This window comes from Variovorax sp. V35 (assembly GCF_041154465.1).
GTDB classification, from domain to species: domain Bacteria; phylum Pseudomonadota; class Gammaproteobacteria; order Burkholderiales; family Burkholderiaceae_C; genus Variovorax; species Variovorax boronicumulans.
On record NZ_AP028666.1, the window covers coordinates 3,110,428 to 3,165,030 of the forward strand.

Here is a 54,603-nt window from a genome sequence, read left to right on the forward strand (position 1 = left end):
GCTTTCGCGGCACCGAAGACCTGGGCGGTGGCCTGCGCGCGGGCTTCTGGCTCGAAGGCAGCCTGAACCCCGACCTGGGCACCGGTCGGCCGAGCAACACCAACAACCAGACGAGCGGCGCGGGCCCGGCGGGACCGATCACCTTCGACCGCATGTCCTTCGTGAGCCTCTCGCACGATTCGCTGGGCGAAGTGCGGCTGGGCCACGACTTCATTCCCACGCACTACAACAGCATCTACTTCGACCCCTTCAACGCCAACGGCGTGGCGCGCGCGGGCAACCTCACCTTCGCGGGCGCGGGCACCGGGCCGCTGCCCACGGCCATCACCGGCAGCAACACGGTGAGCTACTGGCTGCCGGCCAAGCTGGGCGGCTTCTACGGCATGGCGATGGTCGGCACGGGCGAGAACAACTCCACGGCGCCGAACCGCGACGACGGCAACTTCGGCGGCGCACGCTTCGGTTTCGCCTCGGGCGCGTTCGACATCGCGGCGGCCGTGACGCGCTCGCACTTCAACGCCACCTCCACCATCGGCAACTACACGCACGCCAACATCGGCGGCTCGTGGGACGCGGGCTTCGCGAAGTTCTTCGCGCTCTACAACAAGGTGACGGTGAAGCTCGCGGCCGGCACGGTGCGCAAGAACACGGTCGAGATCGGCGCGCACATCCCGGCCTTCGAGGTCGGGCGCATCCGCGTGAGCTACGCCTACCTGGACGACCGCAGCGACGAGAGCCTGCGCAATGTCAACGGCATGCCGCGCAACCGCGACGACGCGCGCCAGTTCGGCATCGGCTACGTGCACAACCTCTCCCGGCGCACCGCGCTGTACGGCACCTACGCGCGGCTGATGAACAGCGGGCAGGCGCGCTACGTGGTGAGCGGCGGCAGCGCGCCGGCGGGCGGGATGCGCTCGTCGGGCTGGGAGTTCGGTGTGCGGCACCTCTTCTGAACAAGGAGGCTTTCATGCGACGCAGAACCTTGACTCTCGCGGCCCTCGCCGCCACGGCACTGCCCGGCGCGGCGGCTTGGAGCGCCGACGCGTACCCGAACAAGCCGATGAAGCTGATCGTCGGCTTCGCCGCGGGCGGCGGTGCCGATTCGCTCACGCGGATCATTGCGGAGGGGCTGTCGAAGCAGCTCGGCCAGCAGGTGATCGTGGAGAACCGACCCGGCGCCGACGGCGTGCTCGCGGCGCAGGCCACCTCGTCGGCCAAGCCCGACGGCTACACGCTGCTGATGGGCACCAACACCGCGATGGTCGCCGCGCCCACGCTGCGGCCGACCTCGCCCTACGACCCGTTCAAGGCCTTCACCCCGATCAGCTCGGCGGGGCAGTTCTCGATGTTCCTCGTGGTGCCTTCGAGCCTGCCGGTCAAGAGCGTGAACGAGCTGCTGGCGCTCGTGGCGTCGAAGCCCGGCGCGCTCAACTCGGCCTCGAGCAACAGCGCCTCGGAGCTCGCGATGCTGCAACTGCTGGGCGAGCGCAAGGTGGTCAACGCGCGCTACAAGGGCGACATGCAGGCCATGACCGACCTGCTGGGCGGGCAGATCCACATGATGTTCACCACCGGCACGCTGGCGCCGGGCTTCGTGAAGGAAGGGCGCATCCGCGCGCTGGTCACGCTGCTGCCGCAGCGCAGCGGCTTGCTGCCCGATGTGCCGACGGGCGGCGAGCTGGGGCTGGGCAAGCTCACGATCACGCCGTGGGCCGGGTTCTTCGGGCCGCCGGGGCTACCGAAGGAGATCACCGACAGGCTCTCGCTGGAGTTGCAGAACACGCTCAAACGGCCCGACGTGCATGCGCAGCTGGTGCAGCAGGGCTTCGAGGGCTACGGCATGAGCCCCGCGAAGTTCACCGAGTTCTTCCGCACGCAGTACGACGCCTTCGGCGCGACGGTGCGGGAGCACAACGTCAAGTTCGAATAGAAGAGGCCTCGCGGCGCCAGAAGGCGGCATCGGGGAAGGTGCCGGCGCCGGCCGCGGCGTTGTCCGTCATGTGCTCCGCGCGGCTCGTGCCCGGGATCGTGCAGGTCACGGCCGGATGGCTCAGCACGAACTTCAGCAGCACCTGTGCCCAGCTCGTGCAGCCGATCTCGCCGGCCCAGGCGGGCAGCGGCCTGTCGCGCAGGCGCCGCAGCAAGCCACCGCCGCCGAAGGGCATGTTGACGATCACCGCCACGCCGCGCTCGGCCGCGAGCGGCAGCAGGCGCTGTTCGGCATCGCGCGCATCGAGCGAGTAGTTGATCTGCACAAAGTCGAGCTGCTCGGCGCGCAGCACGGCCTCGACCTCGTCGTAGGCCGAGGCGGTGTAGTGGGTGATGCCGATGTAGCGCACGCGGCCTTTCTCCTTCCAGCCGCGCAGCGTGGCGAGGTGGGTGCGCCAGTCGACGAGGTTGTGCACCTGCATCAGGTCGATCTCTTTCGTGCGCAGCCGCGCGAACGATTGCTCCATCTGCGCGATGCCGGCTTCGCGGCCCGAGGTCCAGACCTTGGTCGCGAGGAAGGGCTTGGCGCCCGGCTTCGCTGTGGCCAGCAGTTCGCCGGTGGTTTCCTCGGAGCGGCCGTACATCGGCGAGCTGTCGATCACCGTGCCGCCGGCCGCGAAGAGCGCGTCGAGCACGCCGGGCAGGCGCCCGTATTCGTCGGTGCCGGGGCGCCGGTCGAAGCCGATCCAGGTGCCGCAGCCGACGACCGGCAGGGCTTCCTTCGTGGAGGGAATGGGGCGGGTGGTCATCTGCATCGCGGGCCTGCGGGGTGGCTGCTGGGCGAAGGAGGGGAGCGCGGCGCCTGCGCACAGGGCTGCGCCTAGTCGGAGCAACCGGGCGCGCGTGAGGGCTGGAAGGAGGGGGGCGTTCGTGGTGGGCGTCACGAACGAAATTCTGCGCCCGCCATGCCGGCGGGCGGAAGGGCTCAGCGCAGGTAGCGCCCGTCGGCCTTGAGCATCGACAGTTCCGAGAAGGTCAGCCCGCGGTGCTCGCCGGGCCGGTACGACACGGCGATGCCGCCGAGGTCCAGCGTCTTGAATGACTCCAGGCCCTTCTGCAGCGACTCGGGCGTGGGGTTGGCGCCCGCGCGCTTCAGGCCTTCGACCATGACCTTGGCGGTGACGTAGCCCTCCAAGCTGGCGTAGCTGAACTCGGTCATGCCGATCTTCTTCATCGCCGCCTGGTACTCGGCAATCACCGGCATCGCGCTGTTCCACGGGTAGGGAACGACCTGCGAGATGACCACGCCGGCCGCGTCCTTCTTGATGTCCTGGAAGAGCTTTTGCCCATTCAGGAAGGAGAACGAATAGAAGGCCGTCTCGCCGCCGGTCGCGCGGTAAGCCGCGATGAATTTCGCCGCCACGTCGTTGGTGGCCGACAGCACCACGGCCTTGGGCTTGAGCTTGGCCAGCTCGGCGGCGCGTTCGGCCGCGTCGGAGCCGTCGTTCTTGATGGCCACGCTGCCGACCATCTTGTCGCCGCGTTCGGCAATGAACTTCTGCGTGCTCTCCATCGCCGAGCGCGCACCGGGGTTGTCGTTGTGCGCGAAGGCGATGCGCGACAGGCCGATGGTGAACAGGTGGTTCACGATGCGGCTGTATTCCTCATCGAAGCTGATGCGCACCGGAAAGCCGAACTCGCTGAACTTCACGACCGGGCCCGCGCCCGTGTAGGGGCCGACGACGGGAATCTTCAGCTCGTTGGCCGCCTTCAGCGCGCCGACCGCGGACGAGGTGCCGATGGGCATCAGCACGCCCACGGCGCCGTCGCGCGCGAAGGTCTTGACGTTCTCGGCGCCCTTGGCGGGGTCGTAGGCGTCGTCGAGCTGGCGCAGCTCGACCGGGCGGCCGTTGATGCCACCGCTCGCGTTCAGCGCGGTGAACATGGCACGGATGCCGACCAGCGGCTCGGTCGACAGCGACGCGAGCGGGCCGGTCTGCACGTAGGTCTGGCCGATCAGGAGCGGCTTGGCGGGCTGGGCCGAGGCGGGCGCCCCTGCGAGGACGAGCGCGGCGAGGGCCAGAAGCCGCAGGTGAATCTTTTTGTGTCTCATGGTCACTAATTGTTAATAAACCGATCTTAAGGCGCGGGCCTTCGCAGGTAAATCGATCGCTGGTTGCGACCTGGGGAATACTGTATAAAAATACAGTTAACAACTGCAATCATGGGCCTCCCTTTCCTCGACTCCTTTTCCACCGCCGCGGGCCGCGGCGTCTGGCACGCCGACGAACTCGGCCTGGCCGACGCGCAGGTCGTGGCCACCGGGCATGCCGCGCTCGACGCCGAGCTGCCCGGCGGCGGCTGGCCCGTGGGCGCGATGACGGAGCTGCTGCAGGCCACGCCCGAGGCCCATGTCTGGCGCCTGCTGCTGCCCGCGCTGGCGCAGGCGGTGGAGGCGCGCGGCGGGCCGGTGGTGCTGGTCGGCGCGCCTTACGAACCCTGCGGCACCGCGCTGGCGGCGCAGGGGCTGCCGGTGGAGGCGCTGATGTGCGTGCGCAGCGACGCCCCGGCCGCGCGGCTGTGGGCCTGCGAGCAGGCGCTGCGCTGCGCCGAGATCGCTGCCGTCGTCGCCTGGCTGCCGCAGGCCCGCGTGGGCGAGTTGCGGCGGCTGCAGCTGGCGGCCGCGCAGCACGAGGTGCTGCTGTTCGTGTGCCGGCCCGAGTCGGTGGCGCTGTCGGCCTCGCCCGCGCGCCTGCGCCTGCGTGCCGAGCGCTGCCCGGACGACCCGGCGCAGATCGCGCTGCACCTGCTCAAGCGCCGGGGGCCGCCGCTGGCCGCGCCGGTGCGGGTGCCGGCGCGCAACGCCCGCATGAGCGCGCTGCTGGCCGCCGCCCGCGTGCGGCGTCAGCTGCGCCTGCAGTCGCTCGTGGCACCGGCCGCCGCACCGTCGGCCACGGTGGTGCGCATCGACGCATGGAAAGGAGGCCCGGATGCACTGGATCGCCTTGCAGTGGTCGTCTGAAACCGAGGACGCCGACGCCCCCGACATGCCTCCGCCCGAGGCCCTGGGCTGGTGGGCGCTGCAGTTCACGCCGCACGTCGCCTGGCAGGACGAGGCGCTGATGCTCGAGGTCTCGGCCTGCGAACGCCTGTGGGGCGGTCGCGCGCCGCTGATGCGCCAGCTGCTGGCCCTCAACCCCGCACCCGACGCGCGCATGCGCGGCGCGCAGGGCGCCACCAGCCTGATCGCGCTGGCGCGGCTGCGCCTGTTCGCGCGCAACGAGCACCGGCCCGCCGAGGTGCCGGCCGGCCTGCCGCTGGACACGCTGACGGCCGCGCAGGGCCACCTCGACCTGCTCGCGCGCCTGGGCTGCCGCACCTGGGGCGATGTGGCCGCCTTGCCGCGTGGCGGCCTCACGCGGCGCTTCGGCACCGGGCTGCGCGAGGCGCTCGACATCGCCTGGGGCCTGCGCCCCGAAAGCCACGCCTGGCTCACGCTGCCCGACGTGTTCGAGCAGAAGCTCGAACTGCCCGCGCTGGCCGAGACCGGGCCCGAACTCATGTGGTCGGCCAACCGCCTGCTGTCGGCGCTGCAGATCTGGCTGCGCGCGCGCCAGCGCGGCGCGCGTGCGCTCGAGCTGCAATGGACGCTCGACCTGCGGCGCCTCAACGGCGTGACCCTGCCGCCGCACCAGCAGCTCACCGTGCGCACGGCCGAGCCCACGCAGGACATGGCGCACCTGCGCCGCCTGCTGTCCGAAAAACTCGCGCTCACCACGCTGGCCGCGCCCGCGAGCTGGCTGAAGCTGCGCACGCTCGAAACCGATCCGCTGGCCGGCGCCAGCACCAGCTTCCTGCCGGAAGACAACCGCAAGGGCGACAAGCTGCACGAGATGGTCGAACGGCTCAGCGTGCGGCTCGGCGCCGACCAGGTGGTGGTGCCGCTCGCGCAGGCCGATCACCGGCCCGAGCGCCAGCAGCGGTGGCGGCCCGCGCTGCAGAAAGAGAAAACCCCGGCACCCGACAAGGCCCGCAAGGACGCCGCCTCGCAGCCCGATGCGATCTACCCGCCCTGGCTGCTGCCCGAGCCCTTGCGGCTCGAGATGGACGGCGAGCGCCCGTGCTACTGCGGGCCGCTGCGCAAGCTGGTCGGGCCGCAGCGCGTGGAAGCCGGCTGGTGGGGCGGCGAGGAAGACGGCGGCCAGCCCGCGATGCGCGACTACTACGTGGCCGAAAGCCCCGAGGCCGGCCTGGTGTGGATCTTTCGCGAGCGGCCCGCCACGCGCTTTTCGTCGGGCGAGGTGCGCTGGTACCTGCAAGGCTTCTATGCCTGACCTGAGCGGCAAGGAAGAGCGCAAGCGCCAGCCCGCCAAGGTGCATGTGCTGCCGCAGCGGCTGCGCCCGGCGCCGGGCCTGCCCGGCTATGCCGAGCTGCACTGCCTCACGAACTTCAGCTTCCAGCGCGGCGCGTCGACGCCCGAGGAGGTGGTCGAGCGCGCCTACCACCTCGGCTATGCGGCGCTGGCCATCACCGACGAATGCTCGGTGGCCGGCATCGTGCGCGCGCATGTCGCGTTGCGCGACCTGCCGGCGAAGCTGGACGCGCACGAAAGCGAGCACCCGGACGAACCGCCGATCCCGCGCAACCCCGTCTTCCGCCTGTTGTTCGGCAGCGAGTTCCGCTTCGAGCGCTTCAAGCTCGTGGTGATCGCGAACGACACCGAGGGCTGGGGCAACCTCTGCGAGTTCATCACCGCCGCGCGCAACACCGAGCTGCCCAAGGGCGAGTACCGCGTCGACTGGGACACGAGCGATGTCGCCTCGCTGCAGCGCTGCCAGGTCCTCTTCGTGCCGCACCGCCCGCCGGGCGGCATGCCGGAGGCGGTCACCGTGCAGGAAGACCTGGCCGCGGCCAGGGCGCTGTACGGCGGCAACCTCTGGCTGGCCGTGGAGCTGTTCAACGAACGCGACGACGACCTCTGGTTCGTCACGCTGATGCAGGCGGGCGAGCAGGCCGGTGTGCCGCTGGTCGCGGCCGGCGACGTGCACATGCACGCGCGAGGACGCAAGCCGCTGCACGACGTGCTCACGGCGGTGCGCGAAGGCCGCACGGTGGCCGAGTGCGGCTTTGCGCTGCAGTCGAACGCCGAGCGGCACCTGCGCCAGCGGGTGCGGCTGGCCGAGCTGTACCTGCCCGCGATGCTGGCGAACACGCTGGCGGTGGCGCAGCGGTGCCGTTTCGATCCCGAGGTGATCCGCGAGACCTACAAGTACCCGCTGGAGACCGTGGGCAGCAGCGAGACGGCGGCGCAGACGCTGGTGCGCAAGACGTGGGAAGGTGCGCGGGTGCGCTACCCCGACGGCATTCCCGAGAAGGTGCGTGCACAGGTCCAGAAAGAGCTCGACCTGATCACCGAGCTGGAGTACGAGATGTTCTTCCTCACGGTGGAAGACATCGTGCGCTTCGCACGCTCTCAAGACATCCTCTGCCAGGGCCGCGGCTCCTCGGCCAACTCGGCGGTCTGCTACTGCCTCGGCATCACCGCGATCAACCCCGACAAAGGCCACCTGCTGTTCGAGCGCTTCCTGAGCCGCCATCGCAAGGAGCCGCCCGACATCGACGTCGACTTCGAGCACCAGCGGCGCGAAGAAGTCATCCAGTACATCTACGAAAAGTACGGCCGCGAGCGCGCCGCCATCGCCGCCGTCGTCATCTGCTACCGCTCGCGCAGCGCCTTGCGCGACGTCGGCAAGGCCATCGGCATCGACGAGCGATTGGTCGACGAATTCGCCAAGGACCACTACTGGTTCGACGACACCGCACTCGGCGAACAGCTCGACAAGGCCGCCGCGCGCGTCGGCGTGAAGGAAGACCGGCTCAAGCTGGTCCAGTGGATCGAGATGACGCAGCGGCTCAAGGGCTTTCCGCGCCACCTGAGCCAGCACGTGGGCGGCTTCGTGCTCACGCACACCAAGCTCACGCGGCTGGTGCCGGTCGAGAAGGCGTCGATGAAAGACCGCTCCGTCATCCAGTGGGAAAAGGACGACCTCGAAGCCATGGGGATGCTCAAGGTCGACGTGCTCGCGCTCGGCATGCTGAGCGCCATCCGCCGCGGGCTCGACCACATGAACCGCTGGCGGGGCTCGATGATGGAGATGCATCACATCCCCAACGACGACCAGAACGTGTTCGACATGATCTGCGACGCCGACACCATCGGCGTGTTCCAGATCGAGAGCCGGGCGCAGATGTCGATGCTGCCGCGCCTGAAGCCGCGCACTTATGAAGATCTGGTGATCGAGGTGGCGATCGTGCGGCCGGGGCCCATCCAGGGTGGCATGGTGCATCCGTACCTCAAGCAGCGCGAGCGGGTGCGCAAGGGCTTGCCGATCCTCTACGAAAAAGAGGAACTGAAGCCGGCGCTGGAACGCACGCTGGGCATTCCGATCTTCCAGGAGCAGGTGATGCAGATCGCCATGATCGCGGCGAAGTTCAGCGCAGACGAAGCCGATCAGTTGCGTCGTGCCATGGCCGCGTGGAAGCGCAAGGGCGGCCTCGACAAGTTTCACGCGAAGCTCGTGGATGGGATGGTGGACAACAAGTACCCGAAGGAGTTCGCCGAAGCCATCTTCAAGCAGATCCTCGGCTTCGGCGACTATGGCTTTCCCGAAAGCCATGCCGCGAGCTTCGCGCTGCTGGTCACCGTGAGCAGCTGGCTCAAGAACTACGAACCCGCCTGCTTCCTCGCCGCCTTGCTCGACTCGCAGCCGATGGGCTTCTACAGCCCCTCGCAGCTGGTGCAGGATGCGCGCCGCCATGGGGTCGAGGTGCGGCCGGTCGACGTCACGTGCAGCGAGATCGACACCACGCTCGAGGCCCGCGCGCCCGACGCGCCGCGCATGCTGCCTGGCACCGACACGCGCTACGCCGAGCGCCTGGGCAACGAGAACCAGCCGGCGGTGCGGCTGGGCCTGAACCGGGTCCTGAGCCTCAGCGACGCCGGCGCCAGGCGTTTGCTCGCAGCGCGCGCGCAAGCGCCTTTCACCAGCACCGAAGACCTGGCCCTGCGCGCCGAGCTCGAAGGCAAGGACATGGCCGCGCTCGCAGCGGCCGATGCGCTGATGTCGCTCTCGGGCCATCGGCGCCAGCAGGTGTGGGACGCCACCGCGCAGCACCGCTCGTCGGCCCTGCTCAAGGGCGTGCCGATCCACGAACAGGCGCTGCTCCTGCCGGCCGCGCCCGAGGGCGAAGAGATCGTCGGCGACTACGCGGCGCTGGGCCTCACGCTGCGCCGCCATCCGCTCGCGCTGCTGCGCCCGCGTCTGGCGCGCATGCGGCTCCTGAGCGCGGTGGAGTTGCGCGCCGCGCGCAGTGGCCAGACCGTGCGCGCCTGCGGCATCGTCAAGGGTCGGCAGCGGCCCGGCACCGCCAACGGCACCATCTTCGTCACGCTGGAGGACGAGACCGGCAACGTCAACGTGATCGTCTGGAGCCACGTCATCGAGGCCTGGCGCGAGCCGCTGCTCAAGTCGCACCTGCTCGCGGTGCAGGGCACCTGGCAGCGCGACGACGACAGCGGCGGCAAGGTGCAGCACCTGATCGCCACCGGCTTCAAGGACCTCACGCCGCTGCTGGGCCGGCTGGCACAGAGCAACACCAGCCGTGACTTCCACTGAGGCATTGCGAATGCAACCGATCGTTCCATGCCTCGCGCCGCCCCTCACTTTTCGCTAACCTGTTCCTCCCATGTCCGCACTCGCCGCAACCGCTGCATTTGCCCTTGCCGATGAGGTCGTCGCCACGCCGATCGGCCCGCCGCCGCCCGCGCCCGATGTGCCCATGCCGCCACCGCCGCCGCCCGTGCTGCCGCCCGAAGGCGATCCGCCGCCCGTCATGCCCCCGGTGACGGACCCCGGTTTTCCGCCGCCGGTGACCGACCCGCCGCCCCTGCAGACGGCCGTGCCCTTCGGCAAGCCGCACGCACGGCGGCTGCGCGAGATCTACCGCTCGGCCGGCTGGCCCTGCTGCGACACCATCGAGGTCGAGCTGCTCGCGGGCGGTTTTCTCGAACGCGTGCGCAGTGCACTGGGCCACGAGACGCTGCGCGTGACCGACGCGGGCATTGCGCGCATCGCCACCACGCTCACTGTCAACCGCGCGGCGCTGTCGCCGCACGAGGCGCTGGTGGAGCGCGTGGCGCGCGAGATGACGCGCGGCGGCCGCATCGCCTGGCGCGGCCTGGGCCTGCGCGCCCGGCTGCCGCCGCTGGAGGAGGGCGGCAAGCCGCGCTGGTGTATGGCGCGGCCCGACGTCTTCTCGATCCGCAACACCAGCGTCGAGGCCTATGCGCATCCCATCGTGCACGAGGTGAAGGTCAGCCGCGCCGACCTGCTGGGCGACCTGCGCAAGCCCGACAAGCGCGCGGCCTACCTCGACCTGGGCGGCGAGTGCTGGTACGTGCTGGGCAACGACGCCAAGGGCCGCTGCATCGCGTCACCCGACGAGATCCCGGCCGAATGCGGCGTGATGGTGCTCGAGGGCGAGCGTCTCGTGGTGGCGCGCGCCGCGGTGCACCGTGCCTTCGAGCGCATTCCTTTTTCGGTGTGGCTGGCGCTGGCCAAGGCGCAGCCCGTGGCGGGCTTCGAGGACGACGCGCAGGACCTGCTGATCTGACCCGCGCCCTTCAGGTGCTTCAGGTGATGGCGTCGTAGTCGCGGTGCGCGACGGCGACCACGTTGCCCGGCTCGAACTGGCTTGCCATCTGGCGCAGGCCTTCCTCGCGGTCTTCACGGCTGGCCTGCGGGTCGAACATCTGGTCGCAGAACTCGAGCAGGTCGCGCACGATGCGTTCGTGGCGGTAGTAGGCGAGGGCGAGCGTGTCGATCGCCTCGCTCGTGCCGTAGCCCTGGAAGAACAGCGCTTCTTCGCGCGGCTGGTTCCACACGCCGCCGACCCCGCCGCCGATGAACATCAGGTCGCGCTCCTTCGGCGCGAGGATCAGCGTGTCCCAGTCGACGATGCACAGGCGGTCGCCGTCGCCCAGCAGCACGTTGCCGGCGTGCAGGTCGGCATGGCACAGCACCTGCGGCAGCGACTTCTCGAGCAGGATCGAGGCAAGCTGTTCGCTGCGGTAGACGATCGAATCGATCTCTTCGTCGTGTGCGTTCCAGAAGGCCAGGAAACGCTTCACCAGATCGTCGCCCGCCACGCCGTTGATGAAGCGGCGCTGGTAGCGGCGCACGCCTTCGCGCCAGTGGTGCGAATAGCTTTCGCGCGGCAGGCCCGCGCGCAGAGATTCGGGCAGCTCGGTGCGGTGGATGGCGCTCAGCGTGGTGCCGAGCAAGGTCCATTGCCGGTCGGTCGGCGTACGCGTGAAGCCGTCGGTGCCGTCGAAGAAAGGGTAGAGCGCCCAGTCGAAGCCGTGGTCCTGCACGCTGAGCCGCTGCGTGCGCGTGAGCAGCGGGGCCATTACGGCGTCGATGTCATAGGTGTGGTGCAGCATGGCCGGCACGTCGACCACGGCGGGCGTGAAACCGCCTCGGCGCAGCTTGAGGAAGTACGCGTGGCCGTCCGATGCCTCGATGCGGAACGCGGCCGAATCGACGTCGGCGCCCAGCGGCAGGAACTCGGCGCGTGTCGCCTGGAGGCCGTAGGTTTCGGCGAGACGCGCTTGAACGGCGTCGGGGGCGATATCGGGTGGTGTCAGCATGCGGCGGGTGTGGCGTGGGTTCGATGGGCGCCGAAAATTGTCTCACCCGATAAGGCCACGAAAGCCGGCCCGCCGTTGTCAGACGGCGTCTTCTTTGTCTTCTTCGTCGGCCTCGTAGGTCGCCAGCACCTTGTGCTCGACGGGATGCGAAGTGAACGAGCGCACGAGCAGGAATTTCCTCACGTGCCACGGGATCGGCGGCAGGCGCATCGGGTAGGCGGCGCCCTCGGTGCGGCGGGCGATGGTGATGTGCGGTGTGAACGTCGGCGTTTCCGTGACGATGCCCGCCTTCTGGACGGCACGGCCGATGTCCGCATGCAGGGTGCGCAAGGCGCCGTGCTCGGCGGGCTGCAGCACCGCGATGTCGTTGCGCCATGTGCGCGAGCTGTCCAGCACGAGGCTCATGGGCCGCACCCGAACCTGGGCGAGCGCTTCACGCAGGCGTTTCTCGACATCCCTGGGCTGGTCGCCGAAGCAGTGGAGCGTCAGGTGCAGTCGCGGGCTGCGAGGAAAGTAGTGGCCCTTGGGCCAGATCCATTCCTTGCGGTGCGCTTCGATCGCCGCTTGCACGTCGGGCTCGGGAAACAGCGCGATGAGAAGGTGACGTTGCCTCTCGAAAGCGGGGGAGTCCCAGTCGGGTTCGGGCTCGTTCGCAAACGCATCGCCACGGTTGAAGTCGTCCATTGCAGTTCTCCGGGGGAAGAAGGATGAAAAGGCGGTTCAGGGCTCCGGCGGCCACCAATGCGCAGCCGTCGTCCGGATGACGCGCGCCGCCTGAACGCGGATGTCATCCTGTTCGTTGCTGTCGTCGTGGCCGTGCTCCCGGGTCACGCGGAAGGGCCAGTTCGAAATCCGGCCTGTCTTGCCGGTGGGGCGCGAACGCGACTGCAACGGATGCTGTCGCGAGGAGAAAAAAAGCACCTGCGCGGAGGGCGCAGGCGGGTTGGCGGTGGTCATGGCGTCGCCTCGAATGTTGTTCTTGGAGACGAGCCATTCTAGAGAAAATACTGTATTTATGTACAGTATATTTGCAGTCTATCGAAGATCGTTGCCGAGCAAGGCGTCGAGGTCGATGGCCGCCGCCATCGCCCGGTAGCCGGCGTCGCCGGGATGCAGGTGATCGCCCGAATCCATGGCGGCCTTCAGCCGCGTCGGCCGGGCCGGGTCGCGCAGCAGCGCGTCGACATCGACCACCGCATCGAAGGCGCCGCCTTCGCGGATCCAGCGGTTGATGGCCTGGCGCACCTTGTCTTTCTCGGGCGAGTGGTGGCCGGCCAGCGGCGTGCCTTCGAGCGCGTGCTCGTTAGGCGGAATGGTGGCGCCCACGATGCGCACGTTGTGGGCGTGGGCCATCTCGATCAGCTGGCGAAAGCCCTGGATCACCGCCTCGGCGCGCACCGCGGGCTCCTGCGGCGCAAAGGGGCCACCGGGCCAGCCGATGTCGTTGGTGCCCAGCAGCACGACCATCGCGCGCACGCCGGGCTGCGCGAACACGTCGCGGCCCGCGCGTTCGAGCGCCGCGCGGCCCATGCCGTCCTTCAGCAGCCGGCCGCCCGAGATGCCGGCGTTGAGCACGCCCACGCCGCGCGGCGCGAGCCGCTCGGCCAGCGCGTCGGGCCAGCGCGTGTGGGCGCCGGGCGTGGACCCGTTGCCGTCCGTGATCGAGTCGCCCAGCGCGACGACGGTGACGGGCGTCTGGGGCGTCTCGACGATCAGGCCGCTCACGTAGACGCGCGTGCTCCACGAGGTGGCGGCGGCCGGCAACCGCGCCGCGGCGCTCAGGTCGCCGTCGGCGATGTACAGCGTCTGCCGCGCGTCGAAGTGAAAGCCCGCGGGCTGGCTGGGTTCCGGCAGGTAGAGCGACACGGCCACTTCGCTCAGCGCGGGCAGCGGCAGGTCGACCGGGTCGCTCACGAGGCGCGCGCCGGGCGGCAGCGTCACGTCGCTGCGGCCGCCGAAGCGCAGCACCCGGTCGGTGCCTTCGACGACCGCCGAGCCGCTCGCATGGCGGGCCACGCGCGCCGCGCCGATGTGCAGCGGCGTGGTGCCGCCTTCGTTGCTGATCACCACGCGCAGCCGCGTGCCGCCGATGCTCAGGCGCGCCACCTGGCGCAGCGTCTGCCGCTCGAAGCGGGCGGGAATGCCGATGGGCAGCACGAAGCTTTCGTCCCACAGCGGCTGGGTGGAGGCCATCCAGCTGGGGCTCCAGTGCGTGGGCGCTGCAACGGAGACGGTGGCGGCGCCCGCGAGGGAAAGGGCGAGCGCGCCCTGGCGCAGGAGGGTGGTGAGTCGCGAAGCGGTCATGTGAATGTCCTCAGGTGAAAGAAGTGTCGATGGGCGAACTTTCTTCCATTCGAATCGCGAGGGGTAGAAGGCAGAATGGCATACATCGCATTCCCGATTCGAATGACCCCATGGACACCCTTCGCGCACTCTCCGCCTTCGTGCACAGCGTCGAACTCGGCAGCCTCTCGGGCGCGGCCCGCGCGCTCGACACCACGCAGCCCACCGTGAGCAAGCTGGTCGCCGGGCTGGAGCGATCGCTCGGCGTGCGGCTGCTGCGGCGCGCGGCCACGGGCCTGAGCCTCACGGAGGAGGGCCAGCGCTTTCACGAACGCGCGCGCCGCATGCTCGAGGACTACGGCGACGCCGTGGCCGATGCGCGTGCGCAGGTGCAGCAGCCGCGCGGCCTGCTGCGCCTGAGCGCGCCGGTCACGCTGGGGCAGCGGCATCTCAACGCGATGGCGGTCGAGTTCCTGCGGCTGTACCCCGACATCGAACTGGAGCTGGTGCTCGACGACCGCTTCGTCGATCCACGCGAAGAGCGCATCGACGTCTCGCTGCGCGTCGGCGGCGCGTTGCCGCCCGACCTCGTCGCGCGCCACCTGGGCAGCTGGCCGCGTGTGCTTGTCGCCTCGCCGGACTACGTGGCCGCACGCGGCAAGCCGCGCACGCCACAGGACCTGCTGGTGCACGACTACCTGCGCTACGCGGCGGGCGACGACGGCGTGCTGCTCACGGGCCCCGACGGCGCGGTGGCCGTGCCGGTGCGCAGCCGCTACCGCGTCAACAACGCCGTGGCGCTGCTCGACAGCGTGCTCGCGGGCGCGGGCGTGTCGCTGCAACCCACGTGGATGGTCGCAGACCTGCTGGCGCAGGGGCGGCTGGTGCGCGTGCTCGCGCGGCACACGGGGCCGGCGCAGGAGCTGCACCTGCTGTACGCGCCGCGTCGGCAGTTGCCGCTGCGCGTGCAGGTGCTGGTCGACTTCCTGGCGCAGCGCGTGGCGGCGCTGCCGGGGGCTGCGAAAGCGCCGCGGCGTTAGTCAGGCCGCCTTGCGGGCCACGCTCTTCGCGCGTTTGGCGGCCGCAGGTTTGTGCGCGGTCTTGCGTGCAGAAGCCGTCGACTTCGCCGCACGCTTCTTCGCCGCAGGCGGCGTGCGCTTGCCGCTGCGCAGGCTGCGCGCGAGCAGCTCGGTCAGGTCGATCACCTCGGCGCCGCCCTCAGGTGCTTCTTCTTCCGGCTGCACCACCGTCTCCGTGTCGCCCGCCTTGACCTTCTTCTCGACGATCTTCATCACGGCGTGCTTGAACTCGTCCTTGAATTCGTCGGGGTTCCACGGGCCCGACATGTCGCCGACCAGCTGCTCGGCCATCTTCATCTCGGCGGCCGACAGCTTCGCGCCCTTGATGCCGGCGGCCGGCAGGTCGAGCCCGTCGGCGTCCTTGATCTCGTCGCCCCAGCGCAGCAGGTTGAGCACCAGCACCTTGCCGAAGGGAATCAGCAGCGCCAGGTGCTGCTTGGTGGCGATCACCACCTTGGCCAGGCCGACCTTGCCGGTCTTCACCAGCACCTCGCGCAGCAGCGCGTAGACCTTCTGGCCCTTGTTGATCGGCGCGAGGTAGTAGGGGCGCTCCAGGTACACGAAGGGAATCTCGCCCACGTCGAGAAAGCGCTGGATCTCGATGGTCTGCGTGGTGCGCGGGTAGACGGCCTCGATCTCCTTGGGCGAGATCACGACGTACTTGCCGTCTTCGTACTCGAAGCCCTTCACGATCTGCTCGCGCGCGATCTCCTTGCCCGTGCGCTTGTTGATGCGCTTGTAGCCCACGGGGTCCATGCTGCGCTTGTCGAGCCAGTCGAAGTCGATGCCCTGTTCGGTGCTGGCGGTGTGCAGGCCCACGGGGATGTGGACCAGCCCGAAGGTGATGGCGCCTTTCCAGAGGGTTCTCGTGGCCATGGTGTGCTTCCTTCCTTGTGCGTGGGTTCGTGGCTATCGCTTGAAGCCGAGCCGCTTCATCGCCTCGCCCAGCGGCTGGCGCGTGGTCCAGTAGTCGGCCCAGGGGTTTTCGGACTGGAACGACAGGTGTTCGCGCGCGGTGGCGATGGTCCAGTGCGCGCCGCTCTTGAGGCCGGCGAGGTCGTCCCAGCGCACCGGCATCGACACGCCCATGCCCGGCCGCGCCCGCGCCGAGTAGGCCGCCACCGTGGTCGCGCCCACGCCGTTGCGCAGGTAGTCGGCAAAAAGCTTGCCCACGCGGTTCGAGGGCCCGCTCTTGGCCACGAACTTCGACGGAATCACGTGGGCCATGTGCTGCACGATGGCGCGCGAGAAGGCCTTCACGGTGTCGTTGTCGTAGTGCATGCGCAGCGGCACGACCACATGCAGGCCCTTGCCGCCGCTGGTCTTGAGCCATGACGCCAGGCCCAGTTCGGTGAGCAGCGTGCGCATCAGCAGCGCGGCTTCCTGCACATGCGGCCACGGCGTGCCTTCGCCCGGGTCGAGGTCGAAGATCATGCGGTTGGGCCGGTCGAAGTGCGTCGAGGTCGCGTTCGAGGTGTGGAACTCGATCACGTTGAACTGCGCCGCGTTCAGCAAGGCCTCGCGCGTGCCGACCTCGAGCATCGACGGGTGGCCGGGCCACAGGGCGGGGTCGAGCTGCTTCACACCGGCGATGTGGACCTTCTCGGCATGCTTCTGGAAGAAGATATCGCCGCCCACGCCCTGCGGCCCGCGCACCAGCGCGCAGGGGCGGCCCTTCAGGTGCGGCAGCATGTCGTTGGCCACCGATTCGTAGTAGCGCACGAGGTCGAGCTTGGTGCGGCCCGAGGCCGCATCGATCACGCGCTCGCCGTGGCTGACGGCGACGCCGCCGACGGTGGAGGCGGTTTTCTTCGACGGTGTCTTCATGGCCTTCGTGCCCTTCTCGCGCGGGGCGGGTGCGATGTCGCGGGGTTCTTCATGCACGATCTCCGACGCCGGCTTGTCGTCGCGCATCGCCACGAAGGACGCGTGGCGGACCTGCCCGTCCGGCGTCCATGCGGCGAAGCGCACCTCGGCCACGAGCTTCGGCTTCACCCAGTGCCGCGTGCCGCCCGGCCGGCGGCGGCCGGGCTTGGCCTCGCCGCCGGTGAACGGCGCGTGGTCGGTGTCCAGCGCGGCGAGCTGGCGGCGGATGTCGCGCGCCTCGCGGTCGTTCCAACCGGTGCCGACGCCGCCGACCGACACCAGCTCGCCATTCTTCGCGTGCACGCCCAGCATCAGGCTGCCGATGCGCGTCGGGCTGTCGGTGCGCAGCGTGTAGCCGCACACCACGAACTCCTGGCGCCGGATGCACTTGAGCTTGAGCCAGGTGTCGCTGCGGCGCGAGACATACGGCGCGTCGGCGCGCTTGGCGATCACGCCCTCGAGGTTCATGCGGCAGGCCGATTGCAGGATCGAGTCGACATCGGCCTCGAAGTCGCTGCTGAAGCGCAGGCGGCGCGTGGCGCGCGCGTCCATCAGTTGCCTGAGCAGTCGGCGGCGGTCGGCGAGCGGCGTGTGGCGCAGGTCGAAGCCCTCGAAGAAGGGCACGTCGAACAGGAACATCACGATGGGATCGGCGTGTTCGCGGTCGAGCGCGTTCTGCAGCGCGTTGAAGTCGGGCGTGCCGTCTTTGTCGGGCACGACGATCTCGCCGTCGAGCCAGGCGTTGCCGATGCCCAGGCGCTCCAGCTCGGCCACCAGCTTCGGCAGCTTCGCGCTCCAGTCGTGGCCGCCGCGCGTGAGCAGGCGTGCCTTGCCGTTGCCGATGCGCGCCATGAGGCGGTAACCGTCGAACTTGATCTCGAAGATCCAGTCGCCGGGCGCGCCTTCGGGCACGCCGGTGGCCAGTGTCGCGAGCTGCGGCGAAAGCCTGGCGGGCAGGCGTGCCTTCACCGCGCCCGTTGCGGGCAAGGCGGGCAAGGCCTTGGCCTTGGCGGTCTTGCGCGCCCCGGCCACGCTGTCGGGCAGCGCGGACACCACGTCGTACTCGGCATGCGAGCGCGCGAAGGCATCGCGCTTCTTGAACAGCAGCCAGGGCTCCTGCCGCTCGCCGCCCTTGGCGATCCTGACGAGTTCCCACAGCCCTTCGAGCTTCTGGCCGTGCAGCCGGAACGCGAGCTTGCCCGCGGCCAGGCCCTTGCGCGGATCGCCCACGGGTTCCCAGGTGCCGTGGTCCCACACGATGACGTCGCCCGCGCCGTAGTGGCCTTCGGGAATCGTGCCCTCGAAGCCGGCGTACGACAGCGGGTGGTCTTCCACATGCACGGCCATGCGCTTGTGCGCGGGGTCGAGGCTCGGCCCCTTGGGCACGGCCCACGACACCAGCACGCCGTCGAGTTCGAGCCGGAAGTCGTAGTGCAGCCGCCGCGCCGCGTGCTTCTGGATCACGAACGCGGGCGCGTGCGGCCGGGCCTTGCCGCCTTCGGCGGGTTCGTCGGTGACGGCGAAGTCGCGCTTCGCCTGGTAGGTTGCGAGGGGCGTGTCGGAACGGGCCATGGCCTCTGGTGTGCCCGCATTCGGGCCGCGCCGCATCGGCCAGGTGCCCGGTCTTCGTGTGGGCCGAGGCCGCACGCGCGCGCGAGGACGGGGCAACGGTCAGGCGGGTGCCAGACGGGTCCCACGCGCAGGCGCTGTGCCCTCCGACCGGCGTGCGGTGCGATCCGCAGAACATGGAGGCACTGCAGCCGCCAACCCGGAGGAGGCAGCCATGTGAGCCCGTGTGCATCGCACCAAGGAGACCCCATGACTTCGAAGCAGACCCCCGACCCGAAGCCGGCGAGCCCGGACAAGAACCCGCCGGAGAAGTTTCCGTTTCCCACGTCCGAGAACCACGGCAAGCCACCGGCCGAGGCCGCCAAGCCGACCGAGCAACCGTCCAGCGAAGAAGCGCTCGACAGCGGCGTGGAAGAGTCCTTTCCGGCGAGCGACCCGGTGTCGGTCACCGTCACGAAGGTCAAGCTGCCATCGGGCGATGCGGACAAGGACAAGAAGACCGACGCCTGAGGCCCCGATGGACCTGCGCCTGAACACCGTCATGGCCCCGGAACCCGCCACCGGCCCGGCCACGCGCCGCGTCGTCACCTGGGACGTGCGTCCGCAGGGCTACTGCAGCGAACACGAGCACGCCACGCGCGCCAACGTTGCGCAGCGCCTGGCGGCGCTCCAGGGCTGGGCGTTCGCAGGCGCCTACGACGCCAGCCAACCGGGGCCGGACCCGCTCTACTTCGTGCCGAGCGACACGCTCACCGACCCGCACCAGGCGCGCGCCATGGGCATCGCCGGCGTGGACGACCTCTTCGGCGGCGTGGTGCCGCATGCCTTCGTCGCCACCAAGGCGATCAGCCATCCGCTCATCGGCCCCGACGCCGTGCGGCCCTTGGGCTGGTCGGCCAGGATCGCGGTGGAGATCGGCGATGCCGCCTTGCCCGGCTTCACCTGCTTCAGCCTGGACGAGGCGCGCGTTGCGGGGAGGGCGCTGCTCGACATCGGCCGCGTGCGCCTGAAGCCCGTGACGGCCACCGGCGGGCGCGGGCAGCAGGTGGTCGACGGCGTCGATGCGCTCGAGCGCGGTCTCGATGCGATGGACGACCGCGCGATCGCCACCGAAGGCCTCGTGCTCGAAACCAACCTGAAACAACCCCAGACCTACAGCGTCGGGCAGCTGATCGTGGCGCAGCGCATCGTCAGCTACTGCGGCGAGCAGCGCCTCACGCGCGACAACGCCGGGCAGGAGGTCTACGGCGGCTCCGACCTGCTGCTGGTGCGCGGCGACTTCGACGCGCTGCTGGCCCGCGTCGATCCGCCGCCACCGCTGCGCCGCGCGATCGAGCAGGCGCGGCGCTACCACCGCGCGGTGATCGACTGCTACCCCGGCTTCTTCGCCTCGCGCGTGAACTACGACGTGGCGCAAGGGCTCGACGGCCAGGGCGACTGGCGCTCGGGCGTGCTGGAGCAGTCGTGGCGCGTCGGTGGCGCCACGGGCGCGGAGATCGCGGCGCTCGAAGCCTTTCACCAGGACCCGGCGTGCCAGCGCGTGCACGCGTCCTGCTTCGAGGTGTACGGCGAGGCCGCCCGCGTGCCCGCCGGTGCCATCGTGGCCTACCAGGGCAACGACCCCGAGACCGGGCCGCTGTGCAAATACACGGTGATCGAAACCACCGCCACCCCGCATGCCGACACGCCATAGTTCCATCGACATTCCCGTGGACGGCCATCACATTGAGGGCACGCTGTTCGCCGCGTCCAGCATGGTGCCGGGCGTGCTGCTGGTGCACGGCTGGGACGGCAGCCAGAAGCAGTACCTCAAGCGCGCGCAGGAGATCGCCGCACTCGGCTGCGTCTGCCTGACCTTCGACCTGCGCGGCCATGCGCGCCATGAAGGGCTGCGCCAGCAGGTGACGCGCGAAGACAACCTGCGCGACGTGCTCGCCGCCTACGACGCGCTGGTGGGCCACCCGACCGTCGACCCCGCAGCCGTCGCCATTGTCGGCAGCAGCTACGGCGGCTACCTGGCCGCGCTGGTCAGCGCGATGCGGCCCGTGCGCTGGCTCGCGCTGCGCGCGCCCGCGCTGTACCGCGACGGCGAGTGGGACACGCCCAAGGGCCTGCTGAGCCGCTCCGACCTCGTGGCCTACCGCCGCACGCTCGTCGGGCCCGACGACAACCGCGCGCTCGCGGCCTGCGCGGCCTTCACCGGCGACGTGCTCATCGTCGAATCGGAAGACGACCAGACCGTGCCGCACCCCGTCATCGAGAACTACCTCGCCGCCTTCAAGCGCGTGCGCTCGGCGACCTACCGCACCTTGTCCGGCGCCGACCACGCGTTGTCGCGCCTGGAATCGCGCCAGGCCTATGGCGCGCTGCTCGTGTCGTGGATCACCGAGATGACGCTGGGCGCCAAGGCGACGTCGACGCTCACCAGGCCGGTGACGAGCGGCTCGGCCTGAGGCACGCGCCGAGGCTGTAGGCCGCTTCCTTCCCGAACATGCGCGCCAGTCCATCACCATGCGCCCTGTCGCGCGCGCCGAATCCTGACCCCATGGTGACGGAGACAAAGAGATGGACTTCGAAGGCATCTACTGCTTCGATACGGCCACGGTGCGTTTCGCCGTGTACCCCGACGGTCCCGACGGCGCGCGCGTGCTGGCGCAGATTTCGCAAGACGTGCTGCACGATGCGCTCGGCGCGAAGGAAATCGGCGAGCACACGCTGCATGCCTGCAAGCGGCATTTCGACGTGATCTCGGCGGCGGCGGTGGCGCGCTTCAGGGCCGATCCGCACGGGCCCATCGTGCTGGCCTGCGCCGATTTCGGACGGATGCGTGCACGGCGCTGAGACGCGGGCAGCGAGGCGCTGTCGGGCGAAAGTTCTCGCACGGCGCTCGCACCGTGCGACCTGTCGATTTGGTTACAAAAGCGACCTATCTGGACCCGCATTTCGGGGGCGCAACGACCTAGACTGCGCCTCGTTTCCTCAGGAGCCTTCCCATGCCCATGGACTTTCTGGAGCGCATCGAAGACGCGTCGTTCCCGATGGCGGTCCGCGACGAAGCCGACATCCACTGCGCGACCATGCTGGTCGCCGCGCACCTCATCGAAGCCGTGCTGCCACCGGCCGCCAGCGGCACGGGCCCGCGCGTCGCCGTCGTCCTGCTCATCACGCCGCAAGGGCGTGCGGCGCTGCGGCTGCGAAGGGATGCGCTGCAGACCTGAGCGTGCGCCGTGTGCGAGTGAACTGACGTTAGAATCCGCGCCTGCTGCGGGTGTAGTTCAATGGTAGAACGGCAGCTTCCCAAGCTTCATACGAGGGTTCGATTCCCTTCGCCCGCTCCAGTTGACGTTCCGAGGCATTCCTAGAGGATCCAAGAATCTCTTGAAAATCAAGGGGTTACGGTTAAGAAGGGTCCGAGAGAAGCCTACGCGATCCAAGCGAAGCCAACGCCTCCACGGGGCACGGCACGGGGAACATCGGTATATTTGGCTCAGACCCAAAGCCTTGTTCCCCTATGCTCACAGAACTCGCCTGCAAAAACGCTTCGTGCCCCTCTGACAAGAAGCGCGCGCGCCTCAGTGATAGCGGCAATCTCTACCTGGAAGTCGCGTCCAACGAATCCAAGCGCTGGTTTTGGAAGTACACGGTTGGCGGCAAGGAGAAGCGGCTCGCGATTGGCAGCTACCCCGCGGTCAAGCTCAAAGATGCGCGAGCGGCTCGTGATGACGCGCGCAAAGTGCTGCAAACCGGTGCTGACCCCACCCAGCGCCGCCGCCTAGACAAGGCAAAGGTCCGCGCGACCGCAGTGACAACCTACGAGAAGGTCGCTCGTGAATTTCACGCGCTCAAGCAGCGGGAGTGGAGTGAGGCGCACAGCACCAAGTGGTTGCGCCTGCAAGAGAGCAATCTTTTTCCCTGGATTGGCGGATTGCCTCTGGGCGAGATCACCGCAAACGTCTTGTTAGAGCCGCTGCGCCGAGTCGAGGGGAAGGGGTTGAATGAGACGGCGGTTTCCCTGCGCCAGTACGCCGGGCAAGTCTTTCGGTATGGCATCGCGACGGGGCGCTGTGAAGATGATCCGGCCACCAAGCTGCGGGGAGCGTTGGGGGCGGTGATCGTAAAGAACATGGCTGCTGTGCTTGATCCCCAGAAGGCGGGGGACCTCATGCGCGCGATTGACGGCTATCGCGGACTGCCCGCAACAAGAGAAGCGCTGCTCTTGTCCGCTCTACTTTTTCAGCGGCCCGGCAACATCCGCGCGATGGAATGGAGTTGGGTCGACTTCAGTGGCAGTCAGGTCGTCATACCGGCAGCATCGATGAAAAGGACGAAGCAGGCAAAGCTCAATGGCGAGCCTCACCTCGTTCCCCTCGCCCCTCAAGCGGTTGATTCGTTGAAGCGTATGAAAGTCCTGACCGGACATGGGCGCTACGTTTTCCCCAGCTTGCTTACAGGCGAGAGGCCGATGTCGGACAACACGGTTAATACCGCACTGCGACGGATGGGGTTCAATAACACGGAAATGACTGCGCATGGTTTTCGCGCGATGGCGAGAACGATCATGGTTGATCAGCTCCGCGTCAATCCTGAGGTGATTGAAGAGCAGCTGGCGCACGGCAAAAGCGGGCCTTTGGGGACCGCGTACAACCGCACCCAGTTGAAGGAGCAGCGCCGCGAAATGATGGTGCTCTGGGCGAATTACTTGGATCAACTCCGTCTGTCCAAGCCGGCTCTCTCTTGAGGGCTCGTGTTTGCGAAAAACACGGTGCTGATATCACGCAATGCTTCGCTTTTTCTCGTGAAGCTTGCCAAGAGGCTGAGGCTGTATCAGCGCCCCGCGAGCGGCGCCTGCTGAAAGACGCCTTCAGACTGGTTGCAGTCAGTCGGTATGGCCCGCTGAACGTCTGCTGTGCGTCTCAATCGAGTCCTCCGGCAGCGCGTCGATCCGCCTCGCCGCGGCGGCAAGGCGGACGGATCTGCGCCGCTCAATCGACGCTCGCTCAGATTTCCGTCTGCTCCGAGATCTCTAGGGAACGTCTGATCAAGTCCGCCGATGAACGATCGGAACGTTGATCACGCCTCGCAGCCGGAGATCGCCAAGCTGCTCGCGAGCCATGCGGAGTTCCGGCTACCCGGCTCCTATCCGCGGAAATATTGAAGTCACCATCGAGCGACGCCGGCAGGGCCTGCCCGGCCCCCGGTCCGATCGCCGGGAAGAGAAAGTCCGCTCAGGGGTCTTTCTCCAGCATGCAGTCGATGAAGGCGCGCAGTGCGGCAGGGAAGTGGCGCCGGCTGGGGTGGTACAGGAACAGGCCAGGCCTTGCAATCGACCAGTCGGCGAGAACCTCCACCAGCCGCTCCTGGGCGAGCAGTGCATCGACGCGTTCGCGATCGAAGGCATAGACGATCCCCAGCCCTTGGAGTGCCGCAGCGACGCCAGTGTCCGAGTGGTTGGTGACCAAGGGTCCTTCCACCGCCACTTCGATCCGCTTGCCCTTTTTTTCGAACTCCCAGCGGTAGGAACTCCCGTCGCCCTGCAGGCGCCAGTTGATGCAGGCGTGGCCGTGCAGGTCGGCGGGGGACCGCGGTTTGCCGCGACGCTCCAGATAGTCCGGGGATGCCACGGCCACCATCTTCACGTCCGGCGTCAAGCGCACCGCGATCATGTCCTTCTCCAGCTTGCCCCCGACGCGGATGCCCGCATCGAAGCGACCGGCGACGATGTCGCTCAGGCCGTTGTCGACCACGATGTCCAGTGTCACTTCCGGGTGCGTCCGGTGAAACCGGCCCAGCCGGGGGCCGATCACCTGCCAGGCGGCCATGCCGAGGGTGTTGATGCGCAGCGTGCCGCGCGTCTGACCCGCCATCGCGCTGGCTTCATTCACTGCATCGGCCATGTCCCGGAAGAGCGGCGCGATGCGCCCGTACAACTGCGCCCCGGTAGCGGTGGGGGCCACGCTGCGGGTCGTGCGGTTCAGCAGCCGCGTACCCAGCCGCGTTTCCAGCTGTCGGATGGTCTGACTCAGCGCCGAAGCAGACAGCCCCAGATGCTCGGCGGCGCGGGCAAAGCTCGCGCGTTCCACCACGGCAGCAAAGGCCTTGAGCTCGGCAAACTCCGATCCGCGCATTCTGTATTTTCTTCTACATAGCTCGTGAAGATTCTAGGCGATTCACTTATTGATGATCGACGCGCATCCTGAGGTCTTCACATCCAAGGAGTCGTCACCATGAGTACCCTGATCCTTCCCGCTCCGATCGCCGCCTACTTCGCGGCCGATCGGCAGAACGCCGAGGCCCTGGCCCGCTGTTTCACGCCTCAAGCCATCGTGAAGGACGAGGGCCGCACCCACACCGGCCGCCGCGCCATCCAGGAATGGAAGAGCGCGACATCCACGCAGTACGCGTACACGGTCGAGCCATTTGCGCTGGACCACGCGGGGGAGTTCCAGGTCGTGCGGGCGCACGTGGCCGGCAATTTTCCCGGCAGTCCGGTCGATCTTCGATATCGCTTTCGCCTCGAACGCGGCCTGATTGCGTCGCTGGAGATCACGGCATGAGCTTCGATCTTCAACTCCAGGGCCAGCGCGCGCTGGTCACCGGCGGCACCAAAGGCGTTGGCGCCGCCGTCGTTCAAGGCCTGCGCGACGCCGGTGTGCAGGTGATGACCACGGCCCGCGCCGCGCCCGCGCGGCCCATCGGGGGCGTGGTCCATGTGACCGCCGATCTGGCGACGGCTGAAGGCGCCGCCAAGGTGGCGCACTCGGTGCTCGGGCATTGGGGCGGCCTCGACATCCTGGTGCATGTGGTCGGCGGCTCCAGCGCACCGGGCGGCGGCTTCGCGGCCCTGGACGATGCCCAGTGGTTCGCCGAACTGAACCAGAACCTCATGCCGGCCGTGCGGCTCGATCGTGCGCTGCTGCCCGCCATGCTCGCGCAGGGCTCTGGCGTCATCGTCCACGTCAGCTCGATCCAGCGCCTGCTGCCACTGCCGGAATCGACGACCGCGTATGCGGCGGCCAAGGCGGCCTTGTCCACCTACAGCAAGGCGTTGTCGAAAGAGGTGACGCCCAAGGGCGTGCGCGTGCTGCGCGTGTCGCCCGGATGGATCGAGACCGAAGCGTCGGTGGCGCTGGCCGATCGCCTGGCCCACCAGGCCGGCACGGATTACGAGGGTGGCAAGCAGATCATCATGCAATCGCTCGGCGGCATTCCGCTGGGTCGACCGGCCAGGCCGCAGGAAGTTGCCGACTTGATCACGTTCCTTGTGTCACCCCGGGCGGGCTCGATCTCAGGGTCGGAACACCTGATCGATGGCGGGACCGTCCCGACGGTCTAGGCAAGGCCGCGGCCATCACCGGCACGGTACGAAAGCAGCTGGCTGCACACGCGTGCGATGGCGAGGGACTGCGTGCGTGGCAACGCCTCCCGCGCGCCATTCGGACCGGACAGCTTTATTGCGCATCTGAAGCGTGTCACGAAACGCAGTTTTGAAGAACAGCAATTCTTGCGCGCAAAGCTTCAACTTTGGCGTGATATTCGCAACCCTGTTCAACACGTTCTTTCCTACCATTTCGCTTCTCCCATCCACTCACAGGACATCCCATGAACTCACTGATTCGCAAGCTTTTGATCGCAGCTGCGACAACCGCCAGCATCGTCGGTCCCGGTGGCGGCGCCCATGCCCAACAGGTGCAGGCGAAAAACGTCGTGCTGGTGCATGGCGCCTTTGCCGATGGTTCGGGCTGGCGCGGCGTCTATGACGAGCTCATCGGCCGAGGCTACCGGGTCACCATCGTTCAGAACCCGCTGACGTCTCTGGCCGACGACGTGGCGGCGACGCAGCGCGCGCTCGCGCGCCAGGACGGTCCTACTATCCTCGTGGGTCACTCGTGGGGGGGCACGGTCATCACCGAAGCGGGCATCCATCCGAAGGTGGTGGGTCTTGTCTATGTCTCCGCGCTGTCGCCCGACGCCGGCGAGACCACAAGCGAACAGTACGCGGGATTCACGGCCCCCGACTTCGTGATCGACACGCAGTCGGACGGATTCGGATTCGTCAATCGGGAGAAGTTCAAGATCGGCTTCGCCGGCGATGCCAGCGATGCGGACGCCGCGTTCCTGCGTGATTCGCAGGTGCCGATAAACATGTCGGTGTTTGCGACCAAGCTCAATCACGCCGCATGGCGGACCAAGCCAAGCTGGGCGGTGATCGCGACCGAGGACAGGGCCTTCGACGTCCGGATGTTGCACAAGATGGCCAAGCGCATCGGCGCCACGGTTCAGGAGGTCAAGGCAAGCCATGCGGTATTCATGACCCAGCCGAAGGCAGTCGCCGACGTGATCGATCGAGCTGCCAGGGAGGGAGGGCGCCGGGCCCAGTGATTCCCTTGAATGCGAGATGGCCGTTGCGCGCTCGCTTCGTCTAAAGCTTGGCCATCAGCTCTCGAAGCTTCACTTCGTCAGAAGCAATCGCAGCAAGTTCCAGCGGGGTGCGTCTTTGGCTGCCATCCAGCTTCCGCGGACGAAAGTCGATGACGCAGATTGACCCGAGTGCAAAGCCGTCGGTGTCATGGACCGGCGCCCCTGCATAGAAGCGAAAATGGGGGGTACTGGCGACCCCAAGGTTGCAGACTTGCACGGCTCGGCCGTTCACTATCTCGAAGGACGCTGCGGCGTCCCCCAACCGCACGCGGTTCAAGAAGTTTGTGACTGCGAGCCTGCCGGGCCACGTGCCACCGGATAACCAGCCACCCGCCGAATTTGCGAGGACGGTCCTCGAGCTCAGGGCCAACCAGCGTGGGTGGAAATTGGTGCCCGTACTCAGCCCCTGACCGCGGAATTGGCTCCGGCGTTCGGTCTCGCTGCCCCATTGGGCGCGCCCGGAGCATCAGTGCGGTGGACGATGGCGCATCCCATCCAGTTCTCTGGAGCTGACTGGTTGAGCATCTTGAAGGGCCAGGGCTCGATCGATGGAGCGCCGCGAAAACACTTGCGATTGCCCGCAGTTCATGCAGCGATACATCTGAACCCGGGGTAACAGGCGAAGCCATGCCTGCCCCGGGACACTTTCCAGATGCTTGATGTTGCACGAGCATGCAAAGTACGGAAGCTTCATCGCGATACCGGGTGGGCGCAACATTCCTGCGGAATTGCGAAGTTGCGGCTTGGTGAGGGCCAGCATTGACGGCTGCGTCTTTGCGAAGGGGCGGCGGAACGCTTCCAGGAAGGGGCCTAGGGGCAGTCTAGGCCGTGACTGCCATGTCCGCCATCAATTCTTCTTTGCGAGTGGTGAGTTGCTCGCGCATGGCAACCAGGTCGAGTCCCCGCGCGGCGCGCGCTTTGGGGAACATCTCGTTGCGCTCTTCCTTGACGTGGTGGTCGATGTACTCGCCCAGGACCTTCACCTTCGCATCGAACATCTCATCGACTTCGGTCGAATCCTGGATCTGCGCAATTAAGTCTTTGGCGCTCGCATGTTCAACCTCGGCTTCGTCGAGCAGTTCAGTTTCCTTGATGGCTTCGCGCACTGCTGGATAGAGGAGCTCTTCTTCGAGTTGCGTGTGAACGGTCAACTCCATGCAGATCTGCAGTGCAAGATCTCGCTTCTTCTCCGAGGCGCTGGCAGCTTTTGAGCTGGCAAGCTCCTCGTAGGCGGCGAACATCTTCTTGACGTTCTTGTGATCGGTGTCGAGTAGCGAGCATGCATCGGGTTCATGGCGCTTGGCTGTCATCGGGGTCTCCTGGTCGGTGGGTCCCCAACATCTCAGGGGTGGGTGCTTGTGGGCGTAGGACGGCGTCGCTGCGGGAAGCCGTCAATGTGCTGAGGCTCTCCGGTGCGTGAACTGTGGGCTCAGCCCCAGGAGCGGGAGAAGTCCGTTCTGCTCATGGAAGAGAGAAGGGCCTTGCGGGGATTGAGGGAGGTCCTTTGACCTAAACTGAGCCGCTTCGAGAAAGGGAGCGCTTCATGCCGATGGATTTCCTCAAGAAGGTCGAACACGAAACGTTGCCGCTGACCGTGACCGACCCCATGGACATCCGCAACGTCGCGGTGCTGGTTGCCGCGGGGCTTGTCGAGGCGATCCTTCCAGAAGAGGCTGAAGCCCATGACCTGCCAGCGGTTGTTCTGCGAATCACGCCTCATGGCCGGGGCGAGCTTGAGCGGATGCGCGACAGGCCGCTGTGAGAGCCTGCGCAGCGCAGGAGAAACATCACTCGGTGTTGAGAGCAAGCCGCCAAGACGATAGCGCACAGCCAGTGAGCAGGAGGTTGGGTGGCTTCCCGCCTCCTCTCGACGCGCGCAGCCGAGGCGAAGCGCGAGAGGGTCGTCAGATCAACCCGAGCGCGCGCAGCTTCGCATCGGGTGCGGAGTAGGGCCGCTCGCACACGATCTTGTCGGAACCTGGCGCGAACTCGAAACTTGCCGCCAGGCGGATCCGGAATTTCCGGCCTGTGGCATCGAACACCTTGTCGTTGGCATGCAGCGGCCCGAGGTGCGTTCCGCTGAGCCAGAACTCGACCAGTACCGTGTCCTGGTCGGCGGCGATGGCGATGATCTCGTTGGCCAGGTCGGGAAAGGGCGTGCGCGAGCTGCGGAAATAGCCGCGCACTTCTTCCTCGCCGTCGAACACCACGCCGCTGCCGTGCATCTCGTAGCGGGGATGCTCGAAGGTGTCGATCACCGCATCCCACTCCTGCGTGCACTCGAGCGCCATGTGATCGCGTACCGTCTTGATGCGTGCCGCTTGAAGGGTTGTGGTTTGCACGGAATCTCCTGCTGGTTGGTGAACGGGGTGGTCGGGAGCCGTCATGGCACCGGGGCGATGGCGTTCGCGCCCATGCGGCGGATCGGGTCCTTGCCGTCCCATCCTTCGGCCGCGTGCCGGATGTCGCGGAAGTACTCGCCCTTGCCGCCGGCCATCTCGGAGATCTCGAACATGCCGCTGGGCAGGTCGGGATGCACGAAGTAGGCGAAGCGCCCGCGCATGCCCATGCGGCCACTGTGGCCCTCGACGTAACCCGTCGAGCGCAGGTGTCGCACGGCGTCGTCGAAGCCATCGTCGCTCCAGTAGGCCAGGTGCTGGGCGCCCTCGCCGCCGCGGCGCAGCGAATCGAGGTAGAGCGAGGGGGCGTCGTCGCGCTGCTGGATCAGCTCGATCTGCAGGTTGCCGGAGTTGGCCAGCGCGATGGACAGCCGAGGCAGGCGCGACGGCTTGCCGTAGTAGTTGAACTCGGTCGTGCCGACCTCTTCCTTGTAGAACCATGGGCCCACGCCCAGCGTGCGCGACCAGTGGGCCATCGCCTTCTCGATGTCGTGAACGACATAGCCGACCTGGCGGGCGCCGCCGAACAGCATGCTCATTGAATGGACTCCTTGGGGCGTGGTCAGCGCATGTACGCGCCGCCGTTGACGTCGAGCGTTGCGCCGGTCACGAAGGACGACAGGTCGCTTGCCAGGTACAGGCACGCGCCCGCGATGTCTTCGGGCTGGCCGACACGGCTCAGTGGAAAGGTCTTGCCCAGCGCGTGCTTGTTGTCGTCGGAGTTCGCGCCGCGCGAGAAGTCCGTCATGATCAAGCCCGGCGTGATGGCGTTGGCGCGAATGCCTTGGGGGCCCAGTTCCTTGGCCATGGCGCGCATGAGGCCCAGCACGCCGGCCTTGGCGGCGCAGTAGTGGCTGCCGCCGAACACGCCACCGCCTTGCTGCGCGGACATCGACGAGATGCAGATGATCGAGCCGCTGCGTTGTTCGATCATGGTGGGGATCACGCACTGCGACATTTGGAGGGTGCCGCGAAGGGTAATGCCCACGACCTGCTCGAAGTCCTCGGCGCTCACGTCCAGCACACCGCGTTTTTGTGTGATGGCAGCGTTGTTCACCAGCACGTCGATGCGGCCCGCCCATTGCAGCACGCGCGCCACGGCCGCCTTGCAGGCGCCGGCATCGCGCACATCGCAGCCGATGCCGATGTGCTCGGCGCCGAGGGATTCGGCAGCGACCTGTGCCTGCCCTTCGTCGAGGTCGAGCAGCGCCACCCGGGCACCGTGGCGGGCGAACAGCCGTGCGGTCGCCAGGCCGATACCGCGCGCACGGGACGCACCGGTGATCAAGGCCACGCGGCCCTGCAGCAGGGGAAGGGCCGCGTCACTCATTGCTGATGTTCGCGGCCTTGGCGATCTGCCGCCAGCCCTCGATGTCTGCGGCGGTCATGGCGCGCAGTTCGTCGCCACCGACGAACGCGGCGGTGATGCCCAGGTCCAGAAGACGCGCCTTCACGTCCGGCATCTCGACGACCTGCTTCAGCGCGGCGGAGAGCTTGGCGACGATCGGCTTGGGGGTGCCCGCGGGTGCGTACAGCGCCCAGCGCAGCGCGCCCATGCGCTTGCCCGCGAAATCGATGCCTTCGTCGTCGTAGCTCGAGACGTCGGGCAGACTGGGCGAGCGCGAGGTGCAGGCGGTGATCGCCTTGACCTTGCCGGACTTGACCATCGGCGAGCCCGATGCCATGTCCACGTAGGCCAGCTTGACGTGGCCGCCCAGCATGTCGGTCTGGCTCTGCACCACCGATTTGTAGGGGATGTGGCTCATCTGTGCCTGCGTGCGCAGATTGAAGAGCTCCCCGCAAAAGTGACCGGTCGAGGCGATGCCCCAGCTCGCGTATTGCACGCTGCCGGGCGACTTCCTGGCCAGCGCAATGAGCTCCTTGGCGTTGTTTGCCGGGAAGTCGTTGGTCGCGATAAGCAGGATAGAGGCGGTGCCGACCTGCCCGATGGGTGCGAAGTCCTTGACCGAGTCGTACGAGAGCTTGGGATTGCTCGCGGGCAGCAGCACGTGCGTGGTCGCGCCGCCCAGTCCGATCGTGTAGCCGTCGGCCGGCGCCTTGGCGACGAAGTCGGTGGCAATGGCACCGCTGGCGCCCGGCTTGTTGTCCATCACGAACACGCCCTTGACCAGGGGCGCCATCTTGTCGGCCAGGAGCCGGCCGAGCGCGTCGCCGCCACTGCCTGCGGCCGAGATCAGGACGAAGCGGATCGGCCGCGACGGATAGTCCGAGGGCGCCTGGGCATGGGCGGCGAATGCGAGGCCCGCGAGCGCGGCAATCCACAGTTTGCGCATGGTGTTGTCTCCTTGTCGTTGATGCTCGAATACCCGTCTACAGGGACAGTCCGCCGTCGACCACAAGCTCCAGGCCCGTCACGTAGCTCGATTCGTCGGAGGCGAGGAACAGCGCCGCGTTGGCCACGTCCCAGGCCGAGCCCTGGCGGCCCATGGGGCAGCGCGCGTTGCGTGCCTGTCGGCCGGCCTGCGCCTCTTGTTCGCTCTTGAAAAGGGCCGCGGCATGCGGCGTGTCGATCAGGCCCGGCACGATCACGTTGCAGCGCACCTGGTGCTGCGCGTACTGGCGCGCCACGACGCGCGTCATGTGGTTCAGTGCCGCCTTGGAGGTGCTGTACGACAGGAACTGCATCGGGCTCCACTTGCGGCTCGCGATGGAGGAGACGTTGATGATGGCGCCGCCGCCTTGTCGGATCATGTGAGGCACCACGGCGCGCGCCGTGAGCATGGGGCCCTTGAGGTTGATGGCGTGCACGCGGTCCCAGGACTCCTCCGTCACTTCGATCAGCTCGCCGAATTCCTCGATACCGACGTTGTGGTGCAGCACGTCGATGCGGCCGAAGCGTGCCAGGCAGTGGTTCACCATCCGCTCGATCTGCTCGCTGCTGCGCACATCGGCCTCGAAGGCCTCGGCGATGCCGCCGATGTCATGAATGCGACGCACCGACGTCGCCGCAGCTTCGGGCGACCGGTCGACGCAGATCACCGTCGCGCCTTCGCGGGCGAAGGTGACGGCGCAGGCGGCGCCGTTGCTGATGTCGGTGCCGATGGAGCCGGCGCCGACCACGATGGCCACCTTGTCCTTGAGACGCTGCGTCATGAGGCCGCTCTCGTTTTCTTGCGGACGGCAGCGGGTGCCTTGGCGACCGGACCGCAGGATTCGCGCAGCACCATCTGGGTGGTGAGCAGGATGCGCTCCTGCTCAAGGGGGGCTGTGCTGTCCAGCCGCCGCAGCAGCAGCTCGGCCACGGCGGTGCCGACCGCTTCCAGGTCCCAGGTCAGCGAGGTGATGGCGGGACTGAAAAGCTGCGACAGGTCGGTGTCGCCGATGCTGACGACACTGACGTCATCGGGCGCCAAACGGCCCGAGTGACGCAGTGCCTGCAGCACGCCCGACAGGATGCGGGTGCCCAGGCACAGGAAGGCCGTGGGCGCCGTGGGGGAACCCAGCAGCGAGAGGGCCTCGCTGAAGGCGAAGTCCATCGCCGACTTCTCGGCGCGGATCAGCTTGGGGTCAGGCTGCAGACCACGCTCCAGATAGGCGTCCCTGTAGCCCATGATGCGCTCGCGACCCGGACGCAACACGCTGCCGGGCGTCAGCAGTGCGATGCGCGTGTGACCGAGGTTCAGCAGGTAGCGCGTGGCCTGAAGCGCGCCGTGGTAGTGGTCAACGTGCACGCCCGCGTTGTTGCCCTGGAAGTCGCGATCGAGCGCGATCACCGGGCCGTGCGCCGCCAGCTGGTCGAGGTAGGCCGGGGTCTCGGCCTGGCAGGGACCGAGGATGAGCCCGTCCACGCGCCGGCGCCGGAACAGGTCGATCAGGGTTTTCTCGCGCTGGTCGTCGTTGTGGGTGCTGGCCACCAGCAGCGCATAGCCCGCCGCCAGCAGGCGCGATTCGACCGCCGTGATGATCCGCGCGTACAAGGGGTTGGCCAGATCCGACACCAGTAACCCGACCACGCCTGTCGAGCGGGTGCGCATGCTCTGCGCCACCGAATCCGGCGTGTAGCCGAGCTCGCGCGCCGCCTTGGTGACCGCTGCGATGGCCTGCTCGCTAACGCGCCCGCTGCGGTTCAGGGCCCGCGAGGCCGTTCCAATCGCAACGCCGGCGGCCTTGGCCACTTCGCGGATGGTGATCTTGGCCTTCATGCCGGCACTTTCGCCTGTGCAAGCGGGGCAGGGAAACGCTCGGCACCGGGCTCGAGCGGCACGGCCGCGCTGTTCAGGAACAGCGCGGCCATGTGATAGAAGCTCGACGCGAAGATCAGCTCGATCACCTGCTCCTGCGGCCAGCCCGCGCCAAGGGACTGCCAGGTCTGATCGGACACCGTGCAGTGGTGGTGCAGCTCATCCACCATGCGCACGATCAGGCGTTCCCTGTCGCTCCACAGGCCTGGCGACAGCGCATGCCAGTCGGCACTGCCGGTGAGCTCGCGCACCTGCGCGGCATCCAGGCCGCACCTGTCCGCGTAGATGCTGATGTGCATGCCCCATTCGTACTCGGACCGCGTGAGCGCGCCGGTGCGGATGATCGCGATCTCGCGGTCCCGTTCGGGCAGCGCGCACTGGAACAGCACCACATGTGCCATGGCCTGGAAGGCCGGGCCGAGCTTGCTGTGATTCGCGAGCGCCAGTCGAAGGTTCAGGGGTGACAGGCCCTTGAAGGCGGTGCTCTGCACGGCTGCTGCCACCTCGGGTTCGTAGGGGGGCGGCCGCAGTGGCAAGCGTGTGGAGGGTGCGAGAAAGGGCGATGCAGAACCGGTCATGACTGCAGTTTGCGGTGGGCGTGGAAACGTTTCTACAGTGATAACCCTGAATTCCCAAAACGAAGGAAATTACGAAGGAGAAAGAAGTGCCGAACGAATGAAAACGGTTCCACATCTTTCCACCACCTTAGGATCGACTTCAGCCGGATGGCCTTCGTCCCGGAAGCAGACGTGGTCCGGCGATGGGAATCCCTGCGACGCCGCGTGACGTCAAGGGCCGGCTCAAGCTGTTTGCAGATGGCCGTTGCGCGCTCGGCCAGCATCGGATGAGCTGCGCTGGACGCGACGCATGTCAGTCTCCGGCCAGCAACCGCTTTCGTTTTCCGGGTTGGGCCGAAGCTCTTGATGTCCGCACACCTGGCGCAGCCTGCTGCAGGCAGAGGGTGCCCGTCGAAAAACGGCTGACGCAGCGACCGCGGCCCCTGGAAAGTGCTTGACCCTCTCGCAACGGCACGGTCTAGGATGCCTTCAACTTGAGAGGTATGTTGCCCGAATACGCCCTGCAGAATCGACGCGCCCAGGCGCGTTAGCGCGTCGGTCCGGCCATTGCGCTGGCGTTCAAGAATCAGAAGTTGTCTGACATGCCTGCGTCGGCGCGGCGCGGTAGATTTTTGTCTCCGCGGCACCACCGCGGACTTGCTGTAAACCTCAGCCCGGTCGCGTGCGGCCGGGCTTTTTTTCGTGTCGGCCTGCGTCTCGCGCGGGTGTCGAAAACCGCCTCTTGAAAATCGATTCGGAGGCTCCTATGTTCGCTTGCGTCGGAAATTGGTCAACCGAAAAGGAGGTATTCAATGGCCATGAACTTGCTCAAGCAAATTGCCGGCTCTCGCTTGCCTGTCTCGTTCTATCGCACCGCGGACATCGATCAGGTGCGGGTGCTTCGGGCCGCCGGGCTCGTCGTTGCCCTGATCCCCGCGCCCTCGAACTCGCTCGCTCTGTCTGGCTCCCCTTCGGCCGCCCAGGTGCTGGCCATCACGCAGAAGGGGCGCGAGGAGTTGGCGAAATTCTCGTACCCGCAGTCGCGCACCGCGCGCTGGCGACAGCGACCCTCCAGGATCTTTGCACGGCACCGCGCGGACAGCGATGGCGCTGCGCGGCCGACGGGCACGCACGGCCTGCCCCAGTGAGGGGCGGCTCGATTCTGTTCAGGTTCAATTGATTTGACAGGAGGTTTCCCATGTACCGATCTTTCTTCCCGCGCGACATGCTGGCCGAGATGGATCGCCTGCAACGGGACATGCAGCAGGCGTTCGATCTGTCACCCACCATTCGCGGTTACGGCAGCAACGGATTTCCCGCGTTGAACGTGGGCGCCACACCGCAGGCGCTGGAGATCTTCGCGTTCGCCCCCGGCGTCGACCCGGCCACGCTGGAGATCAACCTCGAGCGTGGTCTCATGACCATCGCGGGTGAGCGCAAGAGCCTGCTTCCCGATGCGCAGGCCAAGGCGGCCGTGCACATCAACGAGCGCTTCGAGGGGCCGTTTCGCCGCGTCCTCACTCTGCCGGACGATGCCGATCCAGAGGCCGTCGAGGCCCGGCTGCGCGACGGTGTACTGCGCATCACGGTCCGCCGCCGGGCCTCGGCACAGCCGCGGCGCATCGCTGTCCTGTGAAACAAGGAGGTGAACATCATGAGCAATGACGTACAGACCGCATCGCCCAGCGCGCCGGAACCCATGGATCGTGGGCAGGCGCCACGCTATCAGGGCGCGGCCCTCACACCGCCTGTCGACGTGGTGGAAGACGCCGGGGGCATCACGCTCTACGCCGATCTGCCCGGCGTGTCGCGCGACAAGCTGAATCTTCATGTCGAAGCGGAGACCTTGACCATCGAGGCGGAGTCGGGCCTGAGCGTGCCGGATGACCTGAAGACCAGCCACACCGAGGTCGGCCTGGGCCGGTTTCGCCGCGTCTTCACGCTCAGCAAGGAGCTGGACACCGAGAAGGTGTCCGCCGAGCTGGCGCAGGGCGTGTTGAAACTGCGTATCCCCAAGGCCGAGCATGCCAAGCCGCGGCGAATCAATGTCGAGGTCGGATGAGTCGTAAGGCGAGGGCGCCCGCGGGCGCCCTCAAGAGAGCGTCAACCCGCGTGGGCGGCAAATGTGCAGCGCTTGCGCTCGCCGGCCGCCCGCGAAGGAGCGTCAGTCCAGACGGACGCCGTTCAGCTCCATCGTGATTGCTGACCGCCCCCGACCCGACAGCGGGCATGGTGGCGCGAGCCTGCTCGCTGACCCGGTTACCTTTCTGGCCGTGCGCTTAGTCTTCAGTGAACTGAAGAAGCTCTCCATGGCCGAGCTGCCCCAGACCTCGCCCGCACGGCTCATACTGCAGGAAATACTTGGTTCCTTGAGCAGCTCCTGGAAGTGCTCGCTGGTAACAGCGGACGGTCGGCGCCGACCGCCAATCAAAGGAATCCAGTTGTTCAATTAAGCAGCGCTGCGCGCCGGCCGTAGCTCACCCGAGCATCACCCCGGACTCGGCCGTGCATCGCCGGGCGCGGCAGCGCTCCGCGCGGACCCCGTGATCGCCCACACGTCGACCTTGGATTTTGCGAGGCGTCTCAGCCGGTCGCGGACTTCCTTGGTACGGCGGCCCTGGGTGCCGACGGCGAGCCGGGCCTTGAACTCGTCGTCGGCGAACAAGTCCGCGTGGCCGAAGATCTGGTCGCCGGCGCGGTCGACCTGGATCGCGATATTGAAGCCCCGGTAGGGGATGCGGCTGGACGTCTTCGAACGCATGGCGGCCTCCCTACATCAGGCGGGTGCGGATTGCGTGGGGCAGCTTCGCGCGCCACCGCGACGCGGCACCGCGCCACGGGCCCTGTGCGGCCACGGGGTAGTGGATGCGTTCGAGTTCGGCGCGGCCTTTTTCGGTGATGGCGAGCACCTGGGCGGCGTCGGGGCTGCCCGAGAGGGTGAGGGGATCCGACGGCGCGGGCGTCAGCGCGATCACGAGGCCGGCGGCCCGCAGCAGCTTGATCTGGTCGATCTCCGCCCGGGTCCGGAAGGTCGCCGGCAAGGGGGAACCGGCAAGTTGTTTGAGCATGTCCATGGCCATGGCTTTGTCCTCCATTTCTCTACGACCAACTTGGAACGGGAGAAAAATAGGACGTCTCAGCAGCGTCTTCAAGGGGCGGTTGCGGAGCGCAAGGCAACAGAATGTATCGGAGCTTTCGAGCACAGGCGAGAGAAGAGCTCCGAGCTGCTCGCCAGCGTGGGCCGGGTCGTGAGCGCGCTTTTGCATGGAGGCAAGCTCCGAGATTCAGAAGTCGCTGCACAGCAGACCTAGGAGTCGGCGCGTCGTCTCAAGAAGTCGAACACCGTCTGATTGAACTCCAGCGGCTTCTCGAAGTACGCAGAATGCGCGGCCTCCTCGACGACAACGACCTCGCTTTCTGGCAGGCGCTGGCCGAGTTCGCGCATGACCGCCGGCGGAACAATCGGGTCTTCGGCGCCAACGAGAAACATCGTCGGGCAAGCCAGCTGGTCGATCTCAGCGACGGCAAGCAGGTTCTCGGGCTGGTTCAGACGCAGTACGGCCTCGCGCCAGGCTTCGGGCTCAATACTGTGAGCGCTCGGGTTGAAGTGGTTGATCTGCGCGTAAAGCGCTGCAAGCGCGGGCTGCGCCTTCAAGAACCAGGCGCCCAGCGAGCGCTGCTCGATGCTTACCGCGGAAACTGTCTTAAAGCGCCGCTCGATGCTGTCGACCAGCGTCGGGTGGTCGATGGCCAGCGACGTGTCGCAAGCGACGAACGCGGCGACGCGCTCGGGATGGCGCAGCGCGAGCCGCAGCCCGATCATCCCGCCAAGCGATTGGCCGACGACCGTCGCACGCTCGATGCCTTCGCGCGCCAGTACCGCCAAGGCATCGCCGACAAAGAGCTCCAGCGAGAACTCCTCCGGCGGCGCCACCGAACGACCGAAGCAGCGGATGTCCATCGTGAGACAGGTGTACTGCGGCGTGAAGGCCGGCAATTGCTGCCACCAGGTGGCGGCGTTCGATCCGGCTCCGTGCAGGAACAGGATCGCCGGGCCGGCGCCGTGGCGCTCGTAGTAGATGTCGCGTTTGTTCGATGTGACAAAAGGCATGAGGGATGGGCTTGGGTTTCAGTTGGCCTTGAGTTGCAGGCTGCGTGTGAGTGCACCCCAGCGCTCGGTATCGCTCTTGACGACGCGCGTGAACTCGTCGGGCGTCATCGTCATCGGCGTGATGCCTTCGGCGTCGAGCTTCTTTTGCAGCTCCGGCCTCGTCATCGCTTCGCGCACTGCTTCGTTGACCTTGCGCACGACTTCGGGCCGCGTCTTCCTCGGTGCCGACAGGCCCACCCAGGAGATCACCGTCAGCTGCTTGTAGCCCAGCTCCTCGAAAGTCGGAACTTGAGGGAGCTCGGGGCTGCGCTTCGGGCTGGACACCGCCAGCACCCTGAGCTTGCCGCTCTGGATGTACTGCATCGACCCGCTCGGCGGAATCACGGTGACAGCGACCTGGCCTCCCAGCACATCCATCAGCGCCGGCGCGCCGCCCTTATAGGGGATGTGCACGAACGAGGTTTGTGTCGCCTTCTGCAGCAGTTCCATCAACAGATGGCCGGTGCTGCCGGCGCCCGAGCTCGCGTAGTTGATCGCGCCCGGCTCGCGTCTGGCGCGGGCGATCAGATCGGCGAAGGACTCGATGCCGGACTGGCTGTTGACCACCAGCCATTGCGCGCCGCCGCCGATCATTGCGACGTGGGTGAAGTCATTGACGATGTTGAAGGGCACGTTGTCGTACATGCCTTGGGCGATCGTGTTCACCATGCCCGTCATCGTGAGCGTGTAGCCGTCGGATGGGGCCGCGGCGCCCGCCTGGGCACCGATGATGTTGCCGGCACCAGGCTTGTTGTCGATCACCACCGGTTGCTTGAGCAACGACGCCAGCTCCTGCGAAAGCGGTCGCATGGTGCGGTCGTAGGCGCCGCCGGGCGGGGTCGGCACGATCACCCGGATCGGCTTGGATGGCCAGACCTCGTCCTGCGCATGGGCCGAAAAGGCGCCGAGCAGGCAACAGACAACCGCGAGCAGCGGCCATTTTTTTTTCACGTTTTGTCTCCTGTCGCGTGGCTTGCTGCCCGCCGTTTGTGGAGTTGCCATCATTCCTGAGCAAGCCATCGGCGACAAATTAAAAATGACGCTCTTCCATTAGACTTTCCGATATCTTGAGCCATGACGCGTCCGTCCTCTTCAACCGCCTGCTCGCGCGCGGCAAGTTTCGGCATGTGCAGATCCTCTTGAAAGTGGCAGAGCTGGGCAGCCTCCAGCGGGCGGCGGACTCGATCGGCATGACGCAGTCGTCGGTGACCCAGGGCCTCGCGTACCTGGAACGGCTGCTGGAAGTTCAGCTCTTCGAGCGGCATGCGCGCGGCGCGCGACCCACGCAGGCGTGCGAAGACCTCTTGCCCGTTGCGCGTCGCATGCTGATCGGCGTCGCCGACGGCGCCGAGGTCGTCACCGCGCGACGGCAACGCATCGGCGGCGCCATCCGCCTCGTCGCCTCGGTCGGCGCGATGAACGGGCTCCTGCTCAACGTGCTGCCTCGCTTCGCGCAACGGCATCCGGATGTCACCGTTCACCTCTCGGAAGCCGAAGGGGACGATCAACTGCTGGCTATCGCACGTGGCGAGGCAGATCTCGTGGCATGCCGACGGCCTCCCGTGATCCCGGAAGGCTGGCAGTTCATGCCGGTGCGCGAAGATCGTTTCGCGGTCTTGGCGCGCGCAGACCATCCGCTGGCGCGCAAGCGTTCCCTGGGCTGGCCGCAACTCGCCGACGAGACCTGGCTACTCGCCCCCACGGGTTCGGCCGCCCGTGAGCGATTCGACGAATTGACCGCGAATCTGCCTCACCCGATCCGCACCTATCCGGTCGTCACTCGTTCAACGGCCATGTTGTGGTGGCTCTCGCAGCAAGAAAACCTACTGTCGTTCCTGCCGCTTAACTTCGTGCGGCCCCTCCTCGATGCCGGTTTGCTGCGCGAGTTGAAGCTACGGCCGCTTTACATGCTCGAGCCACTCGGCTTGATGTTCCCGATCGCAGGACCGTTCGGGGCGTGGCGGCAACTGGTCGACTTTATGAACCCTGAAGTACCGCATTGACAGAGTTTGCGGTGGGCTCGCGGCGCTGCTGTCGATCTGCACCATGGCGCGTGGGGCCGGCCTCGGGTGCCTTGCAGGCAGCGTCCCCTCAGTGCGCGATATCGTGACGTCCTTGGTGTAGCCCGGCAATGAACAGAGGGGATTTGCTTGCAAGCCATGCTGCCTTCGACTGAACCCATGAGTAACTGCTCCGTCTCGCGTCGCTGCCGCGCGCCCCGATGTCCAAGGTTGGCGGCCGTGTCGATCGCGGAAGGGATGATGCCTTCGAGAAGGCCCGGGGGAGCATCAGCACCTTCGACGTTTGCGCCACCCACAACGATGCCGTTCACCCGCTGAGCATCCGCGTCGCGCCCTTGACCAGGGCGTTGTGCAACTCCTGCGTCACGCGCGACGCAGTCAGTACCACCAGCGGCACCATGATCCGCTGCCCGCAGCGGCCTGGGCTGTACGCCCGCGTAGCGATGCAACGCAAAGGGCGCAGGCAGGTGCAGCCACGGCCGGCGCCGATCTGGGCGAAGACATGCAACGGATCGGGTGCTGGAAGGCGGCGAATGGAATGTGACACTTGACTCTGAGGTGACGTTCCGATTTCGTCAGAGCGATGGGCAGCTAATCGACGATACCGATGGCTTGGATGCAGTGGCCGCCTTTCGCGCGGCAAAGAGCCGCGCCCTACGCGAGGGCCTCCGATGGGCCCCTGCTTTTTCTATCGGCCGCAAATCTGGTGAATGGCATGTTGGTGCTCGGCAGTCCCAATTGGGAGGGCAGATCTCTATCGTCGTTGGCGCTGACGGCTCAATAAAGTCGACGTCGGTCAATCCGAAATAGAGGCGACTGTCGCTGCGTACCTGCCGCTCGCAGGGACGAGCTGCCGGCCTGGGTGCAGCATGTTCCTACCGTTTGCGGTGCGTTCTCAGCCGCCGATAAGGGAGCATTGACGTGCCTTTGGTTATCGTCGGTTAGGTCTGCGGCGTTCGGCTTCGGGCTCCGGTGCTGGCAGTCCACTGCTCGAGAGAGTCAATGTGCGAATGAGCATTAGCATGGCGACGCGGCGTTGATATCTACGAGCAGATGGGTGCACCCGGGCGAATCGAAGCTCTCGTTACAGCAGACAAACGTAAGAGGTTTGATCGCGATGTGACGTGTGAACTAGTTTTCCGATCCGCGCCTGATGTGTGCATGCCGCTTTTACGAGCGCAGGTCTTTCCGATTCCTCTCTGGCGATCAATCTCAGGACGAACGACTGGAACGCGCGCTCCAGACGTTCGGGCGCGCGACTTGATCCTCAAAGCCCGCCGGGACGGGCATGCTGGAAGGCCCGTTGCTGCGATGCAGAAGGTTTCGGCTACGGAAACGTGGCGTGTCTTGATCGCATGACTGCCGAAGTCGAATTTGGCGCAAGACTTAATCTGCAGGTTCTCGAGACGAGACCCGCAAGCGTTTTGCTCCAACCTTTTTCTTTGGAACCTCCATGAACCTCACGACAGCCATGAAGATCGTATCGGCCCCCGTTCTGACCCTCCTGGTCGCGGCCGGCGCCCACGCAGAGGCGTACGACGGTGTGCACAAGGCCTTCTCCAGCAAGACGCGCGATGAGGTGAATGCCGAGGCCGTGCGCACCGCCAAAGCGCCCGACCAGAACGTGGTTCGCGGTTCTCGCGGTCCCGAGACCATGGCTGTTTCGACGGCGCGGTCTCTCGTTGAAGCCGAGGCCGTTCACTACAACCTGCGGCCCGACCAGAATGTCGGCTCCGGCTCTCGTGTGAACAGCAAAGTTATTTCGACGATGCCGCACCCGGCCGATCTGCGCGCCAAGGCCAATTGAGCAACGACTGCTTCACGCTCCGCGTGCGGTAAGAAAAAAACGGTCGGCAGGAGAGCCCGGAGTTGCGGGTGCCCATCACGCACATGCCAGCCAAAGGTGGACACCTGATGACAACTTCCCTCACTGCTGACGCCGCCAGAGCCTTGGAGCCAGCCCCTTTGCCCGCCAAGGTCAACTCGGGCGTCGCCAACCCCTTGCTGCACGCGCCGCTGCTGCCGCTGTTGATTCGCCTCGCGGTGCCCACGGTCGCCGTGATGCTCATGCAGACGGTGCTGAGCGTGGCAGAAACCTACTTCGTGAGCGGGCTGGGTGTCGACGCTATCGCAGCGGCCTCGTTAGTCGTGCCCGTCATGTTGCTTATGACCATGGTCTCCAACGGCGGTGTCGGAGGCGGGGTTTCTTCGGCGGTCGCGCGGGCGCTCGGCGGCGGGCGGCAAGACGAAGCCGAAAGTCTCGTGTGGCACAGCGTCGTGATCGCGATCATCGCAGGCGGACTGTTCGCCTTGGCTGTGATCGCCGCGGGTCCGATGCTCTACCGTGAACTGGGTGGAACAGGTGCGTCCTTGCAGCAGGCGATTCGATACTCGGACATTCTCTTTGGCGGCGCGGTGCTGTTCTGGATTCCGACGTTGCTGCAGTCAGCCTTGCGAGGTGCGGGCAACGTCAGAACTCCAGCACTGATCATGCTCGGCGGCGTTGGCGTCGGGCTCATTATTTCTCCCGTCCTGATCCTGGGTTGGCTGGGGTTTCCGCGGATGGGCGTCGCCGGTGCGGGCGTGGCGCAGGTGTTGTGCAGTGCAGGCTCGCTCGTGGCGATCGTTGCCTCCATGCGATCCGCGGGCTCGAGGCTTCGACTTCGTCGGCACCCGCTACGGCGTGATCACTTCGGTGCCATCCTTGGCGTTGGCTTGCTGTCGACCCTCAACGCGGCGATGACGACGCTTTCAATTGCCGCGATCACAGCGGCTGCAGGCGCCTTCAACGTGTCGACGATCGCGGGCTACGGTATCGCGTCTCGACTGGAAATGTTGCTGGTTCCCGTGATGTTCGGCTTTGGCACCGCCGCCGTCACCGTGGTTGGAACCTGCATTGGCGCCGGCGATGTGGTGCGTGCGCGGCGCGCTGCGCTGGTGAACGCATTGTTCGTTGCTGGGTTGCTCGAAGTGCTGGGCCTCGGCGTGGCATTCTTTCCTGGACTGTGGATGTCTCACTTCGCGAGCGACCCCGACGTATTGGCCGTCGGGGAGCAGTACCTGAGGGTGATGGGCCCGGTGTTCGGCTTCATTGCCGTCGCGTTGTCACTGTATTTCGCGGGGCAGGGCGCGCGGCGCGTCGGCTGGCCGCTCGCGGCCGGTGTCTTGCGCTTCGCGTGCGCGCTGTCCGCAGCGGCGCTGGTGTTCGCGGGGAGGCTCAGCCTCGAGTCTGCCTTCCTGCTGGTGGCTGGGGGCGCCATCGTCGGCGCCGCAGTGACGGTGTGGGGCTTCGCCCGAGGAGATTGGGGAAGACGCTAGAGTCACACGCTTCGTGCTGCGGCACAGGAGGTTTGTAGCTGTACATCTGTGCGATGTCGCTGCGTCTCTCTGTCCTTCGGCGTGGAGGTCGGACGAACCGGTGTTTTCGAGCGCAACGGGCGAGTCTGTCGGATCGCCCGGGTTGCCGGGACGTATTCAGTGTCTCAATGCGAGCGGATGGCCACCGCTTCGAGGGGCTCAGCCTGCCAGCCGCCGCCCAGCGCCTTGAACGCGCTGACCGCCGCGCGCGCCGACTCCGTTTGCGCCTGCGCTCTCGCATCGGCCACGCGCAGCAGGCTCTCGTCCGCCTGCAACACTTCGATCAGGCTGACGACACCTCGCTGATAAGCCGCGAACGATGCCCCTCGCGCGCGACCGAGCGATGCCTCGCCCTGCGCGAGCAAGGCGGCTTGTTCTTCACGCTTGACCAGGGCGGAGAAGGCGTTCTCCACGTCTTCGGTCGCACGCAGTGCAGCGAGCCGGTAGGCTGCGAGCAACTCCGCGTCCTGCCCCTTGGCGAGTGCAATCTGCGCGTCGATGCGCCCGAAGTCGAACAGCCGCCAGCGCAGGCCGAGCAGGGCCGCAGCCTGGCTGGCGCCGCCGGTGAACAGATTGCCGCTGGCCACGGACGTGGCGCTGCCGATCGTTCCCCCCAGTGAGAGTTTCGGGTAGTACTCGGCCATGGCCACGCCAATGCGCGCGTTCGATGCCGCAAGGCGCCGCTCGGCAGCGATCAGGTCGGGCCGCCGCCGCAGCAAATCGCCGGGTGATCCGGTGGCGCCGATGCGCGGTGCGACAGGAATGACACCCCCCGCCGCCAATTCGGAGCGGTGCGCGCCCGGCGTCGCGCCCAGCATCACGTCGAGCGCGTTCATGGCCGCGGCCTCGCCCGCCTCCAACACTGGCACAGATGCACGGACCTGCGCCAGGGCACCTTCGGCTTGCCTCAGTTGGAGTTCGGCGGCCAGCCCCTTGCCGTAGAGGAGGTTGATCTTCGACAGCAGGTCCTGCTGCGTGGCGACTTGCCGCCGTGCCACGTCGAGGCGGGCCTGTAGACCGCGCAGCGTGATGTAGATGTCTGCGGTCTGCGCGGCCACGGCCAGGCGCGTGGCGGTCGCGCCGGCCTCCGATGCCTGGTAGTCGGCCAGCGCTGCCTCGCGTCCCCGGCGCAGGCCGCCGAAGATGTCCAGCTCCCAGCTTGCGCCGAGACTCGCTTCGTAGGCGTTGCCGTAGCGATCGAACCCTGGCTGCGAGTTCAGCACCTGGCCCAGCGGCGTCTCCACCGACTGGTAGGCCCTGGCGGCTTGTCCGCCGAGATTGCCTGAAGGCAGCAGTGCCGCATTCGCCGCACCGAGCCCGGCCCGGGCCTGCGCCACGCGGGCGGATGCCTGTGCAAGGTCAAGATTCTGTTTCAGAGCGAGTTCGACATAGCGGGCCAGTCGTGCATCGCCGAAGCCGGTCCACCACGCCACCAGCTCGGCGTTGGCCGTGGCGGATCGCCGGTCGAGGGATGTCTCGCCGATGAAGCGGTCCGGCAGGCTCGGGGCAGGTCGGACATAGTCAGGCCCGGCAGCGCAGCCTGCGAGGAGGCTGAACAGCAGGGGCAGGGCAAGAGTACGTTGGGACATGGGTTGCTCCGGGACGGCGGACAGGAAAAGGTGTGTGACTATAATTCAATATGGTCACTTGTTGTCGTTTGTTTGTCCGGGCGGTAAGCTCTGGTCATGAGCAATGCAACTTCTTCTCCGCCTGTAGCGCGGGGGCCGGCCGATCACGACGTGCGCGCGCAGATCGTCGTCGCGGCCACCGAGCACTTCAGCCAGTACGGGTACGAGAAGACCACGGTTTCCGACCTCGCCAAGGCCATCGGCTTCTCCAAGGCGTACATCTACAAGTTCTTCGAGTCCAAGCAGGCGATTGGCGAAATGATCTGCGCGAACTGCCTGCGCGAGATCCAGGAGGGCATCCGCGTGGCGGTCGACGGGGTCGAAAGCCCGCCCGAGAAGCTGCGCCGTATGTTCAAGGCCATTGTCGATTTGGGCCTGCGCCTGTTCTTCCAGGACCGCAAGCTCTACGAGATCGCCATCTCGGCGGCCAGCGAGCGCTGGCCGTCGGCCATTGCCCATGAAGAGTGCATCCGCCAGATGCTCATCGAGCTGCTGAAGCAGGGCCGCGAGTCGGGCGACTTCGAGCGCAAGACGCCGATCGACGAGGCGGCGGCGGCCATTTATCTGGTCATGCACCCCTATATCAACCCCGTGATCCTGCAGCTCAGTGCTCACTACACGGACCAGGCGCCGGCCCAGCTGTCGGGTCTGGTGCTGCGCAGTCTATCTCCTTGAAGATATAAATCGGCCGTGACCATTGACTAAAATGGTCACTGTTATCAGAATCGGGGTCCTGATCGATTCGTCTATGGGCCCCTCATGCATTCGCGCCGCTTCCTTACATCTGCACTTGTCTGCGCCTTGCCGTTCGCGCTGGCCGCCTGCGACGACAAGGCGCCGCCCGATCCGCGCACCCAGGCGCCGCTGGTGCGCGCAGCCACCGTCCAGACGGCCGCGTCGGCATCGCGCTCGTTCACCGGCACCGTGGCCGCGCGGGTTCAAACCGACCTGGGTTTCCGCGTCTCCGGAAAGGTGCTGGAGCGCTTCGTGGACGCGGGCCAGACGGTCAAGCGCGGGCAGTTGCTCATGCGCATCGACCCGGTCGACCTGAGGTTGGCGGCGCGTGCCCAGCAGGAGGCTGTCAGCGCTGCACGGGCGCGTGCAAAGCAGGCGAGCGACGAAGAAGCGCGTTACCGCGATCTGCGCGGCACCGGCGCCATTTCCGCCTCGGCGTACGACCAGGTCAAGGCGGCGGCGGATGCGGCCCAGGCCCAGCTCGGTGCGGCCGAAGCGCAGGCCGAGGTTGCGCGCAATTCCAATCGTTATTCGGAACTCGTTGCCGACGCAGACGGCACGGTGCTCGAGACGCTGGCCGAGCCTGGCCAGGTCGTCAACCCCGGGCAGCCGGTGGTCCGCTTGGCGCAGGCCGGGCGCAGGGAGGCCGTGGTCCAGTTGCCGGAAACGCTACGTCCGGTCATCGGCTCCGTCGGCCAGGCCACGCTGTTCGGCAGGGAAGGTGTTGCGGTGGCCGTCAAGCTCAGGCAACTCTCCGATGCAGCCGACAAGCTCACGCGGACCTTCGAGGCGCGCTATGTGCTTGATGGCGAGATGGTCAACGCGCCACTCGGGGCCACGGTGACGGTTCACGTCGGGGATGGCAAGGTCGTCGCGAAGAACGGTGTGCAGGTGCCCATCGGCGCCCTGTTCGACGCCGGCAAGGCGCCGGGGGTCTGGGTCATCACCGGTGATCCGGCGAAGGTGCACTGGCAGCCGGTAACGGTGGAGTCGCTGGAAGACGACCGCGCCCAGATCACGGGCGAGCTCAAGCAGGGCGATCGCGTGATCGCACTCGGCGCGCACCTGCTGCGCGAGGGTGAAGAGGTGCGCGTTGCCGGCGCGGCCGCGGCGCCTGCGGGTGGCGGAGCCCGTCCATGAGCGAAGGCCGTTTCAATCTGTCGGCGCTCGCAGTCCGTGAGCGCGCTATCACCCTGTTCCTGATCCTGCTGATCTCGCTGGCCGGCCTCGTCGCTTTCTTCAAGCTGGGGCGCGCGGAAGACCCGGCCTTCACGATCAAGGTGATGACCATCATCACGGCCTGGCCCGGCGCCACGGCGCAGGAAATGCAGGACCAGGTCGCCGAGAAGGTCGAGAAACGCCTGCAGGAACTGCGCTACTACGATCGCGCCGAGACCTACACGCGGCCCGGTCTCGCGTTCACCACGCTGACCTTGCAGGACAGCACGCCACCCTCCAAGGTGCAAGAAGAGTTCTATCAAGCACGAAAGAAGGTCGGCGACGAAGCGGGCAATCTTCCGGCGGGCGTGATTGGCCCGATGATCAACGACGAGTACGCCGACGTCACCTTCGCCCTCTTCGCACTCAAGGCCAAGGGAGAGCCGCAGCGCGTGCTGGTGCGCGATGCGGAAACGCTGCGCCAGCGGCTGCTGCACGTGCCGGGCGTGAAGAAGGTGAACATCGCCGGCGAGCAGCCCGAACGGATCTACGTCGAGTTCGCGCACGACCGGCTGGCCACACTGGGCATCGGCCCGCAGGATGTGTTCGCCGCGCTCAATGCCCAGAATGCGCTGAGCCCGGCCGGGTCGGTAGAAACCAAAGGTCCGCAGGTCTTCATTCGCCTGGACGGTGCCTTCGACACCTTGCAGAAGATCCGGGACACGCCGGTGGTCGCGCAAGGGCGCACCCTGAAGCTGTCGGACGTCGCCACGGTCAAGCGCGGCTATGAAGACCCAAGCACCTTCATGATCCGCAACGGCGGCGAACCGGCCCTGCTGATCGGCGTCGTGATGAAAGAGGGTTGGAACGGGCTCGACCTGGGCAAGTCGCTGGACGCGGAAGCCCGCGCCATCAATGCCGAACTGCCGTTGGGCCTGAGCCTGTCGAAGGTCACGGACCAGTCGGTCAACATCGCCGCATCGGTCGACGAATTCATGATGAAGTTCTTCGCGGCCTTGCTGGTCGTGATGCTGGTGAGCTTCCTGAGCATGGGCTGGCGCGCGGGCCTGGTTGTCGCTGCAGCCGTGCCGCTCACGCTGGCCGTGGTCTTCGTGGTCATGGCCGCCACCGGCAAGAACTTCGATCGCATCACGCTCGGCTCGCTGATCCTGGCGCTGGGCCTGCTGGTGGACGACGCCATCATCGCCATCGAGATGATGGTGGTGAAGATCGAAGAAGGCTACAGCCACATCGCTGCATCGGCCTATGCGTGGAGTCACACGGCGGCGCCGATGCTCTCGGGCACGCTGGTCACCGCCGTCGGCTTCATGCCCAACGGCTTTGCGCCATCGACTGCGGGCGAGTACACGAGCAACATGTTCTGGATCGTCGGCATCGCGCTGATCGCGTCCTGGGTCGTGGCGGTGGTGTTCACCCCGTACCTGGGCGTGAAGCTGCTGCCGAACTTCAAGAAAATCGAAGGCGGCCACGCCGCGATCTACGACACGCCGCGCTACAACCGCCTGCGTCGCGTGCTCGAGCGCGTGATCGCACGCAAGTGGCTGGTCGCGGGCGCCGTCATCGCGCTGTTCGTGCTGTCCATCCTCGGCATGGGTGTTGTGAAGAAGCAGTTCTTCCCGATCTCCGACCGCCCCGAGGTCCTGGTCGAGGTGCAGATGCCTTATGGCACGGCCATCACGCAGACCAGCGATGCGACGGCGAAAGTCGAGGCCTGGCTGTCCAAGCAAGCCGAGGCACAGATTGTCACGTCCTATATCGGCCAGGGCGCACCGCGCTTCTTCTTCGCCATGGGCCCGGAACTGCCGGACCCGTCCTTCGCCAAGATCGTCATCCGCACAGCCAGCCAGGAAGAGCGTGACGCCCTGAAGCTGCGGCTGCGCGAGGCCATCGCGCAGGGCTTGGCGCCCGAGGCGCGACTGCGGGTGACCCAACTGGTGTTCGGCCCGTACTCGCCGTTCCCGGTGGCCTACCGTGTCACGGGGCCGGATGCAAACGAATTGCGGAAGATCGCGGCCGACGTGCGTCAGGTCATGGATGCGAGCCCGATGATGCGCACCGTCAGCACCGACTGGGGCACCCGCACGCCCGCGCTGCACTTCACCTTGAATCAGGACCGTCTGCAGGCCGTGGGCCTGAGCTCCAATGCCGTGGCGCAACAACTGCAGTTCCTCTTGAGCGGCGTGCCTGTGACGACCGTGCGCGAAGACATCCGCACCGTGCAGGTCGTCGCCCGTTCGGCGGGCGACACGCGTCTCGACCCGGCCCGCATCGCGGACTTCACGCTCGCCGGTGCCGGCGGCCAACGCATTCCGCTGTCGCAAGTCGGCCAGGTCGAGATGCGCATGGAAGAGCCGGTCATGCGGCGACGCGACCGCGTGCCCACCATCACGGTGCAGGGCGACATCGCCGACGGAACGCAGCCGCCGGACGTGTCGAACGCGATCACCAAGCAGCTGCAGCCGATCATCGACAAGCTGCCCGCGGGCTACCGCATCGTCCAGGCCGGCTCCATCGAGGAATCGGAGAAGGCGACCGCGGCGATGCTGCCGCTGTTCCCGATCATGCTGGCGGTCACGCTTCTGATCATCATTCTCCAGGTGCGCTCGATGTCGGCGATGGTCATGGTGTTCCTTACCAGCCCGTTGGGACTGATCGGTGTGGTGCCAACTCTGCTCATCTTCCAGCAGGCATTTGGCATCAATGCGCTGGTTGGGCTCATCGCGCTGTCGGGGATTCTGATGCGCAACACGCTGATTCTGCTGGGGCAGATCCACCACAACGAGCAGGAGGGGCTGGACCCTTTCCACGCGGTGGTCGAGGCTACGGTGCAGCGAGCGCGGCCCGTGATCCTGACGGCGTTGGCGGCGATCCTCGCGTTCATTCCGCTGACGCATTCGGTGTTCTGGGGCGCATTGGCGTACACGCTGATCGGCGGCACTTTCGCGGGGACGATCCTGACGCTGGTGTTCCTGCCGGCGATGTATTCGATCTGGTTCAGGATCAAACCAGGCAACGCGACCCAGCCCGCGCACTGATGCGCTTCATCATCATTCATCAAGATCGAAAGAACCAGTCATGTCGAGTTCATCAGTCGTCGTAGTGACTGGCGCGTCCTCGGGCATCGGACGTGCCGCCGCGGAAATGTTCGTGGCGCGAGGCTGCCGGGTTTTCGGCACCGTTCGCGAGTTGCGCAAGGCACCCGCGCTGCCTGGTGTGGAGTTCATCGAAATGGACGTCCGCGACGAAGGCTCTGTCCAGAGGGGCATCGAATCCGTCATCGACCGGGCCATGCGCATCGACGTGCTGGTCAACAACGCGGGAATGATGATGATCGGCGCGGTCGAGGAAACCGCGACAGCCGAGGCTGCAGTGCTGTTCGATACCAACGTTTTCGGCATGCTCCGCACGACGCGCGCGGTGCTCCCGTACATGCGTGAAAAACGCCGCGGGCGAATCGTCAACGTGAGTTCCGTGCTCGGTGTGCTTCCGGCTCCGTACATGGGACTCTATGCGGCCACCAAGCACGCAGTGGAAGGGCTGTCGGAGTCGCTGGACCATGAAGTGCGCCAGTTCGGCATTCGTGCCACGCTGGTGCAGCCGGCCTTCACCCGGACCAACCTCGATGCCAATGCGCCCCGTGTCAAGGCGCGGATCGCGGGCTATGACCGCGAACGCGAACTGGTGACGCTCTCCGTGGCCGAGAGCGTGAGCAGTGCGCCCGAGCCGCACGGCGTGGCGAGCACCATCGTCGAGGCGGCGCTGGGCCCGTGGCGAATGCGTTGCACGCCGCCGGGGGAGGCGTCTCTGTTGACGAAATTGCGCCGCTTCATGCCGGCGGGACCGGTGGATGCGGGCCTGAGGAAAAAACTCGGGCTCGTCTGAGCACCTGTCCGAGATGCTCGTACCGAGCGTCGCCCTGACCAACAAGAAGGAGAACATTTGTGGACAGCCTGGATCTCCTGCGCACATTCAGCGAGGTCGCCACTTCGGGGAGCTTCTCCCGCACGGCCAAGCATCTTTCGCTGTCCAAGGGCACCGTCAGCAAATACATCGCGGCACTCGAGAGCCGGTTCGGTGTCAGATTGCTGAACCGGACCAGCCATGCCGTCAGCCTGACGGACGCTGGCGCCTTGCTGCTCGAAAGAAGCAGGCCCATGCTCGAACTGGCCGACGTCACGCAAGCCGAGCTCCAGGACCGCGCGCGGATCCCCAGCGGGCGCGTGCGCATCTCGGCGCCTTACGGCATGGAACTGACCGAATTGCCGGCATTGATCAACGCCTTTCTTGGCCACTATCCGGAGGTCAGCATCAGTCTCGTGCTCACAAACCGCATGGTCGATCTTGCGGAGGAAGGCGTCGACATCGCGCTTCGCTTCGGCGCGTCAGCCAATGAGAACCTGATCGTTCGAAAACTGGTATCGATGGAGCTCACTGTCTGCGCGGCTCCCGTTTACTGGCGTAAGCATGGTGTGCCAGCTCATCCGGGCGAACTTGCGCATCACATCGCGCTGTTCAGCAGCCATCTGAATCCGCTGCCCAAGTGGCGCTTCGAAGTCGACGGTCAGCCACTCGAGGTCCCGGTCCGTGGACCGTTGGATGCGACGGAAGCCAGTCCGCTCATCCAGGCGGCGCTGCTTGGCGCAGGCGTTGTCTACTTGCCCTCGGTGATGCTCGCGCCTTACGTCGAGAGCGGGCGACTGGTGCCCGTGCTGTCGGAGTTCGTTCGCAGCGACATGTGGCTGTCCGCTGTGTACCTGGAGCGCCGGCACAGCACGGCGGTGCATCGGGCACTGCTGGATTTTCTCGTGAGCCGGTTGAAGCCTACAGGTTCGCGGATGAGGATCGACGCGCAGTGAGCTGGCAACGTGCGAAGGATGCGCGCCTCCCTGCGGGTTGTCACTGAAGCGAGCAGGATCGCGCAACCAGCTTGCAGCGGCGTGACCAGGCGCCCTGATGTCGTCCGCTGGGACGGCCACGTCGTAGTCGAAGTCCTTCGGGATCTCGAAGGTTTCGAACTCCGCGTTTCTGCGGGAGACCTTTGATGTGGATTCCCACGCTCATTGGCCCCACTTTTCCATCGAACGCTGACCCGCTTCTGCGCACCGATGCGCAGAACCACAGGCGTGCGCGTTGGAATACAGGCGGTTCAAGCGTCAGCGAAAATGTGGGTCCACGCGTCGATGGCCGCACCGATGCCGCTAGATGCGCCGGTCACCAGTGCGCGCTTGCCGATGCGGGCGGTTGTGTATGAACTCAAGGTCGATCTCCTGGTCATGCAGAGCGGGTACAGAACGCCAAGGCCACCGGAGGCTTGCGCGTCGGCCGTGCGATGGCCTGAGTCGGCGGGGCAAGGGCCTGATCAAAGACGCTAGCGCAGGCAGGCGGCAGCTACACCACTTGCACCACGACCTTGCCCTTGGCGCGCCCACTGTCGACGTAGGCCAACGCTTTGTGGGTGTCCTGAAATGGGAACACTTTGTCGACGATCGGGCGGATGGCGCCTGACTCGATGAGGGCGGTGATCTCTCGCAACTGCGCCCCATCGGCCCGCATGAAGACGAAGGTGTAGTGGCCCCCGTTCTTCTTTGCCTTGTTCCTGATGCCGAAACTCAACAGGCGCAGCACTTGCCTGAGCGGCCAGGCCAGTCCTCGCGCGATGGCGAACGCCGGGGTGGGCGGCCCCGAGATGGAGATGAGATGCCCGCCCGGCTTGAGAACCTGGAGGGATTTGTTCAGCTCGCCGTTGCCGAGGCTGTTCAACACCACGTCGTAGTCGCGGAGCACCGTGGCGAAATCCTGCTGCTTGTAATCGATGACGACGTCCGCGCCCAAGGCCTTCACCCAGGCGACGTTGGCCGTGCTGGTGGTCGTGGCCACGAATGCCCCGAGATGCTTGGCAAGCTGGATGGCGATGGTGCCGACGCCGCCGGAGCCGGCATGGATCAGGACCTTCTGCCCCTTTTTCAGCTTGGCGGTTTCGACCAGCACCTGCCAGGCGGTCAGGGCCACCAGAGGAACGGATGCGGCCTCGACCATGCTGAGATTCTTGGGCTTCAGCGCCAGCGACGATTCCTTGACGGCGATGAACTCAGCGAAGGTGCCGATGCGATCGTCGTCGGGGCGCGCATAGACCTCGTCGCCCGGTTTGAAGCTGCGAACGCGAGCGCCGACCCGCTCAACCGTACCGGCCAGGTCGTTGCCCAGGATCAGGGGGAAGTGGTAGGGAAGAATCAATTTGAATTCGCCGCTCTTGATCTTCGAGTCCAGGGCATTGATGCTCGCCGCGTGGATCTGGATTAGGACGTCATCGTCCCGCACCTCGGGCTCGGGCGTTTCGCCGATGCGGCCAACTTCATTCTTTCCGTAACGATCGATGATGAACGCTTTCATGGGCGACCTTTTTCCAGAGTGTTTGATTGAATGCGCTTCGGGCAGCCCCGCCCCACAGGGGGCGGTCGGGAAAGTCGGCCTGAAGCCGGTTGCAAAAGATGCCGTCGTTCAGTCATTGAGAAAGGCCAGCGCCTTGGGCACGAATTCGCCGTGATACTGGAAAATCCCGCCATGCCCAGCGTCTTTGTAGATGACCAGTTGTGAGCCTGGGATGCGACGCGCCATGTCGTGACTGTTCACGGTGGGAACCATGATGTCGTTGTCGCCATTGGCGATCAACACAGGGATGCGGATGCCGCCCAGATCCTGGGGCGCCTGCTGGCCCCAGGCCTTGATGGCCTTCAGCTGTCGCAGGAAGGCAGGGGGCATCGGTTCCTTGTCCCGATCCGCCTTGCGCTCCTTCAGTCGCTCCAGGAAGGCTTTCGCGGCTTGACGACCGTTGGCCGTGGAGGTGAAGAACAGAAAGGTCTTCGGATCCCGCAGCGTCAGCAGGCCTTTGACTATCAGCGGCCAGGAGACCGCTCCGACCCGTTCGATGCCTGTGCCGCCTGCCGGCCCTGTGCCGGTCAGGATGAGTCGGCGCACCAGGCCGGGGGCTTTCAGCACGATGTCCTGCGCCACGAATCCTCCGAGGGAGAAGCCAAGCAGATCAATCTTCTCGAAGCCCAGTGCGTGGACCAGCGCGATCGCATCCCGCGCCATCGCATCGATGGTCACAGGCGCTGTTCCGCCTGAAGCGCCGATCCCTCGGTAGTCGATGGCGATGATGCGATGCCTGCGGGCAAGTCCATCGACGATCCGCGGGTCGAAATTGTCGAGGACCGCGCCCCAGTGGTTGAGCAGGACCAGAGGCACGCCATCGCGCGGCCCCAGGTCGCGGTACGCGAATGCAGTCCCGTCGACATCGATCGAGAGGTTGGGAGCGTCGATGAAGGGCATGCGCGATCCGGTCAGGCGTTCACATCCACGATGGTGCGCCCCTGGACCTTCCCTGCGAGTACCTGGCTGGCAACGTCAGGAACCTCTGCCAATCCGATCACCTTGGTGGTCCGTGCCAGCTTGTCCAGGTCCAGGTCGCTGGCCAGACGCGACCACGCCTGCAGCCGCGCAGGCTGCGGCGCATTGACCGAG

The 54,603-nt window shown here is 66.6% G+C and carries 55 protein-coding genes, 1 tRNA gene and 1 pseudogene (2 of these 57 cut by a window edge); 29 read left to right on the forward strand and 28 right to left on the reverse strand.

The genetic code is table 11. The features are described from left to right. Positions 1–953 carry the 3' portion of a porin gene (locus tag ACAM42_RS14390; protein ID WP_369632431.1) on the forward strand. It extends 175 nt beyond the left edge of the window, so 953 of the gene's 1,128 nt are visible here — the last part of the coding sequence; its start codon lies off the left edge, out of view; it ends in the stop codon at positions 951–953. A gap of 14 nt (positions 954–967) precedes the next feature. Then, the gene (locus ACAM42_RS14395) at positions 968–1,930 is read left to right on the forward strand and encodes a Bug family tripartite tricarboxylate transporter substrate binding protein (protein ID WP_369632432.1); all 963 of its coding nucleotides are present in this window, start codon (positions 968–970) and stop codon (positions 1,928–1,930) included. Here the strand turns inward: ACAM42_RS14395 and ACAM42_RS14400 are convergent. Together ACAM42_RS14400 and ACAM42_RS14405 are read right to left on the reverse strand one after the other, a co-directional pair. Then, entirely contained in the window at positions 1,917–2,744 is an 828-nt protein-coding gene (locus ACAM42_RS14400; protein WP_369632433.1) for an aldo/keto reductase, read from the reverse strand. The two genes, ACAM42_RS14395 and ACAM42_RS14400, sit on opposite strands and share 14 nt — an antisense overlap. Positions 2,745–2,914: 170 nt before the next feature. After that, positions 2,915–4,042 (reverse strand): ABC transporter substrate-binding protein, encoded by a 1,128-nt coding sequence (locus ACAM42_RS14405; RefSeq protein ID WP_369632434.1) that lies wholly within the window; start codon positions 4,040–4,042, stop codon positions 2,915–2,917. A 111-nt stretch (positions 4,043–4,153) separates the two neighbouring features. Here ACAM42_RS14405 and imuA point away from each other — a divergent pair, with 111 nt between their 5' ends. The 4 genes from imuA to ACAM42_RS14425 all read left to right on the forward strand — a co-directional run bounded on the left by imuA (position 4,154) and on the right by ACAM42_RS14425 (position 10,603). Next, positions 4,154–4,951, forward strand: a complete 798-nt coding sequence (imuA, locus tag ACAM42_RS14410) for a translesion DNA synthesis-associated protein ImuA (protein ID WP_369632435.1) — start codon at positions 4,154–4,156, stop codon at positions 4,949–4,951. Continuing rightward, the gene (locus tag ACAM42_RS14415) at positions 4,920–6,263 is read left to right on the forward strand and encodes a DNA polymerase Y family protein (protein WP_369632436.1); all 1,344 of its coding nucleotides are present in this window, start codon (positions 4,920–4,922) and stop codon (positions 6,261–6,263) included. Before imuA ends, ACAM42_RS14415 begins: the two co-directional genes overlap by 32 nt. After that, entirely contained in the window at positions 6,256–9,606 is a 3,351-nt protein-coding gene (locus tag ACAM42_RS14420; RefSeq protein WP_369632437.1) for an error-prone DNA polymerase, read from the forward strand. The genes ACAM42_RS14415 and ACAM42_RS14420 overlap by 8 nt, the downstream gene beginning before the upstream one ends. 70 nt (positions 9,607–9,676) lie before the next feature. After that, positions 9,677–10,603, forward strand: coding sequence for a hypothetical protein (locus tag ACAM42_RS14425; RefSeq protein WP_369632438.1), 927 nt, complete (start codon positions 9,677–9,679; stop codon positions 10,601–10,603). 19 nt (positions 10,604–10,622) lie between these two features. Here the strand turns inward: ACAM42_RS14425 and ACAM42_RS14430 are convergent, their stop codons facing one another. The 4 genes from ACAM42_RS14430 to ACAM42_RS14445 form a co-directional block, all read right to left on the reverse strand. Further along, entirely contained in the window at positions 10,623–11,639 is a 1,017-nt protein-coding gene (locus ACAM42_RS14430; protein ID WP_369632439.1) for a phosphotransferase enzyme family protein, read from the reverse strand. 78 nt (positions 11,640–11,717) lie between these two features. Next, complete coding sequence (gene thpR / locus ACAM42_RS14435; protein WP_369632440.1) at positions 11,718–12,323, reverse strand: RNA 2',3'-cyclic phosphodiesterase; 606 nt, start codon at positions 12,321–12,323, stop codon at positions 11,718–11,720. A gap of 36 nt (positions 12,324–12,359) precedes the next feature. Then, positions 12,360–12,596 (reverse strand): hypothetical protein, encoded by a 237-nt coding sequence (locus ACAM42_RS14440; protein ID WP_369632441.1) that lies wholly within the window; start codon positions 12,594–12,596, stop codon positions 12,360–12,362. A gap of 78 nt (positions 12,597–12,674) precedes the next feature. Continuing rightward, positions 12,675–13,943 (reverse strand): SGNH/GDSL hydrolase family protein, encoded by a 1,269-nt coding sequence (locus ACAM42_RS14445; RefSeq protein WP_369632442.1) that lies wholly within the window; start codon positions 13,941–13,943, stop codon positions 12,675–12,677. Positions 13,944–14,053: 110 nt separating this feature from the next. On the opposite strand from ACAM42_RS14445, the gene ACAM42_RS14450 reads away from it, so the two are divergent. After that, positions 14,054–14,962, forward strand: a complete 909-nt coding sequence (locus ACAM42_RS14450) for a LysR substrate-binding domain-containing protein (protein ID WP_369632443.1) — start codon at positions 14,054–14,056, stop codon at positions 14,960–14,962. On the opposite strand, the gene ACAM42_RS14455 is transcribed toward ACAM42_RS14450, so the two are convergent. Beyond that, positions 14,963–15,877 carry a Ku protein gene (locus ACAM42_RS14455; protein ID WP_095947520.1) on the reverse strand — a complete coding sequence of 305 codons (915 nt, stop codon included), beginning with the start codon at positions 15,875–15,877 and terminating at the stop codon, positions 14,963–14,965. 33 nt (positions 15,878–15,910) lie between these two features. After that, positions 15,911–18,439 (reverse strand): DNA ligase D, encoded by a 2,529-nt coding sequence (gene ligD / locus ACAM42_RS14460; protein ID WP_369632444.1) that lies wholly within the window; start codon positions 18,437–18,439, stop codon positions 15,911–15,913. A gap of 246 nt (positions 18,440–18,685) precedes the next feature. Between ligD and ACAM42_RS14465 the strand changes: the two genes are divergently transcribed. The 7 genes from ACAM42_RS14465 to ACAM42_RS14495 all read left to right on the forward strand — a co-directional run bounded on the left by ACAM42_RS14465 (position 18,686) and on the right by ACAM42_RS14495 (position 23,174). Further along, positions 18,686–18,946: a hypothetical protein gene (locus ACAM42_RS14465; protein WP_369632445.1), complete on the forward strand. Its 261-nt coding sequence runs from the start codon at positions 18,686–18,688 to the stop codon at positions 18,944–18,946. 7 nt (positions 18,947–18,953) lie between these two features. Further along, positions 18,954–20,129 carry a DUF3182 family protein gene (locus tag ACAM42_RS14470; protein ID WP_369632446.1) on the forward strand — a complete coding sequence of 392 codons (1,176 nt, stop codon included), beginning with the start codon at positions 18,954–18,956 and terminating at the stop codon, positions 20,127–20,129. Further along, positions 20,113–20,889 (forward strand): alpha/beta hydrolase family protein, encoded by a 777-nt coding sequence (locus tag ACAM42_RS14475; RefSeq protein ID WP_369632447.1) that lies wholly within the window; start codon positions 20,113–20,115, stop codon positions 20,887–20,889. The genes ACAM42_RS14470 and ACAM42_RS14475 overlap by 17 nt, the downstream gene beginning before the upstream one ends. A gap of 112 nt (positions 20,890–21,001) precedes the next feature. Next, positions 21,002–21,277 carry a hypothetical protein gene (locus tag ACAM42_RS14480; protein WP_369632448.1) on the forward strand — a complete coding sequence of 92 codons (276 nt, stop codon included), beginning with the start codon at positions 21,002–21,004 and terminating at the stop codon, positions 21,275–21,277. A gap of 152 nt (positions 21,278–21,429) precedes the next feature. Next, complete coding sequence (locus tag ACAM42_RS14485; protein ID WP_062472399.1) at positions 21,430–21,654, forward strand: hypothetical protein; 225 nt, start codon at positions 21,430–21,432, stop codon at positions 21,652–21,654. Between the two features lie 46 nt (positions 21,655–21,700). Continuing rightward, positions 21,701–21,774, forward strand: a tRNA-Gly gene (locus tag ACAM42_RS14490). 173 nt (positions 21,775–21,947) lie between these two features. Next, positions 21,948–23,174 (forward strand): site-specific integrase, encoded by a 1,227-nt coding sequence (locus tag ACAM42_RS14495; RefSeq protein WP_159277301.1) that lies wholly within the window; start codon positions 21,948–21,950, stop codon positions 23,172–23,174. A gap of 487 nt (positions 23,175–23,661) precedes the next feature. Here ACAM42_RS14495 and ACAM42_RS14500 read toward each other — a convergent pair whose 3' ends face one another. After that, positions 23,662–24,561: a LysR family transcriptional regulator gene (locus ACAM42_RS14500; protein WP_369632449.1), complete on the reverse strand. Its 900-nt coding sequence runs from the start codon at positions 24,559–24,561 to the stop codon at positions 23,662–23,664. 99 nt (positions 24,562–24,660) lie between these two features. On the opposite strand from ACAM42_RS14500, the gene ACAM42_RS14505 reads away from it, so the two are divergent. From ACAM42_RS14505 to ACAM42_RS14515, 3 genes are all read left to right on the forward strand, one after another. Then, positions 24,661–24,990 (forward strand): nuclear transport factor 2 family protein, encoded by a 330-nt coding sequence (locus ACAM42_RS14505; protein ID WP_062472395.1) that lies wholly within the window; start codon positions 24,661–24,663, stop codon positions 24,988–24,990. Beyond that, positions 24,987–25,769, forward strand: a complete 783-nt coding sequence (locus ACAM42_RS14510) for an SDR family oxidoreductase (protein WP_062472393.1) — start codon at positions 24,987–24,989, stop codon at positions 25,767–25,769. The genes ACAM42_RS14505 and ACAM42_RS14510 overlap by 4 nt, the downstream gene beginning before the upstream one ends. A 266-nt stretch (positions 25,770–26,035) precedes the next feature. Next, positions 26,036–26,815, forward strand: a complete 780-nt coding sequence (locus ACAM42_RS14515) for an alpha/beta fold hydrolase (RefSeq protein ID WP_139701817.1) — start codon at positions 26,036–26,038, stop codon at positions 26,813–26,815. Positions 26,816–27,320: 505 nt separating this feature from the next. Here ACAM42_RS14515 and ACAM42_RS14520 read toward each other — a convergent pair. Both ACAM42_RS14520 and ACAM42_RS14525 read right to left on the reverse strand, forming a co-directional pair. Continuing rightward, the gene (locus tag ACAM42_RS14520) at positions 27,321–27,614 is read right to left on the reverse strand and encodes a hypothetical protein (protein WP_369632450.1); all 294 of its coding nucleotides are present in this window, start codon (positions 27,612–27,614) and stop codon (positions 27,321–27,323) included. A 61-nt stretch (positions 27,615–27,675) separates the two neighbouring features. Next, positions 27,676–28,164, reverse strand: coding sequence for a hemerythrin domain-containing protein (locus tag ACAM42_RS14525; protein WP_095744401.1), 489 nt, complete (start codon positions 28,162–28,164; stop codon positions 27,676–27,678). Between the two features lie 233 nt (positions 28,165–28,397). On the opposite strand from ACAM42_RS14525, the gene ACAM42_RS14530 reads away from it, so the two are divergent. Then, a complete protein-coding gene (locus tag ACAM42_RS14530; RefSeq protein WP_062472384.1) occupies positions 28,398–28,616 on the forward strand; it encodes a hypothetical protein in 219 nt (72 codons plus the stop codon). A 142-nt stretch (positions 28,617–28,758) separates the two neighbouring features. On the opposite strand, the gene ACAM42_RS14535 is transcribed toward ACAM42_RS14530, so the two are convergent. Genes ACAM42_RS14535 through ACAM42_RS14565 form a run of 7 tightly spaced genes read right to left on the reverse strand, consistent with a single transcriptional unit; the run spans position 28,759 to position 34,033 of the window. After that, positions 28,759–29,196 (reverse strand): ester cyclase, encoded by a 438-nt coding sequence (locus tag ACAM42_RS14535; protein ID WP_235926634.1) that lies wholly within the window; start codon positions 29,194–29,196, stop codon positions 28,759–28,761. Positions 29,197–29,237: 41 nt separating this feature from the next. Beyond that, entirely contained in the window at positions 29,238–29,792 is a 555-nt protein-coding gene (locus ACAM42_RS14540) for a VOC family protein (RefSeq protein WP_062472379.1), read from the reverse strand. A 23-nt stretch (positions 29,793–29,815) separates the two neighbouring features. After that, positions 29,816–30,583, reverse strand: a complete 768-nt coding sequence (locus tag ACAM42_RS14545) for an SDR family NAD(P)-dependent oxidoreductase (protein ID WP_095744403.1) — start codon at positions 30,581–30,583, stop codon at positions 29,816–29,818. Continuing rightward, a complete protein-coding gene (locus tag ACAM42_RS14550; RefSeq protein ID WP_369632451.1) occupies positions 30,576–31,547 on the reverse strand; it encodes a Bug family tripartite tricarboxylate transporter substrate binding protein in 972 nt (323 codons plus the stop codon). The genes ACAM42_RS14545 and ACAM42_RS14550 overlap by 8 nt, the downstream gene beginning before the upstream one ends. 37 nt (positions 31,548–31,584) lie before the next feature. Further along, positions 31,585–32,367, reverse strand: coding sequence for an SDR family NAD(P)-dependent oxidoreductase (locus ACAM42_RS14555; protein ID WP_070059277.1), 783 nt, complete (start codon positions 32,365–32,367; stop codon positions 31,585–31,587). Continuing rightward, the gene (locus tag ACAM42_RS14560) at positions 32,364–33,416 is read right to left on the reverse strand and encodes a substrate-binding domain-containing protein (RefSeq protein WP_070059276.1); all 1,053 of its coding nucleotides are present in this window, start codon (positions 33,414–33,416) and stop codon (positions 32,364–32,366) included. Before ACAM42_RS14560 ends, ACAM42_RS14555 begins: the two co-directional genes overlap by 4 nt. Next, positions 33,413–34,033, reverse strand: a complete 621-nt coding sequence (locus ACAM42_RS14565) for a carboxymuconolactone decarboxylase family protein (protein ID WP_062472365.1) — start codon at positions 34,031–34,033, stop codon at positions 33,413–33,415. Before ACAM42_RS14565 ends, ACAM42_RS14560 begins: the two co-directional genes overlap by 4 nt. 791 nt (positions 34,034–34,824) lie before the next feature. On the opposite strand from ACAM42_RS14565, the gene ACAM42_RS14570 reads away from it, so the two are divergent. The 3 genes from ACAM42_RS14570 (at position 34,825) to ACAM42_RS14580 (ending at position 36,074) form a co-directional block, all read left to right on the forward strand. Next, on the forward strand, positions 34,825–35,160 hold the full coding sequence (locus ACAM42_RS14570) for a hypothetical protein (protein ID WP_095744406.1): 336 nt from the start codon (positions 34,825–34,827) through the stop codon (positions 35,158–35,160). A gap of 50 nt (positions 35,161–35,210) precedes the next feature. Continuing rightward, complete coding sequence (locus ACAM42_RS14575) at positions 35,211–35,648, forward strand: Hsp20/alpha crystallin family protein (RefSeq protein WP_062472360.1); 438 nt, start codon at positions 35,211–35,213, stop codon at positions 35,646–35,648. 63 nt (positions 35,649–35,711) lie between these two features. Beyond that, positions 35,712–36,074 (forward strand): Hsp20/alpha crystallin family protein, encoded by a 363-nt coding sequence (locus tag ACAM42_RS14580; protein WP_070059545.1) that lies wholly within the window; start codon positions 35,712–35,714, stop codon positions 36,072–36,074. Positions 36,075–36,272: 198 nt separating this feature from the next. Here the strand turns inward: ACAM42_RS14580 and ACAM42_RS14585 are convergent. The 5 genes and pseudogenes from ACAM42_RS14585 to ACAM42_RS14605 form a co-directional block, all read right to left on the reverse strand. Beyond that, a pseudogene (locus ACAM42_RS14585) lies at positions 36,273–36,410 on the reverse strand (IS3 family transposase); the annotation flags it as partial. 90 nt (positions 36,411–36,500) lie between these two features. Then, complete coding sequence (locus tag ACAM42_RS14590) at positions 36,501–36,773, reverse strand: hypothetical protein (protein ID WP_095744407.1); 273 nt, start codon at positions 36,771–36,773, stop codon at positions 36,501–36,503. A gap of 10 nt (positions 36,774–36,783) precedes the next feature. Further along, entirely contained in the window at positions 36,784–37,092 is a 309-nt protein-coding gene (locus ACAM42_RS14595; protein ID WP_139701812.1) for a hypothetical protein, read from the reverse strand. A 227-nt stretch (positions 37,093–37,319) separates the two neighbouring features. Beyond that, positions 37,320–38,123: an alpha/beta fold hydrolase gene (locus ACAM42_RS14600; protein WP_369632452.1), complete on the reverse strand. Its 804-nt coding sequence runs from the start codon at positions 38,121–38,123 to the stop codon at positions 37,320–37,322. Between the two features lie 18 nt (positions 38,124–38,141). Beyond that, complete coding sequence (locus ACAM42_RS14605; RefSeq protein ID WP_070059270.1) at positions 38,142–39,113, reverse strand: tripartite tricarboxylate transporter substrate binding protein; 972 nt, start codon at positions 39,111–39,113, stop codon at positions 38,142–38,144. A gap of 116 nt (positions 39,114–39,229) precedes the next feature. Between ACAM42_RS14605 and ACAM42_RS14610 the strand changes: the two genes are divergently transcribed. Then, positions 39,230–40,165, forward strand: coding sequence for a LysR family transcriptional regulator (locus ACAM42_RS14610; RefSeq protein ID WP_070059269.1), 936 nt, complete (start codon positions 39,230–39,232; stop codon positions 40,163–40,165). 325 nt (positions 40,166–40,490) lie between these two features. Here the strand turns inward: ACAM42_RS14610 and ACAM42_RS14615 are convergent, their stop codons facing one another. Next, positions 40,491–40,691: a hypothetical protein gene (locus tag ACAM42_RS14615; protein ID WP_070059268.1), complete on the reverse strand. Its 201-nt coding sequence runs from the start codon at positions 40,689–40,691 to the stop codon at positions 40,491–40,493. Between the two features lie 945 nt (positions 40,692–41,636). Here ACAM42_RS14615 and ACAM42_RS14620 point away from each other — a divergent pair. Both ACAM42_RS14620 and ACAM42_RS14625 read left to right on the forward strand, forming a co-directional pair. Continuing rightward, positions 41,637–41,990, forward strand: coding sequence for a DUF4148 domain-containing protein (locus ACAM42_RS14620; RefSeq protein WP_235926633.1), 354 nt, complete (start codon positions 41,637–41,639; stop codon positions 41,988–41,990). 107 nt (positions 41,991–42,097) lie between these two features. After that, positions 42,098–43,501, forward strand: a complete 1,404-nt coding sequence (locus ACAM42_RS14625) for an MATE family efflux transporter (RefSeq protein WP_167394996.1) — start codon at positions 42,098–42,100, stop codon at positions 43,499–43,501. 164 nt (positions 43,502–43,665) lie between these two features. Here the strand turns inward: ACAM42_RS14625 and ACAM42_RS14630 are convergent, their stop codons facing one another. Then, positions 43,666–45,129 carry an efflux transporter outer membrane subunit gene (locus ACAM42_RS14630; protein WP_369632453.1) on the reverse strand — a complete coding sequence of 488 codons (1,464 nt, stop codon included), beginning with the start codon at positions 45,127–45,129 and terminating at the stop codon, positions 43,666–43,668. 96 nt (positions 45,130–45,225) lie between these two features. Here ACAM42_RS14630 and ACAM42_RS14635 point away from each other — a divergent pair, with 96 nt between their 5' ends. The 5 genes from ACAM42_RS14635 to ACAM42_RS14655 all read left to right on the forward strand — a co-directional run bounded on the left by ACAM42_RS14635 (position 45,226) and on the right by ACAM42_RS14655 (position 51,938). Beyond that, complete coding sequence (locus ACAM42_RS14635) at positions 45,226–45,843, forward strand: TetR/AcrR family transcriptional regulator (protein ID WP_070059265.1); 618 nt, start codon at positions 45,226–45,228, stop codon at positions 45,841–45,843. An 84-nt stretch (positions 45,844–45,927) separates the two neighbouring features. Continuing rightward, the gene (locus tag ACAM42_RS14640) at positions 45,928–47,043 is read left to right on the forward strand and encodes an efflux RND transporter periplasmic adaptor subunit (RefSeq protein WP_070059264.1); all 1,116 of its coding nucleotides are present in this window, start codon (positions 45,928–45,930) and stop codon (positions 47,041–47,043) included. Further along, positions 47,040–50,117, forward strand: coding sequence for an efflux RND transporter permease subunit (locus tag ACAM42_RS14645; RefSeq protein WP_369632454.1), 3,078 nt, complete (start codon positions 47,040–47,042; stop codon positions 50,115–50,117). Before ACAM42_RS14640 ends, ACAM42_RS14645 begins: the two co-directional genes overlap by 4 nt. 40 nt (positions 50,118–50,157) lie before the next feature. Beyond that, positions 50,158–50,964: an oxidoreductase gene (locus ACAM42_RS14650; RefSeq protein ID WP_369632455.1), complete on the forward strand. Its 807-nt coding sequence runs from the start codon at positions 50,158–50,160 to the stop codon at positions 50,962–50,964. A gap of 59 nt (positions 50,965–51,023) precedes the next feature. Beyond that, positions 51,024–51,938: a LysR family transcriptional regulator gene (locus tag ACAM42_RS14655; RefSeq protein ID WP_070059261.1), complete on the forward strand. Its 915-nt coding sequence runs from the start codon at positions 51,024–51,026 to the stop codon at positions 51,936–51,938. A 532-nt stretch (positions 51,939–52,470) separates the two neighbouring features. Here ACAM42_RS14655 and ACAM42_RS14660 read toward each other — a convergent pair. The 3 genes from ACAM42_RS14660 to ACAM42_RS14670 all read right to left on the reverse strand — a co-directional run. After that, entirely contained in the window at positions 52,471–53,472 is a 1,002-nt protein-coding gene (locus ACAM42_RS14660; RefSeq protein WP_369632456.1) for an NADP-dependent oxidoreductase, read from the reverse strand. A 108-nt stretch (positions 53,473–53,580) separates the two neighbouring features. Beyond that, positions 53,581–54,411, reverse strand: a complete 831-nt coding sequence (locus tag ACAM42_RS14665; RefSeq protein ID WP_139701798.1) for an alpha/beta fold hydrolase — start codon at positions 54,409–54,411, stop codon at positions 53,581–53,583. An 11-nt stretch (positions 54,412–54,422) separates the two neighbouring features. Continuing rightward, positions 54,423–54,603, reverse strand: the 3' portion of a protein-coding gene (locus tag ACAM42_RS14670) for an MDR family oxidoreductase (protein WP_369632457.1). It continues 806 nt past the right edge of the window; the window shows 181 of its 987 coding nt (coding positions 807–987); its start codon lies off the right edge, out of view; it ends in the stop codon at positions 54,423–54,425.

Bases quoted from the DNA above. Each gene is read 5' to 3' on its own strand.
- ACAM42_RS14395 (WP_369632432.1), top strand. From the start codon at position 968: ATGCGACGCAGAACCTTGACTCTCGCGGCCCTCGCCGCCACGGCACTG.
- ACAM42_RS14400 (WP_369632433.1), bottom strand. From the start codon at position 2,744: ATGCAGATGACCACCCGCCCCATTCCCTCCACGAAGGAAGCCCTGCCG.
- ACAM42_RS14405 (WP_369632434.1), bottom strand. From the start codon at position 4,042: ATGAGACACAAAAAGATTCACCTGCGGCTTCTGGCCCTCGCCGCGCTC.
- imuA (WP_369632435.1), top strand. From the start codon at position 4,154: ATGGGCCTCCCTTTCCTCGACTCCTTTTCCACCGCCGCGGGCCGCGGC.
- ACAM42_RS14415 (WP_369632436.1), top strand. From the start codon at position 4,920: ATGCACTGGATCGCCTTGCAGTGGTCGTCTGAAACCGAGGACGCCGAC.
- ACAM42_RS14420 (WP_369632437.1), top strand. From the start codon at position 6,256: ATGCCTGACCTGAGCGGCAAGGAAGAGCGCAAGCGCCAGCCCGCCAAG.
- ACAM42_RS14425 (WP_369632438.1), top strand. From the start codon at position 9,677: ATGTCCGCACTCGCCGCAACCGCTGCATTTGCCCTTGCCGATGAGGTC.
- ACAM42_RS14430 (WP_369632439.1), bottom strand. From the start codon at position 11,639: ATGCTGACACCACCCGATATCGCCCCCGACGCCGTTCAAGCGCGTCTC.
- thpR (WP_369632440.1), bottom strand. From the start codon at position 12,323: ATGGACGACTTCAACCGTGGCGATGCGTTTGCGAACGAGCCCGAACCC.
- ACAM42_RS14440 (WP_369632441.1), bottom strand. From the start codon at position 12,596: ATGACCACCGCCAACCCGCCTGCGCCCTCCGCGCAGGTGCTTTTTTTC.
- ACAM42_RS14445 (WP_369632442.1), bottom strand. From the start codon at position 13,943: ATGACCGCTTCGCGACTCACCACCCTCCTGCGCCAGGGCGCGCTCGCC.
- ACAM42_RS14450 (WP_369632443.1), top strand. From the start codon at position 14,054: ATGGACACCCTTCGCGCACTCTCCGCCTTCGTGCACAGCGTCGAACTC.
- ACAM42_RS14455 (WP_095947520.1), bottom strand. From the start codon at position 15,877: ATGGCCACGAGAACCCTCTGGAAAGGCGCCATCACCTTCGGGCTGGTC.
- ligD (WP_369632444.1), bottom strand. From the start codon at position 18,439: ATGGCCCGTTCCGACACGCCCCTCGCAACCTACCAGGCGAAGCGCGAC.
- ACAM42_RS14465 (WP_369632445.1), top strand. From the start codon at position 18,686: ATGACTTCGAAGCAGACCCCCGACCCGAAGCCGGCGAGCCCGGACAAG.
- ACAM42_RS14470 (WP_369632446.1), top strand. From the start codon at position 18,954: ATGGACCTGCGCCTGAACACCGTCATGGCCCCGGAACCCGCCACCGGC.
- ACAM42_RS14475 (WP_369632447.1), top strand. From the start codon at position 20,113: ATGCCGACACGCCATAGTTCCATCGACATTCCCGTGGACGGCCATCAC.
- ACAM42_RS14480 (WP_369632448.1), top strand. From the start codon at position 21,002: ATGGACTTCGAAGGCATCTACTGCTTCGATACGGCCACGGTGCGTTTC.
- ACAM42_RS14485 (WP_062472399.1), top strand. From the start codon at position 21,430: ATGCCCATGGACTTTCTGGAGCGCATCGAAGACGCGTCGTTCCCGATG.
- ACAM42_RS14495 (WP_159277301.1), top strand. From the start codon at position 21,948: ATGCTCACAGAACTCGCCTGCAAAAACGCTTCGTGCCCCTCTGACAAG.
- ACAM42_RS14500 (WP_369632449.1), bottom strand. From the start codon at position 24,561: ATGCGCGGATCGGAGTTTGCCGAGCTCAAGGCCTTTGCTGCCGTGGTG.
- ACAM42_RS14505 (WP_062472395.1), top strand. From the start codon at position 24,661: ATGAGTACCCTGATCCTTCCCGCTCCGATCGCCGCCTACTTCGCGGCC.
- ACAM42_RS14510 (WP_062472393.1), top strand. From the start codon at position 24,987: ATGAGCTTCGATCTTCAACTCCAGGGCCAGCGCGCGCTGGTCACCGGC.
- ACAM42_RS14515 (WP_139701817.1), top strand. From the start codon at position 26,036: ATGAACTCACTGATTCGCAAGCTTTTGATCGCAGCTGCGACAACCGCC.
- ACAM42_RS14520 (WP_369632450.1), bottom strand. From the start codon at position 27,614: ATGCTGGCCCTCACCAAGCCGCAACTTCGCAATTCCGCAGGAATGTTG.
- ACAM42_RS14525 (WP_095744401.1), bottom strand. From the start codon at position 28,164: ATGACAGCCAAGCGCCATGAACCCGATGCATGCTCGCTACTCGACACC.
- ACAM42_RS14530 (WP_062472384.1), top strand. From the start codon at position 28,398: ATGCCGATGGATTTCCTCAAGAAGGTCGAACACGAAACGTTGCCGCTG.
- ACAM42_RS14540 (WP_062472379.1), bottom strand. From the start codon at position 29,792: ATGAGCATGCTGTTCGGCGGCGCCCGCCAGGTCGGCTATGTCGTTCAC.
- ACAM42_RS14545 (WP_095744403.1), bottom strand. From the start codon at position 30,583: ATGAGTGACGCGGCCCTTCCCCTGCTGCAGGGCCGCGTGGCCTTGATC.
- ACAM42_RS14550 (WP_369632451.1), bottom strand. From the start codon at position 31,547: ATGCGCAAACTGTGGATTGCCGCGCTCGCGGGCCTCGCATTCGCCGCC.
- ACAM42_RS14555 (WP_070059277.1), bottom strand. From the start codon at position 32,367: ATGACGCAGCGTCTCAAGGACAAGGTGGCCATCGTGGTCGGCGCCGGC.
- ACAM42_RS14560 (WP_070059276.1), bottom strand. From the start codon at position 33,416: ATGAAGGCCAAGATCACCATCCGCGAAGTGGCCAAGGCCGCCGGCGTT.
- ACAM42_RS14565 (WP_062472365.1), bottom strand. From the start codon at position 34,033: ATGACCGGTTCTGCATCGCCCTTTCTCGCACCCTCCACACGCTTGCCA.
- ACAM42_RS14570 (WP_095744406.1), top strand. From the start codon at position 34,825: ATGGCCATGAACTTGCTCAAGCAAATTGCCGGCTCTCGCTTGCCTGTC.
- ACAM42_RS14575 (WP_062472360.1), top strand. From the start codon at position 35,211: ATGTACCGATCTTTCTTCCCGCGCGACATGCTGGCCGAGATGGATCGC.
- ACAM42_RS14580 (WP_070059545.1), top strand. From the start codon at position 35,712: ATGGATCGTGGGCAGGCGCCACGCTATCAGGGCGCGGCCCTCACACCG.
- ACAM42_RS14590 (WP_095744407.1), bottom strand. From the start codon at position 36,773: ATGCGTTCGAAGACGTCCAGCCGCATCCCCTACCGGGGCTTCAATATC.
- ACAM42_RS14595 (WP_139701812.1), bottom strand. From the start codon at position 37,092: ATGGCCATGGACATGCTCAAACAACTTGCCGGTTCCCCCTTGCCGGCG.
- ACAM42_RS14600 (WP_369632452.1), bottom strand. From the start codon at position 38,123: ATGCCTTTTGTCACATCGAACAAACGCGACATCTACTACGAGCGCCAC.
- ACAM42_RS14620 (WP_235926633.1), top strand. From the start codon at position 41,637: ATGAACCTCACGACAGCCATGAAGATCGTATCGGCCCCCGTTCTGACC.
- ACAM42_RS14625 (WP_167394996.1), top strand. From the start codon at position 42,098: ATGACAACTTCCCTCACTGCTGACGCCGCCAGAGCCTTGGAGCCAGCC.
- ACAM42_RS14630 (WP_369632453.1), bottom strand. From the start codon at position 45,129: ATGTCCCAACGTACTCTTGCCCTGCCCCTGCTGTTCAGCCTCCTCGCA.
- ACAM42_RS14635 (WP_070059265.1), top strand. From the start codon at position 45,226: ATGAGCAATGCAACTTCTTCTCCGCCTGTAGCGCGGGGGCCGGCCGAT.
- ACAM42_RS14640 (WP_070059264.1), top strand. From the start codon at position 45,928: ATGCATTCGCGCCGCTTCCTTACATCTGCACTTGTCTGCGCCTTGCCG.
- ACAM42_RS14645 (WP_369632454.1), top strand. From the start codon at position 47,040: ATGAGCGAAGGCCGTTTCAATCTGTCGGCGCTCGCAGTCCGTGAGCGC.
- ACAM42_RS14650 (WP_369632455.1), top strand. From the start codon at position 50,158: ATGTCGAGTTCATCAGTCGTCGTAGTGACTGGCGCGTCCTCGGGCATC.
- ACAM42_RS14660 (WP_369632456.1), bottom strand. From the start codon at position 53,472: ATGAAAGCGTTCATCATCGATCGTTACGGAAAGAATGAAGTTGGCCGC.
- ACAM42_RS14665 (WP_139701798.1), bottom strand. From the start codon at position 54,411: ATGCCCTTCATCGACGCTCCCAACCTCTCGATCGATGTCGACGGGACT.